Here is a 49,425-nt window from a genome sequence, read left to right as displayed (position 1 = left end):
ACGACCTTGTCGGCCCTCTGGTTGAAGGTCGCCGAATGCCAGAACGCGAAGTTCACGTTGTCCTGGACGCGGTCGATGACCTTCGGGCGTTCCGGGTCCTTGATGGAGAACAGGATGCCGTCACCCATGCAGGCGCCCGCCGCTAGGTCCTTGGAGGGCAACACGGTGATGTCGTGGCATCCAGTGGTCTTGGAGACGCCCGGGTTGGTCGGTCCGCCGGGGTTGCCACCACCGTCGGGTCCCTCGCCCGGGAAGAGCACCGGGAAGCCTACGACCGCCGCCTTCTCGGGCGCGTGGAGCGGCACCTTGATGACCGATATGCCGTCGTGCGGCGGCTGGCAGTCGGGGTAGGCGGCGTTCGGCGAGTACGAGGAGACGTAGACGTAGACGTTGCGGCCCTCGGGGAGCAGCGTGTGGGTGTGCGAGCCGCAGGCCGTTTCGACGGCGGCGACGTAACGGGGGTTGCGCTTGTCGCTGATGTCGAAGACCTTCATGCCCTCCCAGGAGGACTTCTCGGTCACCGGCTGGGAGGTGCTGTTGCAACTGCTGTCGCTGCGCGAGGAGTCGGTGGACAGGAACAGCAGGTCGCCGGAGACGGAGATGTCGTTCTGCGAGCCGGGGCACAGCACCTGGGCGACGGTCTTGGGCGCCCTGGGGTTGCTGATGTCGAAGATGCGGAATCCGTCGTAGTTGCCGGCGAAGGCGTATCGGCCCTGGAAGGCCAGGTCCGAGTTGGTGTTGGGCAGCACGTCCTTCGGGATGTTGGTGAGGTGCTCGATGTTGGCGGAGTGGACGATCTCGTCCACTCCGGGGATCTCCCCGGATTCCAGCGCCTCGCGCACCTCGGCCCGGGTGCTGCTGGAGACCTCCTTGCCGGCCGGCGGACCGTCCCCGGGGTCGGGGATCGCGCTCGCCGGCTGAGCCGTCAGCAATGCGGCCAGCAGTCCGGCCGCGGCGGTGGCTACACCGAGACGTCTGAGCCGCGTTCGGGGATCGTTCGACAGGATCACTGCGTCCTCCCTGGTTCCGTTCGCGAGGGAACGGGTTGTGGACCTCCGCAGTATCGTCGTCGCCATGCACAGATCAATAGAGGGAAACCGAGATGTGACACAGGTTTTCGCCCGGGCGGTCCGCCTCGCGGTGCCGCTGACCACCCTGGCCGTTCTCGCGCTGACGGCCTGCGACTCCGGTGCGGACGCCGAACCGGACGGGGCGGGCGGGCCGTCGGTGATCGTGCCCGGGATGCCCGGCGAGGCGAACCGGACCCTGTCGGCCGAGGAGGCGGCGGAGCAGCGCGCCGACGACGACTCCCCCAACTCAGCCGACGCCGACTACGCGCGGATGATGATCGAGCATCACTCACAGGCGCTGGAGATGACCGGACTCGTGCCGGACCGCGCCCAGTCCTCGCAGGTGAAGAAGGTGGCCGAGCGTATCGATGCCGCGCAGCGGCCGGAGATCGAGGTCATGCGCAGCTGGCTCGATGAGCACGGGAAGAGCGAGCACAACGGCGGTCACGACCATGCCGCGATGCCGGGCATGGCGACCGAGGCGCAGTTGGGCAAGCTGAGGGCGGCACGAGGCAAGGCGTTCGACCAGCTCTTCCTCACACTGATGATCGCTCATCACGAGGGGGCGGTCACGATGGCCGCGGAGGTGAAGGCGCAGGGCAACAACGTCCGGATCGAGGAACTGGCCGATGATGTGATCGCCCAGCAGACCAGCGAGATCACTCGGATGCGCACGATGTCGTGAGGGGCAGGCGGTCGGGTCGGCGGGCCGGGGCGGGCCGGTCACACTCCATTCGGACGGACACGCGGCCTGCCCCGCCCGGCACCCTGTCAGTGGGGCCGGGCCGGTGCGATGCTGGAGCCATCAGCGATCTCCTGTGCTGCACCGGACGATCCTCCGGTGACCCACCGGACGAAGGAGTTCCGCCGTGCTGCGTGTCGCCGTCGTCGGCTCGGGACCGAGCGGGGTCTACTGCGCCCAGACCCTGGTCCAGCAGGACTCCACCGTGCTCGTCGACGTGCTGGACCGGCTGCCGTGTCCGTACGGCCTGGTGCGGTACGGCGTGGCGCCCGACCACGAGAAGATCAAGTCGTTGCAGAACACCCTGCGGACGGTCCTGGAGCACGAGCGGGTGCGCTTCCTCGGCGGTGTGCAGATCGGCGCGGGCGGGGTGCCGGCCGCCCGGCTGCGGAAGATGTACCACGCGGTGGTGTACTGCGTGGGCGCCGCCACCGACCGCCACCTCGGCATCCCGGGCGAGGACCTGCCGGGCAGTTTCTCGGCGACCGAGTTCGTGTCCTGGTACAGCGCCCATCCGGACGCCCTGGCCGACGGCTTCGTGCTCGGCGCGCGGTCGGCCGTGGTCATCGGCGTGGGGAACGTCGCCGTGGACGTCACCCGGATCCTGGCGCGCGGGGCGGCCGAGCTGAGCCCCACCGACATGCCGCACGCGGCGCTGACCGCGCTGACGGCGAGCCGGGTGGGCGTCGTCCACATGGTGGGGCGCCGCGGCCCCTCGCAGGCCCGGTTCACGACCAAGGAGCTGCGCGAGCTGGGTTCCCTGCCGGATGCCGAAGTGTCCTTGGACTCAGACGAGTTGGCGCTGGATCCGGCGTACGCCGATCCGTCCGCGCTGCCTGCGGCGCAGCGCCGCAACGTGGAGGTGCTGCGCGGCTGGGCCGCCGAGCCGGCGAAGGGCCTGCCGCGCCGGATCCGGCTGCGGTTCTTCCTGCGCCCGGTGGAGGTGCTTGGCGACGGCGGGCGGGTCGACGCGGTGCGGTTCGAGCGGACGCTGCCGGACGGGCGGGGCGGGGTGCGGGGGACGGGCCGGTACGAGGATGTCGAGGCCCAGTTGGTGCTGCGGTCGGTGGGGTATCGCGGGGTGCCGCTGGAGGGGCTGCCGTTCGACCCCGCGACCGGCACCGTGCCGCATCTGGCCGGGCGGGTGGTGCGGGGCGGCGTCGTCGCGCCGGGTGAGTACGTGGCGGGCTGGATCAAGCGCGGTCCGACGGGTGTCATCGGCACCAACCGCCCGTGCGCCAAGGAGACGGTGCTGTCGCTGGTCGAGGACGCCGCCGTACTCGTACGCATGGACGTCCCGGACGACCCGCTCACGGCACTGCGGGACCTGGGGGTCGAGCCGGTCGAGTGGTCGGGGTGGCGGGCCATCGAGCGGGCCGAGGCGGAGCTCGGGGCCTCACTGGGGCGCCGTACGGTCAAACTGCCGGACTGGGAAGCCCTGCGGGCGGCGGCACGCGGCGCGTCGTGACAGGCCGCGCCCCGCCTGGCGGCGGAGCCTTGCCACCGCGGCCGGCCGTGACACATGGTGGCAACGCCTCGGACATCGACAAACCGTGCAAGGCGCATACGGACTCTGGCTGTTCGGATGTTCCCGCCTGCCCGCCGCTCTGGAGTTCCCATGGCATCGACCGCCCCCGTCCATCCCGTCGACGAGGTCCCGCCCGTGCGGCATCTGGCCGCCTTCGGGTTGCAGCATGTGCTCGCGATGTACGCGGGCGCGGTGGCCGTGCCGCTGATCGTGGGTGGCGCCCTGAAGCTGTCGCCCGCGGATCTGGCGTATCTGATCACCGCGGATCTGCTGGTGTGCGGGATCGCCACACTGATCCAGTGCGTCGGCTTGTGGCGGTTCGGCGTGCGGCTGCCGATCATGCAGGGCTGTACGTTCGCCGCGGTGTCGCCGATGGTGCTGATCGGGACGACGGGCGGCGGGCTGCCCGCGATCTACGGCTCGGTGATCGTCGCGGGGCTGGCGATCATGCTGCTGGCGCCCGTGTTCGGGAAGCTGCTGCGCTTCTTCCCGCCGCTGGTCACCGGCACGGTGATCCTGATCATCGGTGTCTCGCTGCTGCCGGTGGCGGGCAACTGGGCGGCCGGTGGGGCGGGTTCCGAGGACTTCGGGGCACCGAAGAACCTGGCGCTGGCCGCCTTCGTGCTGGCGACGGTGCTGGGCGTGCAGCGGTTCGCGCCGGTGTTCCTGAGCCGGATCGCGGTGCTGATCGGTATCGCGGTGGGGCTGGCGGTGGCGGTACCGCTCGGGTTCACGGACTTCGGTGGCGTCAAGGACGCCGACTGGCTGGGGGTCAGCACGCCGTTCCACTTCGGCGCGCCGGTGTTCGAGCTGTCGGCGATCGTGTCGATGCTGGTGGTCGCCCTGGTCACCATGACCGAGACGACCGGTGACTTCATCGCGGTCGGCGAGATGACCGGGCGGAGGATCGAGCCGCGCCCGCTGGCGGACGGGCTGCGCGCCGACGGGCTGTCGACCGTCCTCGGCGGTGTCTTCAACACCTTCCCGTACACGGCCTACGCGCAGAACGTGGGGCTGGTCGGCATGACGCGGGTGCGCAGCCGCTGGGTGGTCGCGGCAGCGGGCGGCATGCTGGTGCTGCTCGGACTGCTGCCCAAGCTGGGCGCGGTGGTGGCGGCGATTCCGGCGCCGGTGCTCGGTGGCGCGGGGCTGGTGATGTTCGGGACGGTCGCGGCGAGCGGTGTGCGGACGCTGGCCGCGGTCGACTTCGGGGGCAACCACAACCTCACCGTGGTGGCCGTGTCGGTCGCGGCGGGCGTGCTGCCGGTCGGGGTGCCGACCGTCTACGACCGGTTCCCGGACTGGTTCCAGACCATCATGCACAGCGGCATCAGCGCGGGCTGCCTCACCGCGGTCGCGCTCAACCTGCTCTTCAACCACCTCCCCGCCAAGGGCGGTTCAGCCGGCGTCGGCGAGCCGGGCGGCCTGCCGGTCGGCGGCGGCGAGCAGGCTGTCCAGAAGTCCCGGGAAGAGGGCGTCTAGGTCGTCCTCGCGCAGGCCGTTCATCTTGGCCGTGCCCCGGTAGACCTGCCGGATCACACCGCTCTCGCGCAGCACCCGGAAGTGGTGGGTGGTCGTGGACTTGGTGACCGGCAGGTCGAAGTGTGAACAGGAGAGCTCGTCACCGGCGCCCAGCTCTCGCACGATGCTCAGGCGCATCGGGTCGGAGAGCGCGTGCAGCACGCCTTCCAGCCGGATGTCCTCACGTGCCGGATGCGGCAGGACACGGCTGCTGGTGATGGGGGCGGCGGGCGTCACGACGGCTCCACTTCGTCCGGGAACCTCCATTGTACGAGAACCATCATAGTTTGACATCCGCCGTACTACGAAGGTTATCGTACGAGTCGACCACCGGTCCCGTGAAGAATGGAGTCCGCCGTGAGTGCGCTCTTCGAGCCCTACACCCTGCGCGATGTGACGATCCCCAACCGGGTGTGGATGCCACCCATGTGCCAGTACTCGGCGGTGCCGCAGGGGCCCGAGGCCGGTGTGCCCCACGACTGGCACTTCGCGCACTACGCCGGCCGCGCGGTCGGCGGTACGGGGCTGATCATCGTGGAGGCGACCGGGGTGAGTCCGGAGGGGCGGATCTCGCCGTGGGACCTCGGCCTCTGGAACGACACGCAGGTCGAGGCGTTCCGGCGGATCACGCGGTTCCTCGTCTCGCAGGGGACCGTACCGGCCGTCCAGCTCGGCCACGCCGGGCGCAAGGCCTCGACCGACCAGCCGTGGAAGGGCGGGGCGCCCGTCGGGCCAGGAACATACGGGTGGCAGCCGGTGGCGCCGAGCGCGGTGGCCTTCGACGAGCGGCATCCGGTGCCCACCGAGCTGACGGTCGCTCAGATCCGTGAGGTCGTGGGCCAGTTCGCGGACGCGGCGCGGCGGGCGCTGGCGGCCGGGTTCGAGATCGTGGAGATCCATGGCGCCCACGGCTACCTGATCAACGAGTTCCTCTCCCCGCACTCCAACCACCGCACCGACGCGTACGGCGGCTCGTTCGAGAACCGGACCCGGTTCGCCCTCGAAGTCGTCGACGCCGTGCGTGAGGTGTGGCCGGACGGCAAGCCGCTGTTCTTCCGTGTCTCGGCGACGGACTGGCTGGAGGAGGGCGGCTGGACCGGGGACGACACGGTCCGCCTCGCCCGCGATCTCCGGGCCCACGGCGTGGACCTCCTGGACGTCTCCACCGGCGGCAACGCCTCCGGCGTCCCCATCCCGACCGGCCCCGGCTACCAGGTCCCCTTCGCGGCCCGGGTCAGGGCCGAGGCCCGCCTCCCCGTCGCCGCGGTCGGGCTCATCACGGAGCCCGAACAGGCGGCGAAGATCATCGCCAATGGCGAGGCGGACGCCGTCCTGCTGGGCCGCGAGCTGCTCCGCAACCCGTCGTGGGCGAGGCACGCCGCGCGGGAACTGGGGGGCGAGGTGCGGGTGCCTGAGCAGTATCACCGGTCGGTGTGTGTGAGCGGGCGTCCGTAGGGGCGCGTCCGTAGCGGGCGACTGTGGAGAAGGTCCGTGGCGGGCGTCTGCAGAAAACGCCGTGGAACGGCGTGGCGGGCGTCTGCGGAGAACGGCGTGGCGGGCGTCTTTCACCGGCCGGGATCCCGTCCCGCGCCGGGCACCCTCACCCGCCGGGCGCCCTCACCCGCCGGACACCCTCACGCGCCGAGGCGGCCGGCTCACGTGCCGAGGCGGGCCAGCGCCTCCTTGACGCCTTCGGGGGCGCCCTCGCCCAGGCGTACGACCGCCCGCTCGATGTGCGGCAGTGCTCGCTGACCCGCGACCGCCAGGGCGATGGCCGCCAGGACGCCTGCCCAGGCGATCGGGCCCAGAGGGGTGCAGCCGAGGGCCTGGCTCACGCCGGGGGTCTGGACCACGGCGACCAGGGCCACGGCGGAGCCGATGACGGTCAGGCGGACCAGAGGGCTGTCGCGGCGGTCGGCGAGGGTCTGGGCCAGCTGCGTTCCGACGACGGCGCACAGGGCCATCGTCGTGGTGCGGCGGATCGAGCCGGGAGTGAAGCGGCCGATCAGCCAGGCCACCACCGCGCCGAGGCACGTGGTCAACGCCCGGTGCCGGATCTGCCGCATGAGCGGTGTACCGAGCAGCGACGTACCCATCGGGCCGCTGCCCGCGCTCGCCTCCTCGCGCACGTCCTTCTGCGGTGTGACCGCCACCGCCATCGCCGGGAACAGGTCGGTGAACAGGTTCACCAGCAGCATCTGACGGGTCGACAACGGCGCGGCCCCACCGAGCAGGCTGCCGACGATCCCGAAGCCGACCTCACCCGCGTTGCCGCCGATCAGGATGGCGACGGCGTCGGCGACGCTGTGCCACAGGGCGCGGCCCTCGGAGACCGCCTCGACGAGGACCGTCATGTCGCCGTTGGTGAGCACCAGGTCGGCGGCGTTGCGGGCGGCCGCCGAACCGCGGGCGCTGATGCCCACGCCGATGTCGGCGGCGCGGATCGCGGCGGCGTCGTTGGCGCCGTCACCGACCATGCCGACCACCCGGCCGGAGTCCATCAGCGCCTCGACGACCTGGAGCTTCTGCTCGGGCGCGACCCGGGCGACCACGCCCACGTCGTGCAGCATCCGGGCACGCTCGGAGCGGTCCGCGGCGGCCAGTTCGTCGCCGGTGACCACGTCGGTGTCCTCGGGCCAGCCCAGCTGGACGGCGATCGCACGGGCGGTCTGCGGGTGGTCGCCGGTCAGCATGACCGGTCGTACGCCCGCCTCGCGCAACCCGCGCACCAGCGCCGTGGACGACTCGCGCGGCACATCGGCCAGCGCGAGCAGCCCCGTGAACTCCAGGCCCTTCAGGGGCGCTTCGCCGATCTCCGAGTCCTTCTCGCCGTCGGCCAGGGGCCGTTGCGCCACCGCCAGCACGCGCAGTCCGTCCCGGGCCAGGTCGTGGGCCTGGTCGTACGCCTCGTCGGGAACGTCACGGCAGGCCGGCAGCACGACCTCGGGCGCGCCCTTGACCACGAACACCCGCCTGCCGTCACCCGCGTGACCCACGGCACCGGCGTACCCACGGCCCGCCTCGAACGGCCGGCCCTCCGTCTGCACCCACTCGGGGTCGGGCCCGGCCGCGTCCAGCACGGCCTCGTCTGTGGCGTGCACCGGCTTGTCGGGGCCCTCCTCCGGCTGCGGACAGGCACGTACCGCGACCCGCATGGTCTCGGTGTCCGCGGCCTCCTCGGGCGTACGGGCCTCGCTGTCGGCGTCGGTCACCCGCACCAGGCGCAGCTTGTTCTCGGTGAGCGTGCCGGTCTTGTCGAAGCAGACCGTGTCCATCCGGCCGAGGGCCTCCAGTGTGCGCGGCGCCCGCACGAGGACACCCCGGTGGCTGAGGCGGCGGGCGGCCGCCAACTGCGCCACCGTGGCCACCAGCGGCAGTCCCTCGGGAACGGCGGCCACCGCGACCGCCACTCCACCGCTGACGGCCTCCCGGATCGGGGCGCCGCGCAGCAGCGACAGGCCGGTCACCGCGGCGCCGCCCGCCATGGTCAACGGCAATGCCTTGCCGGTGAGTTCCTGCAGACGGGCCTGCACACCCGCGGCCGGGGGCTTACGGGCGGCGAGGTGGACCGCCCGCGCCGCCTCGGTGCGCTCGCCCGTCTCCACCACCACGGCCCGCGCCTGTCCCGCGACCACGGTCGTGCCCTCGAACACCATGCAGCGGCGGTCGGCGACGGCGGCGCTCGGCGTGGGCTCCGTCTGTTTGTCGACGGGCAGGGACTCGCCGGTCAGCGCCGACTCGTCGACCTCCAGACCGTCCTCCCACAGCAGGCGCGCGTCGGCCGGTACGACGTCGTCGGCCTTGAGCTCGATCACGTCGCCCGGGTGGAGCCGGGTGGCGTCCACGGTGTGCGAGCCACCCGCGTCGCCGTTGCTGACCCGGGCCTTCTGCTTCTGTTCGGCGACCAGCCCGGACAGCGCCCGTTCGGCGCGCAGCCGCTGGACACCGCCGACGAGCGCGTTCAGGTCGAGGGCGCCGACGACGAGCAGGGCGTCCACCATGGAGCCGAGGATCGCGGAGGCGGCCGAGCCGACGGCCAGCACGGGCGTCAGCGGATCGTCCAGTTCTCCGCGCACGGCCCGGCCCAGCTCGAGCGTCCAGCGGACCGGCGCCATACCGGGGGCGCGTACGGCGGTGCGCGCCACCTTGCGGGCCCCGCCGGTGGCCGAGGCGGTGACCATCCCCTCTTCTTCCTTCGCCCGGCGCTCCAGTCCTCCCAGGCGTTCGCGGACGTCGCTCACTTTCAGGGCGTGCCAGGGCACTCGCGGCCGGGGGTGCGGCGCGCGGGCCGACGCCACGCCGATCGCCGCCCGCGCGCCGCTCAGCAGGGCGAGCGCGGCGCCGATGTCGACGGGCGCGTGCCGCAGTCCGACCAGCGGGATGCCGGTGCCACTGCCCGACTCGCCGACGGCGACCAGCAGCCCGGACAGGGCGGCGCCGGACCGGGCCAGAACCTGTGCGCGGCGGCCGACCCCGCGGGCCGCGGGCACCGCGCTGAGCAGCCGCCACACGTCACCCAGGCCGCCCGGCGCGACCAGGTCCGCGCCCCAGGCGACGGCTGCGTCCGCGTCGGCGAGCGCGACGGCCACGTCCCCGGCGAGCAGCCCGGCGAGCGCGTCGGTGTCGTCGGCGGAGGACGGACGGGCCACGGTGATGACGCCCCCGCGCCCCCGTAGCCGGTCCACGACCTCGCCGGTCGCACGGTCGGCGGCGACGATGTGGTCCGCGAGCGCCGCGAACTCGCCGAGCGCGGGATCCGCGACCACCACGACGCGCAGGCCGGCGCGGCGCGCCGCGTCGAGGACGGCCTCGGCCATCGGGTCGGCGCTGCCGTCCGCGCTGTGCAGGGCGCTCGGATGCAGGAACACCGTGCCGGCCGTCTCCAGTTGCCGCAGCCGGTCCATGTTGCGCACCAGCACGCCGGTGCGGGCCAGGGCGCAGCCAAGGACCGCGTGGAAGGCGGCGGGCCCGTAGCGGGCGGCCTTCGGGGAGCCCGCGAGGATGGCCTCGGCCGCTTCCGTACCGCTGTGCTTGACGAGCAGCGTCACTGCGGCGCCCACCACGCTGCCGGTCTCGGCGTGGATGGCGTACTCCTGCGCGGGCGCGGGCCGCAGCGGTGGGCGCGGGAAGCGGTGCGCGGCCACGTCGTCGCGTCCGGGTCCGACCACCTGGTCGTGCACCGAGTCGAACGCGGCGCCGCGCGCCAGCGCCTCCGCGAGCTGGAGGCAGCGCAGGGCGCCGTCCAGGACCAGGGAGGCCGGGGTCTGCCCGGCGCCATGGGCGGCCGCGTTGGCGACCGCCAGGATCAGGTCGGTGTGGGAGGCGCCGAACCGGGACCGCATGAAGCCGCGGAAGCGGGGGTTCTCACGCAGCAGTGTGACGGCGGCGGTCACGAAGCGGGGGGAGGGCGGCAGCCGCAGCATGGATCCGGTGACCGCGACGACGATGCCCGCGGCGTCGGCCACGATCGCCGCCGACACGGTCCGCACCTCGCCCGGGTCGCCGGGGTGCGCGAACTCCTCGACCGGGACGTCCGCGGGCACCAGTCCGTACCGGTCGGCGAGTTCATTGGCGTGGTCCAGCACCCCGTCGGTCAGGGTGGCCTCGCACGCGACGACCACCAGCCGGGCCAGCCCGCCGTCCCAGTAGGCGTAGGCCACGTCCGGGTGCTCGGCGAGCTCCTCGGCCATCCGCCGGGCCGCACGCGCGGTGGCCACGGCCGGGCCCGCCCGGCCTGCCTTGCCTTCTCCGCCTCCGCCTGCCTGATCCGCCTGGTCCGACCGGTCCGGCTGATCCGCTCGGTCGGCGCTGTCCGCTCCGTCCGCGCGGTCGACTCGGTCCGCCCCGTCCACCCGGTCCGTCTGTTCGGCCCAGTCCGCCGGGGCCACGCCGTCCCTGCGCTCCGCCCGCTCGGACTCGGGGACAGCCCGCAGCGCCAGATGCACCCGGTCGCCGGCCCGCCAGTGGCGTCCCGCTCCGGGCAGCGCCGCGCGCGCCACCCGCGACACCCGCACCATGGCCTCCGCGCCGCGCACCCCGGCGCGCGCGGTCCCGGCCACGGCACCGGCGGCGGCACCGACTGCGGGCGCGGTGCCGCGCACCAGCAGGCGCGGCCCGGCCATGACGATGTCGGAGACGGCCGCCGATGAGTCCCTCAGCAACCAAAGCCCCATGTCACGCCCTCTGCTCGTGTGTGGGGCGGGCCGGGTGGCAGGGCTCCGGCCCGCCGTTCCCTACCCGCCGCTGGTGGTCGCCTTGCGCCGGCCGCCGGTGGACGAACTCCGCCCGCCGGACGCCCCCGCCTTGCCGCGGCTGGACGTCGTACCTTTGCTGGTCGACGTCGAGCGCCGGCCGGCGGTCGCCGTCTTCCCGCTCCCACGGCTGGACGTCGTCCGCTTGGCCGTGGACGACTTGGAGGCCGCCGTCTTGGCGGCGCCCGTAGTGGTGGCCGCCCCGTTGCCGTCGTGGCCGGGCTTCGGCTGGGTCAGCCACGCCACGCCGGCGACCGTGAGGGCGATGGGCCACTCCACCACGCCCGCCACGCCGAGCAGCCCTGCCCCGGTGTACACCGCGACACGACGACCACGCGGCGACACGGTGCCCACCGCGTCCAGCGCACCACCGGCCGCCTTGGTCACCACCCCTGCCCCGGGCACCTTGCGCAGCGCCGTCACAGGTGCGCGCAGCGGTGCCGGGAGCTCGGACGAAGTCTTTTGTGGTGCCATGACACTCACGCTCCCTGGCAGATCCATGTCTCACCCCGCCGGGTTCCCTTGATGCGAGGTGTCATCCGTACGAATGACGGAAAGTCGGACAAACGGGGGTATGGAGCCTGGGGGTCTTGCGCGAGGTGCCGTACGAGGTGCGGCGGCCGCCGGGTGAGGCGTTGCGGCGGGCGCATCGCGCGGCCGCCGCCTCACGCCCGCCGCAGGGCTTCCGTCAGCTCCCGCAGGTAGTCGGCATAGGCGGTGCGCAGCGCGGTTCCCGGCCAGTCGGTGGGCAGGAGCGCCGGCGGCAGCACGGGGTCGGCGAGCAGATGACGGACGACCGCAGCGAAGACCGTGAGGCCATCGGCGGGACGCTCCACGCGCGCGATGTGGTCGAGCAGCACGCGCGCCGTGTCGGCCCACGTGACGAGCGGCCACAGGGTCGCCGCCAGGTCGCGTGCGGGCGGCGCGGGCCGGGTCGTGAAGGACTGGATCACGGCTGCCAGGTCGTCCGGCAGGGGACGGCGCAGGTTGGCCGGGCGGAGCCAGACGCCCTCGCGGAGTTCGGCGAGCCGTAGGGCGCCGAGGCGGGTGCGCAGGTCGGCGCGTTCGGCGGGGCCGCGGCCGGTCGCGGTGATCACGACCATCTCCCAGTCGCCGTCCCACGCGCGCGTGTGGGGGTGCAGGGCGTCGTCCTGCCGGCGCTGACGGTCCAGCAGCCGCTCGCTCAACCGGTATCCGGTGTCCGTGCGCAGCAGGTCCCCGGCGGCCGTCATGCGGCTGAGCGCGGCCCGCAGGGTGGAGCCGCCGACACCGAAGGGCTCCACGGCACGGGCGAGGTCGCGCCCGGGAAGCTCCGGCGGATGGGCGCCGAGCAGCAGGCTCAATACGACGGACCGGGCCGACAGCGGGCGCAGGGCGGCCTCGCCGGGCAGGGCGGTCTCGTCGATGCGCATGGGCACGTACTGTACGGGGCGGATCTTCTTGTTGCAGTATTGCTGCGATCGCAGCAGAAATGCAACACTGCCCCATGGTCTCGACACATGACGGTCCTTCCGGCGGCGCCACGCACGTCGTCTCCAACCAGCCCCCTGCCCTGACCCCGTACGACGCGTCCGACGACCGGGCCCTGCTGGAGGGGCTGCGGCGGGAGGGTGCCGGGTGGGCCGAGGAGGGCATCCGGCGTCTCGGCCTGCAGGCCGGCAGCGAGGAGGCCCAGGAGTGGGGTGAGCTGGCCAACCGGTACGAACCGGTGCTGCGCACCCACGACCGGTACGGCAACCGGGTCGACGAGGTCGACTTCCACCCGAGCTGGCACCACCTGATGCGCGTCGCGGTCACCGAGGGCCTGGCGGGCGCTCCCTGGGCGGACGACCGGACCGGGGCCCATGTGGCCCGTACGGCGGGCGGGTTGGTGTGGGGACAAGCCGAGGCCGGACACGGCTGCCCGACGTCGATGACGTACGCCGCCGTCCCGGCGCTGCGCCGGCAGCCGGACCTGGCGAAGGTCTACGAGCCGCTGCTGACGAGCCGTGAGTACGATCCGGAGCTCGGCGTGCCCACGCGGAAGAGCGGTCTGCTGGCCGGCATGGGGATGACCGAGAAGCAGGGCGGCTCGGACGTCCGCACGAACACGACCGTCGCCACGCCGACCGCCGAGCCCGGCGTGTACACCCTGCGGGGGCACAAGTGGTTCACGTCGGCGCCCATGTGTGACGTGTTCCTGGTGCTGGCGCAGGCTCCCGACGGACTGTCCTGCTTCCTGGTGCCGCGCGTGCTGCCCGACGGGAGCCGCAACACCTTCCGCATCCAGCGCCTGAAGGACAAGCTCGGCAACCGCTCGAACGCCTCGTCCGAGCCGGAGTTCGACGGGACCGTCGCCTGGCTGGTCGGCCCCGAGGGGCAGGGCGTCAAGACGATCATCGAGATGGTCAACTGCACCCGGCTGGACTGCGTGATGGGCTCGGCGACGCTGATGCGCAGGACGCTGGTCGAGGCGGGGCATCACGCGCGGTACCGCAGTGCGTTCGGGGCGCGCCTGGTGGACCAGCCGCTGATGCGCAACGTGCTGGCCGACCTGGCGCTGGAGTCCGAGGCGGCCACGACGCTCACCCTACGGCTGGCGGGGGCGGCCGACCGGGCGGTGCGCGGGGACCGCGGCGAGGCCGCGTTCCGCCGGATCGCGACCGCCGTGGGCAAGTACTGGGTCACCAAGCGGGGCCCGGCGTTCACCGCGGAGGCGCTGGAGTGCCTGGGCGGCAACGGCTACGTGGAGGACTCGGGCATGCCCCGCCACTACCGCGAGGCGCCCCTGCTGTCCATCTGGGAGGGGTCCGGGAACGTCAACGCGCTCGACGTGCTGCGCGCGTTGAGCCGCGAGCCGGGCACGGCGGAGGCGCTGTTCGCCGAACTGGCCCTGGCGCGGGGGGCGGACGCCCGGCTGGACGCCGCGGTGAACCGGCTCAAGGACACGCTGGCGGAGGGCTCCCCGTCAGGTGCGCGGCGGCTGGTGGAGCTGATGGCGCTCACCCTCCAGGCATCGCTGCTGGTCCGGCACGCGCCGCCCGCGGTCGCCGACGCGTTCTGCGCGACCCGGCTCGGTGGCGACTGGGGGCACGCCTTCGGCACCCTGCCCGACGGGGCGGACCTCGGCGCGATCCTGGACAGGGCGCTGCCGCTGCCGGACCCGGCGCTCGCGCGCGCCGCCCAGCCGGTCTGACGGCGCCACAGCTGAGCCGACCTACGGCACCACACCTCAGCCGGTCCGACCGGAGCCGCAGCTCGGCCGGTCCGACCGGAGCCGCACTCGGCTCGTCCGGCTTCACCACGCTCAGTCCGCCTGGCGGCGCCACGTTCGATCCGACGCACCTTGTGGTGCCGCCACGCTCAGCCCGCCTGACGGCGCCACAGCTCAGCCGGTCTCACGGCACCACGCGCAGCGCGCCTTGCGTCGGTGCGGTTGAGTCTGGCCGGTGGCGAGGTGCTCAGCTCGCTCCGCGGTGGCGCAGTGCGTCGAATCGGGCCCAGTCGGCCTCCCACTGGTCCAGGCGTTCGCGTTCCGGCCGGTCGCGCAGGAGGCGGGCGCCCGCCAGTGGGAGGGCGGCCACGCCGATGCCCACGAGGGCGCCGGTCAGGTGGGCGCGGACGTGGGCCTCGGAGGGGGTGGTCGGTTCGGTGACCAGGCGGCCCTGCCGGTCGGTCCAGACGGTGACCGGGGTGCCGGCCGGGCTGCCGGGCCGGACCCGGGCTTGGCCGGTGCGGTCGGAACCGTCCGGCGCGGACCAGCGGACCTCGGCCCACACCCGCTCGATGCCCGGCGCGCCGGACGGTGCGGGGGGCGATCCGGGCACCTGCTCGGTCAGCCGTGCCTCGGCCGGGCGCCACTCGACGCGCTCCCGGGCCAGTTCCCCCTCGACGGTCCGGCTCACCGTCAGACCGGCGAACACCCCGACAAGCGCGGTGAGCGCCCAGGCGCCGAGCAGAATCCACGCCTCCACCCTGTCGGCGCGGCGCCGCAGCGGATTGCGCCGCCAGCGCCACAGCCACACCCGCGGATCACCGAACCCCATCGAAGGCTTCCTCCTCGTGAGCACACGAACATCCCCCGACCGCCCTCCCATACGGCGCACGGGTCGTCGAATGCTCACGGTCCGGGACGCGACGCGCCGGTCCCGAGGGCCGACGGGCCGCGCGCACGGTCCGCTTCCGTCCGGCGACACCGTGCTGACCTGGGACGCAGCCGCTTTCGGGGGTCACTGTCAGTGGTGGGGTGCAGACTGGCCGGTGTCTGGGATAAAGACGTCGCGGAGGTGATCGGCATGACCGAAGTACTGCTCGCCGTGGGCACACGCAAAGGCTTGTTCATCGGGCGCCGGCGCGGTAGCGCCTGGGAGTTCGACGAAAGCCCCTACTTCAACGCACAGGCCGTGTACTCGGTCGCCATCGACACTCGTGGTACGACTCCGCGGCTGCTGGCGGGGGGCGACAGCGCCCACTGGGGACCGTCGGTGTTCCACTCCGACGACCTGGGCCGCTCCTGGGCCGAACCGGCACAGCCCGCAGTGAAGTTCCCCAAGGACACCGGCGCCTCCCTGGAGCGCGTGTGGCAGCTGCACCCGGCGGCCGCGGAGCCGGACGTGGTCTACGCGGGGACGGAGCCGGCCGCGTTGTACCGCTCGGAGGACAGGGGGGAGACGTTCGAGCTGGTCCGTCCCCTCTGGGAGCACCCGACGCGCGCGCGGTGGGAGCCGGGCGGCGGCGGCGAGGGCCTGCACACCGTGGTCACCGACCGGCGCGATCCGAGGGCGGTGACGGTCGCGGTCTCGGCGGCCGGGGTGTTCCGCACGACCGACGGCGGCGCGAGCTGGACCCCGTCCAACTCCGGTGTCTCGGCGGTGTTCCTGCCGAATCCGAACCCCGAGTTCGGCCAGTGCGTGCACAAGATCACCCAGGACGCGGGGACGCCGGACCGCCTGTATCTGCAGAACCACTGGGGCGTGTACCGCAGCGACGACGCGGGCGCGCACTGGTCCGACATCGGTGAGGGCCTGCCGTCGACGTTCGGTTTCGCCGCCGCGGCCCATCCCCACCGCGCGGAGGCGGCGTACGTCTTCCCGATCAACGCCGACACCGACCGGGTGCCCGCGGACCGGCGCTGCCGGGTCTTCCGCACGGCGGACGCGGGCAAGTCCTGGGACCCGCTGACGGCGGGCCTGCCCCAGGAGGACCACTACGGCACGGTGCTGCGCGACGCGCTGTGCACCGACGACGCGGACCCGGCGGGCGTGTACTTCGGCAACCGTAACGGCGAGGTGTTCGCGTCGGCCGACGAGGGCGACAGCTGGCGGCAGTTGGCGTCGCATCTGCCGGACGTGCTCTGTGTGCGGGCCGCGGTGATCTGATGCGGCGTCCGGGGGGATCGCGGTCGTGCCGCGTTGGCCACTGGTTGATCGCCGCTGCCTGTACGGCAGTAGGGTGACGCCGTGGCACCACGACCCTTGCATGAAATCGTCGAAGCGGGCTGGGCGCAGGCCTTGGAACCCGTGGCCGGGCGGATCGCGGAGATGGGTGACTTCCTGCGCGCGGAGATCGCCGCGGGACGCACCTATCTCCCGGCCGGGCCGAACGTCCTGCGGGCCTTCCAGCAGCCCTTCGACGAGGTACGCGTCCTGATCGTCGGGCAGGACCCGTACCCGACCCCGGGGCACGCGGTGGGCTTGTCGTTCTCGGTCGCGCCCGAGGTGAGTCCGCTGCCCGGCAGCCTGATCAACATCTACCGGGAGCTGAACACCGACCTGGGGCTGCCCCAGCCGTCGAACGGCGACCTGACCCCGTGGAGCCGGCAGGGCGTGCTGCTGCTCAACAGGGCGCTCACCACGGCCCCGAGGCGTCCGGCCGCGCACCGGGGCAAGGGCTGGGAGGAGGTCACCGAGCAGGCCATCCGCGCGCTGGCCGCGCGCGGCAAGCCGCTGGTGTCCATCCTCTGGGGTCGCGACGCCCGCAACCTCCGCCCGCTGCTCGGCGACCTGCCCTCGGTGGAGTCCGCCCACCCCTCCCCCATGTCGGCCGACCGTGGCTTCTTCGGCTCGCGCCCGTTCAGCCGCGCCAACGACCTGCTCATGCGCCAAGGGGGTCAGCCGGTGGACTGGCGACTGCCGTGACGGCGGAGCGGAGCGGGCCCGCATCGGTGAGCACCGATGGTTTCCTCGCCGTCGACTCCGGAGGATCCGGACTCCGGGTCGTCGTCGGGGACGTCACACGGGGGCCGCTGGCCGCGCGGGAGTCCCGGGTGCCGGTGCGGACGGGGGACCGGGGGATCGACGCCGGGCACCTGATGGATCAACTGGTGCCCCTGGTACGGGCTGCGACCGCCGAGGCCGGGCTCCCGGCGCTCGGCACGGCCGCTGTCGGCGCCGCCGGTTTCAGCACGCTCGGTGACGCCCTGCGTGCCGATCTGCCCGGTGCCCTGCGCCGCGAGTGCGGGATCCGGGCGGTGGCCCTCGCCGCCGACGCGGTCACCGCGTATGCGGGCGCCCTCGGATCGCTGCCCGGTGCCGTCGTCGCCGCCGGTACGGGGATGATCGCCATCGGCACCGATCTCACACGCTGGCGGCGGGCGGACGGCTGGGGGCACCTGCTGGGCGACTGCGGCGGTGGCGCCTGGATCGGACGGGCCGGGCTGGAGGCCGCGTTGCGCGCGCACGACGGGCGGGAGGGCGGCTCGGTCCGACTGCTGGAGTGCGCGACGGAGTTGTTCGGCCCGATGCCGGACCTTCCCGGCAAGCTGTACCCACGCCCGGACCGCCCGGCCGTCCTGGCCTCCTTCGCGCCCCGGGTGGCGGACTGCGCCCGCGAGGGCGACCCGGTCGCCTTGGCCGTGCTGCGGGCGGCGGCCCGGCACATGGCCGACTCCGCGCGCGCCGTCTGCCCGGCGGAGGGCGAGCCCCACGTGGCGACCACCGGTGGCCTGTTCAAGATGGGCGCCGCACTCCTCGTACCCCTGGACGAGGAGCTGTCCGCACGACTGCCGCGGGCCCGGCGAGTTGTGGCCGAGGGCGATCCGCTGCACGGCTCGGTGCGGATCGCGACCGAGTTGGCGACCGGGGCACTCAGTCTGCCGCCTGACGAGAAGATGCTGTACGTGGTGACCACACTGGACGACTGACTCTCCGAGTTGTGCCCGTTCGTCCCGCACCCGCCGTCGCCCTCCGCACCGAAACCCGGTGATCACTTCCAATTCGTACGTAACTCATCAGACAAAACAGGACGGATACCGCTCACCTGCACCCTCCCCGAACAGGGGAGCCCAGTGAGCCAGTAACATGCGGCGCCATGAGCTCCCCCACTGGGCCCGCGTCCGGCCTGCCAGTACGAATGCCGCGACCCCGCCAGCCCGGGCGGCACCGCCGACCCGAGCCACTGGCGGCTCCCGAGGGCGCGCCCGCGCTCGTCCTCGCGGTTCCCGGCACGCCCAGCGCCGCCACGCGCGCCCTCGCCGAGGAGGTCGTGAGCATCGCCCGATCCGAGCTCCCCGGCCTGGACGCCCGGATCGGCTATGTCGACGGGGACGCCTCGGAGTTCCCCACGCTGCAGGCCGTGCTCGCGCAGGCCGCCGAAGAGCGCACCGCCCGCTACGAGCAGGCACGGGCTGCGGGAATGGACGTCACGCAGCCCGACGGCCCCGTCGCCGTCGTGGTGCCGCTGCTGGCCGGCCCGGACAGCGCGCTGCTGCGCCACATCCGCCAGGCCGTGATGGACAGCCGGGTCGCCGCCGAGCTGACCGACGTCCTCGGCCCGCACCCGCTACTCGCCGAGGCCCTGCACGTGCGCCTGTCGGAGGCCGGCCTGGCCCGCGCCGACCGCGCGCGGCTGTTCACCGTGGCGACGGCCGCGGACGGCATCATCCTGGCCTCCGTGGGCGGCGAGGAGGCAGTGCAGGCGGCCGGGATCACCGGCATGCTGCTCGCCGCGCGACTCGCCGTGCCGGTGATGGCGGCGGCCCTCGACCAGGAGGGCTCGATCTTGTCCGTCGCGGAGCAGCTGCGCTCCTCGGGCTCGCAGCAGCTGGCGCTCGCCCCGTATCTGATCGGCCCCGAGATCGACCCGGGCCTGGTCGAGGCGGCCGCGACCGAGCTGGGCTGCGCCGCCGCCGAGGGGCTCGGCCCCTACCCGGCCATCGGCAAGCTCGCCCTGGCCAAGTACACGACGGCGCTGGGCATCTCCCCGCAGCAGCCGCAGGGTGCGCCGGTGCGCTGAACCGGCGCACTTCAGCCGTACCGATGGAGGGCCCGCTCCGATGCCGGAGCGGGCCCTCGGCTTCGGCGGCGAGGGTCAGCCGAAGACCACGCAGGACGCCGCGGGCACGGCGATCGAGCCGGCCCGGCGGGGCAGCCCCGTCCCGGCGTCGACGGCGAACCACGTCACGTCGCCGGACCGCTCGTTGGCCACGTACAGGAAACCGCCCGACGTGGCGATCGCCCGCGGCCAGTGACCTCCGCACGCAACCGTCCCGGTCAGCCGCAGCTCCTCGCCCTGAACCGCGAAGACCGAGAGCACGTCCTGCCCGCGCGTCGCGGTCCACACGAAACGGCCGTCAGATGAGGCCACGATGCCCGAGGGGTAGGCGTCCCCCGCCGGGCCGCCGGGCAGTACCGGCGTCTCCGTCAGCGGCTTCAGGGAGCCGTCCGAGGCGTCCCAGCGGCAGACGGTGACGGTCGGGGTGAGCTCGTTCAGCACGTAGACATGGCTGCCGTCGGGATGGAATGCCAGATGACGGGGGCCGGAGCCGGGGCGCAGGGCGGCCTCCCGGTGCAGTGCGAGGCCGCCCTCCTTCAGCGTGCACACGCGTACGGAGTCCGTGCCCAGGTCGACGCTGACGACCCAGCGCCCGCTCGGGTCGCCCTGCACCTGGTGGGCGTGCGGGCCCTGCTGGCGGAGGGTGTGCGGGCCGGAGCCGGAGTGCCGCAGCACGCCGGACGGGGCGGCGCCGAGGGTGCCGTCGGCGCGCAGCGGCACGGCGGTGACACTGCCGGAGCCGTAGTTCGCCGTCAGGACGTGACCGGCCACGACGCTGAGGTGGGTCGGCCCGTCGCCGACGGGGACGGAGCGGCCGACCGGTTCGGGCAGGGCGCCCGTGACGCGGTACGCCGCGACCGCGCCGTCGGTCGTCTCACTGACCGCGTAGAGGGTGTCTCCGCCGGCCGAGAGGGCCAGGTAGGAGGGGTCGGGCACGCCGTTCAGGCTGCCCAGCACCGTCAGGGCACCGCTTGCCGCGTCCACGGCCGCCGTCACCACTCCGGGGCCGCCGGCCGCCGTGAACGACCCGATGAACGCCCGCCCGCCGTCTGCCACCGCTGTCCCCTCTCGGTTGTCGGGTGTCGCGGGCGACGCTAGCAGTTGAGCCGCTGCGGTCTAGACCAAGGGGCCATGCCTGGCGCAGACGAGGGGCCGGGCCAGCGGGAGAGGCCGACTCTCCAGTCGATCGTGCGGCGGACTGCCGGCCGGTCCTCAGGCCCCGACCAGCGGCGACCCGGACGGTGTGCGCAGGGGCGTGGCCAGTTCCGTCAGGGCGCGCTCGAGGCCGTGCAGATGGGCGAGGGCCCCTTCATGCGCGGGGGGCTCGGGCGCGAGGGCGGCGGCCTGTTCCGTCGTACCGTCCGTGAGGGCTTCCACCGCGGCCTCCACACGCCAGCAGGCGGCGGTCAGGCGGACGTCGTGGGAGGCTTCCGCGTCGGCGGCGACGCCCACGAGGCCGCGGATCTCGCGGACGCAGTCGTCGAGCAGGGCGATGACCTGCCGCGCGCGCCGCTTGCGGCCCAGCATGGGGTTCAGCGGGTGGACGAGCGGGGCGAGGGCGAGCCGGACCCGGCCGAGGAGCTGTTCCAGTTCGGCCACGCGTGGGGACGGGTCGGCGGCGTTGTCGCCGGCGAGGCGGGCGGCGGCCTCGGCGGTGCAGGCGTAAACACAGCGCAGGGCGCGTTGGATCCAGGCGTTGTTGACGGTGTGGGTGGTGACCGGCAGCACGAACAGCACGGCCAGCACGGCGCCCAGCGCCCCGATACCGGTCTCGGCCAGGCGCAGTGCGAGCAGGGCGGGGTGAAGCAGGTCCAGCAGGCCGTAGAGCAGTTCGGCGAGCACGGTGACGCAGAGCATCATCCAGGTGTAGGACACGGCGGCCGTGTAGAAGATGCCGAACACGCAGGCGGCCACGAGCACGGCCGACGGCACCAGGGCGCCGTCCAGCGGGACGGCGATGAGCAGGCCGAGGCCGACGCCGAGCACGGTGCCGAGGACGCGGCGGAAGCCACGGACCAGGGTCTCGCCGCGTGAGGTGGTGTTGACGAAGATCCACCAGGTGGCGCCGACGGCCCAGTACCAGCGCTCCGCGGACACCATCTGGCCCACGACGAGCGCGAAGCCCGCGCCGGCGGTCGCCTGGACCGCCTGCCGGTTGGTGATCCGGGCGAGACCGGAGCCGTCCGCCGGGGCGACCGCCGGAGCCGGGGGCGTCCGGCGCTCGTAGCACCACAGCCCGAAGCGCACCACGGACGCGCTGAGCACGGACAGCAGGACGGCGGCCGCCAGCTCGGGCAGTTGTCCGGGCGTGGCCCGCAGGAACTGCGCGATGAAGAAGGTCATGAACGCGAACACACCGAGGCTGTGTCCGCGCGGCCCCCAGCGGCGGGCATGGACGCCCAGGCCGACGACGGCGAGGAAGGTGAGGTCACGGGCGACGGGCTGGTCGTGCAGTACGGCCGCGGTGGCCAGGACCGGCAGCCCGACGGCCGGGAGCAGCGCGGTGGTGACGACCTGCCCGCGCACGGTGGCGTCCGTGACGGTGAACAGGGCGAGCAGCGCGGCCAGTCCCCCGCTGACGGCGCCGACGAGGGAGTGACCGGCGAGCCCGCAGACGACGACCGCGAGGCCGATGCCGAGCACGGCCCGCGCGGCGAAGCGCAGCCTCGCCCGCCCCGGGTCCGGCGCCACGAACACCCTCTTCAGCACTGCTTTCCGCCCCCTGCCACGCATCGGCATGAAAAAGGCGCCGCGGGGATCCGCAGCGCCATCGACCCCCACATGACAGCATCACTACCGCCACTGGCTCAAGTCGCCCATGATTCACTGGACCAATGGACCAGCCGTGGGGACCGCAGCCCAGCCGCCGTCGGACCAACGGCCCACGTCGGACGGTTCGCGCCGGTCATCCCTCATTGGGCCATTGGTACAGTCGGCGAGGACCGACAGGAGGAGGCCGGGCGCGATGGCCGTGGACGAGCTGGACACCCGCATCCTGCGCCTGCTGCTGGAGCAGCCGCGCACCAGCGTGCGCGAGTACGCCCGCGTCCTCGGCATCGCCCGCGGCACCCTCCAGGCGCGCCTGGACCGGCTGGAACGGGACGGCGTGATCACCGGTACCGGCCCGGCGCTCTCCGCCGCCGCCCTCGGCCACCCGGTGCTGGCCTTCGTCCACATCGAGGTCACGCAGGGCCACCTCGACGAGGTGGGCGACGCGCTGGCCGCCGTACCGGAGATCGTCGAGGCCTTCTCCATCACGGGCGGCGGCGATCTGCTCACCCGGGTCGTGGCGCGCGACAACGGGCACCTCGAAGACGTCATCCAGAAGCTGATCAGCATGCCCGGCGTGGTCCGCACCCGCACCGAGGTGGCGCTGCGCGAACGCGTCCCGCACCGGCTGCTGCCGCTGGTGGAGTCGATCGGGCGGACGGCGCGCAGACAGCCCTTGACATCATGACCCCATGAGCAATCTCGCCGGCCTCTCGGTCATCTTCGATCTCGACGGAACGCTCGTGGACAGCGAGCCGAACTACTACGAGGCCGGCCGGCTCACCCTTGCCGAGCACGGCGTGCCGGAGTACACCTGGGCCGACCACGAGCGGTACATCGGCATCAGCACGCTGGACACGATCGTCGACTGGCGCGGGCGCTACGGTCTGCGCGCCCCGGTCGCCGAGCTGCTCGCCGCCAAGAACCGGCGTTACCTCGAACTCGCCCGCGCCTCCACCCGCGCCTATCCGGAGATGCGGAAGTTCGTGGAGCTGCTGGCCGGCGGGGGCGTCCCGATGGCCGTGGCGTCGGGCTCCTCACCCGAGGCCATCGCGGCGGTCCTGGCCGGTACGGGCCTGGACTCCCAGCTGCGCACCGTCGTCTCGGCCGACGAGGTCGCCCACGGCAAGCCCGCTCCCGACGTCTTCCTGGAGGCCGCCCGCCGCCTGGGCGCCGACCCCTCCGGCTGCGTGGTCGTCGAGGACGCCGCCCCGGGCGCGGCCGCCGCCCACGCGGCCGGCATGCGCTGCATCGCCCTCCCCTATGTCGCCGACCAGGCGGACGGCCCGGACTTCGCGACCGCCGGCCTGCTGGTGCGGGGCGGCCAGGCGGCGTTCACGGCACACGCGGCGTACGACTGGCTCACGCGCGCGGCCCGTAGCCTCTGACCAACCTCTAGGAACGGCGGCGGGGCTTGCCGCGGCGGGCGCCCTTGGCAGTGCCTCTGGCACTGCCCTTGGCGCCGCCTCGGGGAGCGCCCTTGGCGGTGCCGGACCGTGAGGCCTGCTTCGCAGCCGGCTTGCGGCGGGCGGCGGACTCGGTGCCCCGCTTGTCCTTGGGCGGCGTCTCCGGCTGGGTGCGGCCACGGGTGCTGTTCACCGTCCGGCCGCGCACGATGCCGATGAAGTCCTCGACCAGGTCGGTGTGCGCGTCCTCGGGCCACGCCAGGGCCACGCCCGACTGGGGCGCGTCCACCAGCGGCCGGTAGGTGAGGTCCTTGCGGTGGTGCAGGCGGGCCAGGGACTGAGGGACGGCGAGGACGCCGATGCCCGCGGCGACGAGTTCGACGGCGTCGGCGGTGGTGGCGGGGCGCTCGAAGGCGGGCTCCCCCGGCGGTCGCTCCCAGCCGAGTACGTCGTCGAGGGGGTGGAGGACGACCTCGTCGGCGAGGTCCTCGACCGTCACCTCGTCCGCCGCCGTGATCAGGTGGTCCTTGGGGACCACGACGACCGTCGTCTCGGTGTAGAGGGGGATCGCGCTGAAGACCGTACGGTCCACGGGCAGCCGTACGATTCCCGCGTCGGCGCCACCGTCGCGCAACACATCGGATGCCTCGGCGGCCGTCACGGGGAGGAGGGAGAGGGAGACGTCGGGCAGGCGCTCGTTCCAGATCCGCACCCACTTGCCGGGTGTCGCCCCAGGGACGTACGCGAGCCGGAACGTAGAGGGTGCTTCCGAGCCTGTCACGCCGCCAGGTTACCGGCTGTGGTCGGATGTCTCGTATCCGGCGGATAGTCTGGAGTGCATGAAGTCCCACCAGACCACTCAGACGATGAAGCCCGCGACCGCGGCGAAGAAGCTGGGTGTGTACCTCCCCGCCACCCCCGCCGAGTTCCAGGAGGGCGTGGTCTCGCGCGCCGAGCTGAACGAGCTCCAGGCCGACCCGCCCGAGTGGCTGCGGGAACTGCGGCGCAACGGCCCGCACCCGCGGCCGGTGGTCGCGGCCAAGCTGGGCGTCTCCATCGCGGGTCTGGCGCGTGGCGGGATGACCGAGCCGCTCACCACCGAGCAGATCGAGACGCTGAAGCAGGAACGTCCCGAGTGGCTGGAGAAGGAACAGGCCACGCAGGCCGACGTGCGGAAGGAAGCGGCCCGGCTGAAGGAGAAGAAGGCCGAGGCCGAGGGCTCCTGAGGGCGGGCGCCCGAGGCCAAGGGCTCCTGAAGCCAGGCGTGGGGGCCGCAGTCCCTACCGGCCGGCGCGCTCGCTGCAGGCAGTCGGCCTCCCGGCCCGACCCACTCCAGAAAGGCCGGCTGCCCCGCTACGCCGCCACGGCGGCCTCCTTCCGGTGGATCGGCGTGCCCGAGCCGGTCAGCGGCAGGCCCGTGCCGCCCTGGCGGGCCGCGATGATCTCGGCGGCGATCGACACGGCGGTCTCCTCCGGCGTACGGGCGCCGAGGTCCAGGCCGATCGGTGAGCGCAGCCTGGCCAACTCCCGCTCCCCCAACCCGGCTTCCCGCAGCCGCCGCTCGCGGTCCTCGTGGGTACGGCGGGACCCCATGGCGCCGACGTACGCGACCGGCAGGCGGAGGGCTTCGGTGAGCAGGGGTACGTCGAACTTGGCGTCGTGCGTGAGAACGCAGAGGACCGTGCGCGCGTCGGTCCGGGTGTGCCGGAGGTAGCGGTGCGGCCAGTCCACGACGATCTCGTCCGCCTCCGGGAAGCGGGCACGGGTGGCGAACACGGGGCGGGCGTCGCAGACGGTGACGTGGTAACCGAGAAGTTTGCCGGTGCGGACGAGGGCCGCGGCGAAGTCGATCGCACCGAAGACGATCATGCGGGGTGCGGGGACTTCGGACTCCACGAAGAGGGTGAGCCCGGGGAGTTCGAGCGGGCCCGTGCGGCCCTCGGCCAGCATGGCGTGGGCCTCGGTCGCGACGCGGGCGCGGGTTCGCTCGGACGACTCCGGTGACCCGTCATCCTCCGCGGCCCTTGGGGGCGCTTCCGCTTCGTACGATCCGTCCTCGTGGACCAGCAACGGTCTGCCGAGCAGTTCCTCCGGGCCCCTGATCACCCGTGCCAGAGCCACCGTCTCTCCCCGGGACGCGGCCCTCAGCGCGCTCCGTACGAGCCGGGTCTCCTGGGTGACCGGCGTGATCAGGACCTCGATCGCGCCGCCGCATGTCAGGCCCACGGCGAAGGCGTCCTCGTCGCTGTAACCGAAGCGTTCGACGACTGTGTCGCCGTCCTGGAGGGACTGGACGCACAGGTCGTACACCGCTCCCTCGACGCAGCCGCCGGAGACCGAGCCGATGACCGTGCCCTCCGTGTCGACGGCGAGAGCGGCGCCGGGGGCGCGGGGGGCACTGCCGCTGACGGAGATGACCGTGGCCACGGCGAAGTCACGGCCCTCCGCCGCCCAGCGGTCGAGTTCCTCGGCGATGTCAAGCATCGGTGGCCACCGGCAGGACGCGGTCGGGCCGGATGGGCAGGTTGCGGTGGCGTACGCCGGTCGCGTGCCAGACGGCGTTGGCGACCGCGGCCGCGGCGCCCACGATGCCGATCTCGCCGATGCCCTTGATGCCGACGGGGTCGTCGGGGTCGGGGTCGTCCACCCAGTCCGCCTCGACGGACGGTACGTCGGCGTGTGTGGCGACGTGGTAGCCGGCGAGGTCGGCACCGACGTTGGCGCCGGAGGCCTGGTCGCGGACGGCCTCCTCGTGCAGGGCCATGGAGATGCCCCAGATCATGCCGCCGACGAGCTGGCTGCGCGCGGTCAGCGGGTTGACGATCCGGCCCGCGGCGAAGATGCCGAGCATGCGCCGCACCCGGACCTCGCCGGTGGCGACGTCCACGGCCACCTCGGCGAACTGCGCCCCGAAGGAGTGCCGCTCCTTCGCGGACAGGGCGCCCAGGGCCGCGGTCGTGTCGGACCGGACGGTGATGCCCTCCGGCGGGATGTCCGCGCCCAGGGCGAGCCGTTCGCGCAGCTCACCGGCGGCCACCGTGATCGACCAGGCCCAGGAGCGGGTGCCCATCGAACCGCCGGCGATCATCGCCGGTCCGAAGTCGCTGTCCCCGATCCGCACCCGGACCCGCTCCGGCGGCACGTCCAGCGCGTCGGCGGCGACCAGGGTGAGTGCCGTACGGGCTCCGGTGCCGATGTCCGAGGCGGCGGTGCGCACCGTGAAGGTGCCGTCCGCCTCCGCCGTGATCGCCGCCGTCGAGGGCGCGGCTCCGGCGAAGAACGAGGACGCCGCCGTGCCGGTGCCGATCAGCCAGCGTCCGTCCCTGCGCACGCCGGGGCGCGGGTCCCGGTCCGCCCAGCCGAAGCGGCGGGCGCCCTCCTCGAAGCAGGCGAGGAGGTTACGGCTGCTGAAGGGCAGTCCGGAGACGGGGCCGGCCGTGGGCTCGTTACGGGCGCGCAGGGCGATGGGGTCGATACCGCACTTCTCGGCGAGCTCGTCCAGCGCCGACTCCAGCGCGAACGCACCTGGTGCCTCGCCTGGCGCGCGCATCCAGGTCGGGGTCGGCACATCGAGGCGTACGACCTCGTTGGCCGTGTGATGGGCGTCGGCGTCGTACATCACCCGGGCCACTCCGGCGCTGGGCTCGACGTAGTCGAAGACCGTCGACGTGTGGTTGAGGGAGCGGTGCTGCAGGGCCCGCAGCCGTCCGTCGGCGTCCGCGCCGAGCCGCACACGCTGGGTGGTGGGGCTGCGGTGGCCGGCCAGCGTGAACATCTGGCGGCGGGTCAGGACGACCCGGACCGGGCGCTGGAGGGCCGTGGCGGCCATCACGGCGGCCACCTGATGGGCTCGCACGCCCTTGCTGCCGAATCCGCCGCCGACGTGCTCGGAGCGGACCCGTACCGAGCCCGGGTCGAGGGAGAAGGTCTTCGCGATGCTGTCCTGGACCCAGGTGGCGCCCTGGTTGGAGTCGAGGACGTCGAGCCGTCCGCCGTCCCAGCGGGCGGTCGCCGCGTGCGGCTCCATCGGGCTGTGGTGCTCCTCCGGCGTCGTGTACTCGGCGTCCACGACGACCGCGGACCTGGCGAGTTCGGCCTCCAGCTCGCCCTTCGCGGTCACCGCGGGCATGTGGCCGTCCAGCGGCTGGACGCCGGGGTGGTCGGTGGAGAAGGCGACGTCGTGCGGCTCCTGGTCGTAGTGCACGACCAGCGCCTCGGCGGCCTCCCGGGCCTGCTCCGAGGTCTCGGCGACGACCAGCGCCACCGGCCAGCCGAAGTGCGGCACCCGGTCGTTCTGGAAGAGCGCGGCCGACGGGTCGGGCGGGACGCCCAGCAGGCCGATGTGGTCGGTGTCGAGGCGAGGCGCGTTGCCGTGGTGCAGGACGGTGATGACGCCGGGCATGGCGAGGACGCGGTCGGTCTCCAGGGCACGGATGCTGCCACGGGCGACCGTGGACAACGCCAGCCAGCCGTGGGCGAGTTCGGCGAAGGGGATCTCTCCCGCGTAGCGGGCGGCGCCGGTGACCTTGTCCCGGCCCTCGACGCGGGTGTGGGCGGTTCCGACGGAGGACGTCGGGCGGGTGACGGTGGTCATCGGGCGTCGGCCTCCTCGGCGAGTTCGGTCAGCACGGCGACCACGAGGTTGCGCATGAGGGTCACCTTGTAGCGGTTGTGCGGCAGCGGCTGGGCCGCCGCCAGTTCGGCGTCCGCCGCGGCGGCGAAGGTCTCGGCGTCGGCACGGGCTCCGGTCAGCAGCTCTTCGGCCTTCCGGGCCCGCCACGGCCGGGACGCGACCGCGCCGAACGCCAGCCGCACCTCTCGTACGGTCCCCTCCTCGACGTCGAGCGCGGCGGCGACGGAGCCGATCGCGAAGGCGTACGAGGCGCGCTCGCGCACCTTGCGGTAGCGGGAGCGGGCGGCGACCGGGGCGGGCGGCAGGGTGACGGCGGTGATCAGCGCGCCCGGCGGCAGAGCGGTCTCCAGGTGCGGGGTGTCACCCACGGGCCGGTAGAACCCGGCGAGTGGCAACTCCCCCGGCCCGTCCGCCGTTTCGTACGAGACGACGGCGTCCAGGGCGGCGAGCGCGACCGCCATGTCGGAGGGGTGGGTGGCCACGCACGCCTCGGAGGCGCCCAGGATGGCGTGGTTGTGGTGCTCGCCCTCGATCGCCGGGCAGCCGGTGCCGGGGACGCGCTTGTTGCAGGGCTGGGTCACGTCGGCGAAGTAGCCGCAGCGGGTGCGCTGGAGCAGATTGCCGCCGACGGTGGCCATGTTGCGCAGTTGCCCGGAGGCGCCGGCCAGCACCGCCTGGGTCAGCATGGGGTAGCGGCCGCGGACCTCGGGGTGGGCGGCGAGGTCGCTGTTGGTGACCGTGGCGCCGATGCGCAGTCCGCCGTCCTCGGTCGGCTCGACGCGGTCGAGGGGCAGCTCACGCACGTCGACGAGCCGGGCCGGCCGCTCGACGCCGGTCTTCATCAGGTCGACGAGGTTGGTGCCGCCGCCGAGGAAGCGGGCGTCCGGGTCGTCGCCGAGCAGCGCGACGGCACCGGAGACGTCGAAGGCTCGCTCATAGCCGAACTCCCTCATGCCGCCGCCTCCTTGCTCTGGTGGGTCTCGCGGGACCCGCGGGTCTCGTCGGCGGCGCGGCCGACGGCCTGGACGATCGACACGTAGGCGGCGCAGCGGCAGAGGTTGCCGCTCATCCGCTCCCGGATCTCCTCCGGCGTCAGGGGTGGTGGTCCCGCTTCGGGCCGTACGTCGTCGGTGACGGCGCTCGGCCAGCCGGCCGCGTGCTCCTCGATGACGGCGATCGCCGAGCAGATCTGTCCCGGCGTGCAGTAGCCGCACTGGAAACCGTCGAGGTCGAGGAACGCCTGCTGCACCGGGTGCAGCCGATCACCGTCGGCCACGCCCTCGATGGTGGTGATCTCCCGCCCGTCGGCCGCGACCGCGAGCTGCAGACAGGACACCGTCCGGCGGCCGTCGACCAGGACGGTGCAGGCACCGCATTGCCCCTGGTCACAGCCTTTCTTCGTGCCGGTCAGATCGAGGCGCTCGCGCAGGGCGTCGAGCAGGGTGGTGCGGTGGTCGACGGACAGCGGATATTTCTCGCCGTTGATGTTCAAGGTGATGGCACTGGACGTCGAGGCGGCCATGATCAGCCTTCTTTCACGTATCCGAGGCACACGGACGAGGAAGAACGAGGGAGACGAGGGCGAAGAAAGGGTCGAGAGACGGAGCAGGAGAGTGGGGAAAGGCGCCGACATGGCGCTGTACATGGCGAAAACCGCTCGCTCGCCGCTATGGTGGTGTTAACCGGACAGCTGTCCACTATCACCAAAAGTACCGGACAGTTGTCCGCTTAGCAAGGCCGGGTTCGGGACACGACCCGCGGGGAGGACGAGTGCAGGAGAAGAAGGCGGGGCCCCAGCGCTCGGACGCCCAGCGGAACCGGGAGCGCATCCTGGAGGTCGCGGTGGCCGAGCTGACCCGGTGCGCGGACGCTCCGCTGAGCGCGATAGCCAAGAAGGCGGGCGTGGGTCAGGGCACCTTCTACCGGAACTTCCCCAATCGCGAGGCACTGGTCCTGGAGATCTACCGGCACGAGATGCAGCACGTCGCCGACAGCGCGACCGAGCTGCTGGAGAGCCGGGAACCGGACGAGGCACTGCGGGCGTGGATGGACCACCTCGCCCGGTTCGCCATGACCAAGGCCGGCCTGGCGGAGGCGATCCGGCAGGCCACCGGCACGCCGGGAGCGCAGAAGCCCGGCCCCACCCCGGTGATCGCCGCCGCCGAGCTCCTGCTGCGCGCCAGCGAGAAGGCCGGCACCATCCGCCCCGGCGTGACCGCGGACGACTTCACCCTCGCCATCTCCGGCCTCTGGCAGCTCGACCCCCACACCGACTGGCAACCGCGCGCCACCCGGCTGCTGGACCTCGTGATGGACGGACTGCGGGCGGGGGCTCCGGGGCACTGAGGCTCCCCGGCGTGCGTACACCGCATTCCGCAGAAGTCAATAGTCGTTTCGTACAGTCGTTTCGTATAGCGATATCCACTGCCGTTCACCGGCGCTTCTTTGTGCTCCCGTGCGCCCCCGCCGAAGAGTATTCGAGGGGCCGATCCCGGGTTGCACTGGGCAGAACAAAGATTCAGGAGCGGGGCCCGGTGGGCAGTCACCGGCTTTCCGCGTGTCCGCTGAGGCAGGGGGTATTCGATGAGCGGTGCCGTGACCGATCCGCAGCGAGTATCGAGGGTGGGTACTGCACCAGGCATATTCCCATCCGTCAGTCATGCTATTGCCTTGTTCCGCCGCCCGCTCGACTTTCTCAATTCCCTTCCCGCACAAGGGGATCTGGTCGAGTTACGCCTCGGCCCGCAGCGCGCCTGGATGCTCTGCGATCCGCAGCTGGTCCACCGGATGCTCATGGATCCCCACACCTTCGACAAGGGCGGCACGCAGTACGACAGGCTCGGCGCGCTGATGGGCAACGGCATCGTCACCTGCCCCCAGTCCGAGCACCGCCGCCAGCGCACGCTCCTGCAGCCCGGCTTCCATCCGGCACGCATCGCCGCGTACACCGCGCTGATGGCCGAGGAGGCCGGGGCCCTGTGCCGTGAGTGGCGGGCGGGCGAACAGGTCGACGTGACCGGGGCGATGATGACCCTGACGACGCGTGTCACCAGCCGGGTGCTCTTCTCCGGCTCGCTGGACGCCGAGCGGGCGGCCGTGGTGCGGGAGTGCCTCGCCGCCGTGGTGCGGGGCCTGTTCGTGCGCACGGTCGTGCCGGTCGACGCCGTCTTCCGGATACCCACGCCGGCGAACCGGCGCTACCGGGGAGCGCTGCGCCGGCTGCACGAACTGATCGACGCGATCATCGCGGAGCGACGGGCGGCTCCGCCGCGCGAGGATCTCCTGGGCACCCTGCTCGCGGCGCGGGACGGGAACGGCGACGGGGCCCGGGACGGGGACGGCGAAGGACCTTCGGGGATCACCGACCCGGAGATCCACGACCAGATCCTCACCCTCCTGCTCACCGGGGTGGAGACCACGGCGATGTGTCTGGCCTCGGCGTTCGGCCTGCTGGCGGATAACCCGGAGGCTGAGCGCGCACTGCACCGCGAGGTCGACGCGGTGCTCCCCGACGGACGCGCGCCGGGTCACGAGGAGCTGACGCGCCTGGAGTACACCCGGTGCGTGGTCACCGAGACACTGCGGGCGCGGCCGCCCGGCTGGCTGTTCACCCGGATCACCACGCGCGACACGGAGCTCGGCGGGCGGCGGTTGCCGCGGGGGGCGATGGTTCTGTACAGCCCCTATCTCCTGCACCACGATCAGGCCTCCTTTCCCGAGCCCGAACGGTTTCTTCCCGAACGCTGGCTGCCGGAGCGGCTGTCGGCCGTACCGAAGGGCGCGATGCTGCCTTTCGCCGCGGGGAACCGCAAATGCATCGGCGACCGCTTCGCCGTCGCCGAGGCGATGGTGGGGGTCGCGACGGTCGCCGCTCACTGGCGTTTGCGTCCGGTGTCGGGACAGGAAAGCCGGCCGCGTCCAGCAGTGACATTGGGTCCGAGGTCCCTGATGATGCTCTGCGAGCCGCGTCATCACAGCCACCACAACCGAATGGCAGGTGACAACGGTGTCGACAACGTATGAGGGAATTCCCGTCGCATGCGGCAGCGGAATTCCGGCGGGCACTCTCAAGGAACTGATCGAGACCACCCTCTACATGCCCTTCCCCTTTTCGATCAATCCCCATGAACGCGAGGCCGCGGCAGGCGTCGACTCCTGGCTGCACACCTGGGGGCTGAACGACGATCCCGCCACGGCGGAGATGATCGTCCGCACCCGGCCCGCCGAACTCGCGGCCTGCAACAGCCCGACGATGGCCGCCGACGTGCTCCAGCTCGTGGCCGACCAGATCGCCTACCAGTTCATCTTCGACGACCGGGCGGAGGAGGTCGGCCGCCGACGGCCCGGCCGGCTGCTGCCCATGCTGAGCGAGAGCATCGCCATCCTCCGCGACGACCAGCCTCCCAGCACCGCGCTCGGGGCGGCCCTGGCCGACCTCTACCGGCGGGTCCAGGAGCGGTGCACACCGGCCCAGGCCGCACGATGGGCGTGGAACTCCCGTGAGTACGTGCACGGTCTGCTGTACGAATCGGTGGCCCAGACGCAGACGTCTCCCGTACGCATCGGGCTGTGCAGCTCGATACGCGCACTGATCGCGGGTGTCGAGCCCTTCTATCCGCTGTGCGAAGCCGACGCGCCCCATGAACTCGACCCCGGAGAGCTCCACCACCCCGTCATGCGGCGGCTGGGGCGGCTGTCGGCCGACGCGGCGGTGTGGATACCCGACCTGTATTCCGCCGTGAAGGAGCAGCGCGAGGGGGGAGTCATCAATCTGGCTCTGGCCCACCGACGCGCGTACGGCTGCTCACTGCCTGAGGCCGTCATGCTGGCGATCCGCCAGATCAACGGCACCATCAGGGAATTCGAGCGGCTACGCGCGGAGGTCGAGCCGGACCTCAGCGCGGCCGGGGCCGCCTATGTGGAAGGCATGGCGGGCTGGATCCGCGGTTGCTACTACTGGTCCCGCACCGTCCCGCGCTACGCGGACACCGCCACCACGGCCGCCGTCCTCTGACGGTCCGGCGACGGCCCCCTGACGCCATTCGCAGAGAGCCGATCCGATCCAAGCTACCCCGAAAAGGCCCGTCGAACCCGACAGGGCGGAGGATTCACCCATCCCTGTCGTCATCGGGCTGAGGTTTGGCCATGGCGCATCGTTGTGCGCGTACGCTCGGCGCTGTCCTCCGAGGGCCGACGACAGGAATTCGGGTACAGCACATGGCCAATGGGCTGCGACAACCGAACAGCGAGCACCAGCCGTTGCTGGAGCGCCACCGTGAACTCCTGGCTCTGGACTTGTCGTTGGCCAACCTGCGCGACACGGTCGACGGTGTGGCTCGGACGCCGCAGGGCGGGCTGCTGGCCTTCACCGGTTCCGGCGGGCTCGGCAAGACGACGCTCGTGGCCCAGGCCCGCGCCCGGGCCGGCGCTCTGGGGTTCACGGTGCTGTCCGGCATGGGCGGTGAGACGGAGCATGAACTGGCGTTCCGCGTGGTGCGCCAGCTCATGCAGCCCACCCTCGCGGCGATGGACGAGACCACCCGGCGTGAGCTGCTGGGGAGTTGGTACGACATCGTCGCGACCGCGCTCGGGCTGGAGGCGGCGGGCACCGCGCCGGTTCCGGACCCGACCGGCGTGCGCGACGGCCTCGACTGGGTCATGACGCGTCTGACGATGAAGAAGGGGCCCGTCGTCCTGCTGCTGGACGACCTGCAGTGGGCCGACGCCGAGTCCCTGAGCTGGCTCGCCTCCTTCGCGCCGCGCACCGCCGACCTTCCGCTGCTGATCATCGCCGCCTACCGCCCCGATGAACTGCCGCCGGAGGCGGCGTCGTTCCGCTCACTCTTCGAGGGACACGGCAACCGCCCCTACGCCCTGGCTCCGCTGACCGCGGTCGCCGTGGCACGGATCATCCGGCATGAGCTGGGGGACGGAGCCGAGGACGCCTTCTGCGAGGAATGCTGGACGGTCACCGGAGGGAGCCCCTTCGAAACCGTCGAGCTCGCCATCCGGCTCGGTGAGAACGGGCTGAAGGGCACTCAGGAGGAGTTGCCCGCGATGCGCGGTCTCGCCTCCGCGGTGAAGGGACCCGGTCTGCTCGACCAGCTGACGCGGCTCGGGACGACCACCGTCCGCTTCGCGTGGGCCGCCGCCGTGCTCGGCACGTCCATCTCGCCGGAACTCGCGGCCTCCATCGCGGTGATCGGCAGCGAGCAGGCCGCCGTGGCGACGGAGCAGCTGCGCGGGCGCCGGATCCTGGCGAAGGCCGCGGGGCCGGACGGCGGCCTGGAGTTCGTCCACCCGCTGATCGCCACGACGATCTACCGGGACATCCCCCCTCACCTGCGTGTCGGCCTGCACAACGCCGCCGCGGTAGCCGTCCGTGCCGCGGGGCTCGGGCCCACCGCTGCCGCGCGGCATCTGCTGGAGGTTCCCGCCGAAGGCAACGCGGAAGCCGTCGCGTGCCTGCGCGAGGCCGCCCGCGAGTACCTGCGCGCCGGTGCTCCGGAAGCCGCCCGGCGGGTCCTGAGCCGAGCACTCCAGGAACCGCCCCTCCCGGACGAGCGTGCCGAACTCCTCAACGAGCTGGCGTCCTCGACCTTCCTGATCGACCCCGCGTCGACCGTCAACCATCTCCGTGACGCGCTGGCGCAGCCCGAGGTCGCCCCCGAGCTGCACGCCTCCATCGTCTACCGGCTGACCCAGGCGCTGGCCCACACGGACCAGATGGCGGAGGCGGCGGCCGTCGCCGAGCAGGAAGCGCGGCAGACCCCCAACGCTCGCGTCAGGCTGCGCATGCAGGCGGATCACTTCGTCTGGAGCATGTTCCGCGCCGACGAGCCCGACTCGCCCGCCCGTTCCCGCAGGCTGACCAAGCTTGCCCGGCAGCTTCCGGGCCGTGGCCTGGAGGAGCGCTACATCCTGGGCCTGCGCGCCTGGGACGCGCTGGTGCGCGGCGAGTCCCGCCGGACCGTCCTCGGAACGGCCGAGGAGGCGCTGCGTGACGGGATGAGCTGGACCGACGAGAACCGGGGCTTCGAGGTGCCCGTCTCGGTCGCCCTGGTGTTCATGTACTGCGACCAGCCGCACCGGGCCGAGGAGCTGTTCTCCAGTGGCATCGCCGAGTGCGTCGCCAAAGGCTGGCGCGGGTCCCACCTGGCCCTCGGCAACACCCTGTCCGGTTACATCCGCTACCGGCGCGGCAGCCTCGCCGAAGCGGAGGTCCTGGTCCGCGACGGACTGCGCATCGCCGAGAAGGTAGAGGGTGCCGTACCGGCCCTGTGGTTCGCCGTCGGCATCCTCATCCAGACCCTGCTGGCCCGCGGCCGCACCACCGACGCGCGTGCGCTCGCCGACGCGTACCACTACGGCGACGTCGCACCGAACGCCGTCATCTACCCGGACCCGTGCGTGGTCTACTCCGAGCTGCTCCTCGCGGAGGGCCGGCACGCCGATGCGGAGCAGGTGCTGACCACCCTCGGGGACCGGCTGGAGGCCCGGGCCTGGCGCAATCCCGCCTGGTGCCCGTGGCAGTCGAACCTCGCGTACGCCGTCGCGCCGACGGCGCCCGACCGGGCGGTCCAGCTCGCCCGGGACGCCGTCAAGCGGGCCCGCGACTTCGGCGCGGCCTCCGCGATCGGCCAGGCGTTGCACACCGAGGCCGAGGTGACCGGCGGGACGGCCGCGCTGGACGTCTACGCCGAGGCGGTGGACCAGCTCCAGCGGTCGCCGGCCGCGTACGAACTGGCTCGTGCGCTGGTCGGGCACGGCGCTGCGCTGTCCCGCGGCGACCGCGTGCAGGAGGCCGCCGACCGGCTCTACCAGGGGCTGGAATGCGCGGTGCACTGCGGTGCGGAGGCCTTGGCGACGCGAGCCCGGGACGAGCTCTCGGCGGCGGGGCTACGGCCGTTGCCCCTCCGCTACGCCCAGACGGACACCCTCTCGGCCCAGGAACGCCGGGCCGCCGAGATGACCGCGCTGGGCAAGCCGGTGGCGGTGGTTGCCAAGGAGCTGCGGCTCACCGAGCAGGGGGTTCGGCAGGTGCTGTCCCTGGTGTACCGCAAGGTCGGTACGGATGCGGCGGGGCTGGCGCGGGCGTTGGAGACGTTTCCCCGGCAACGGTCGTGACCTCGGCACCTGCGCGGGCACGGTCGTAGCGGGCCGCGACAGCGCGGCGTCGTGTGCCGTGACCCGCGCATCCCCGCACTCCGGACCCCGCACCTCTACGTCTCGCGCGTACAGCGCCCCGTCGGGCTCGTGGCCGGGGGCCGGCACTGAAGGGCGTAGTCGGCCGGGCTGGTGCTCAGGTATCGGCCCATGCAGTCGTTCGCCGTGGTACGCCCGCGCTCGGCACAGAAGGTGAGCGCCGCGCGGCCGTCCGCGAACGGACCCGGGGCGTAGATCACCCAGTAGCCCGGTCGCAGTGAGGCGTAGTCGTCGCTGCGGACGAAGACGGCCTCGGGCACGGACTCGCGTACCCGGGCGAGGCGCTGGTCGCGGACCGCGGTGCCCGTGGACGTCGGCTCGGAGTGCAGCTGGGCGATCCAGCGGCCGTCTCCGGCCGGGGCGGAGGGCGAGGGTGCCGGTGGCTCGGGCGCGGCCGGCGTCGGGGTCGGAGTGGGTGTCGGTGTCGGTGTCGCGCTGGGGGTCGGGGTCGGGGTGGGATCGGCCGGCGCCGAGGAGGCGGTGGTCCTGGAGCCTCCCTGCGCTCCGACGGTCTGCTTGTCGTCCCCCTTGCCGTCGTCCGGCGTGAACACGGTGAGGGCGAGCGCGGTGACCACGCCCACCGCCAGCACGGCCGAGACGGCGGCGAGCAGGATCGGCCTACGGCCACGGGACGGGCTGCTGGGACGCGGAGTGTCCAGCCGCGTCGGAGTCGGCGTCGGGAACGGTCCAGGCGGCGGAGCCGGTGTCACCGTCTGCGTCGGCCGGGCCCAGTGCGGTGTGGCGCCGGACTCGACCTGGGCGAGCATCGCGTCCAGTTGCCCGGCGCCGGGCCGTGCCGCCGGGTCGCGTACGAGGAGGGACTGCAGGACGGGAGCGAGGGGGCCGGAGCGTACGGGAGGGGGCACCGGGTCGTCGAGGACCGCGGCGAGGGTGGCTAGGGTCGTCTCGCGGCGCAGCGGGCTGACGCCCTCCACACAGACGTACAGGACGAGCCCCAGGGACCACAGGTCGGCCGCCGGGTCGTCGCCGTGGCCACGGACACGCTCGGGCGCCATGTACTCGGGGGAGCCGACGAGTTCACCGGTGACCGTCAGCGCGCTCGCGCCCTGGAGGGCGGCGATGCCGAAGTCGGTGAGGACGGCGGTGCCGTCGGGGCGGAGCAGCACGTTGGCGGGCTTCACGTCCCGGTGCTGGATGCCGGCGGCGTGCGCGGCACGCAGCCCGGAGAGCAGCTGACGGCCCACGCGTGCCGCCTCCGCCGGTCCCAACGGGCCCTCGCCGAGTCGCTGTTGGAGCGAGACGCCCGGCACCAGCTCCATCACGATCCACGGATGGGGGTCCACCTCGACGATCTGGTGGACCGTCACCACATAGGGGTTGTTGAGCCGGGCCAGCGCCCTCGCCTCGCGCATCACCCGTTCCCGTACGGCCTCGGACGCCTCGGCGTCCGGGCGTACGGCCTTCAGGGCGACGTCGCGGTGGAGCACGGTGTCCCGCGCCCGCCAGACCGTGCCCATCCCCCCGCTGCCGAGCCGCTCGATCAGCTCGAAGCGTCCGTCGACCATGTCCCCCGGTGCGTTCACCCGCCATAGGTTAGGGCAGGAAGCAGCACGGTCGCGGGGTGAGGTCGCTGATCCACCTCGCGGTACACCACCCACCACATCGGGAGCTTCCTTGGACGTCGAGAGCACCCACGGAAGCGTCGGCGGACGCTGTCACCGGCACCGTCGAAGGCGCCTCGGGCGAGGGCTGACGGAGGACTGACAAAACGGGGCGCGCCGGGCGCCGTCGGCTCGTACGGCGTTCAGTGGCGCGGAGGGTTCCGGCGCGGCGTGATGACGGCGTTGGGCAGGCTCGGTGCGGGCAGACGGTCGCCCGGGTAGCCCTCGACGGCGCCGAAGCGGTCGGAGGACGCCTCCCAGTCCTCGCGGGCGCGCACGATGTCCTCGTGGCTGCGGCCGACGAAGTTCCACCACATGACGATCTCCTCGTCGAACGGCGTACCGCCGAGCAGTACCGTCCGCGCCGGTCCGTCCGACTCGTTCACCAGCGTCAGGGAGTCGGCGCCGGGGTGCACGTAGCCCAGCTCCGCCGGGGCGAGCGCGGTGCCGGCCAGGCGGACGTCCCCGCTGTCGACGAGGAGGCCGTGCTCGAAGGCGGTGTCCACGGGGAGAGTGATCTCCGACTGCGGCGCGAGGCCGATCTCGGCACCGAGCAGGGGCGAGAAGGTCCGCACCGGGGAGGTGTCGCCGGCGAGTGAACCCAGGAAGACCCTGATCTCGGCGCCGTCGAGCCGCACGGTTCCGGGCACGTAGTGCTGGAAGTCGCGTGCGGTGTTCCGGTGCTCCTCGGGCAGCGCCACCCACAGCTGGACGCCGTGCAGGACGGTGGTACCGGGGGTCGAGACCTCCGTATGGGCGATGCCGTACCCGCCGGTCATGAGGTTCATCTCGCCGGGCCGGACGAAGGCGTGGCTGCCGAGGGTGTCGCGGTGCTCGATCTCCCCGCTGAAGAGCCAGCTCACCGTCTGGAGGCCGGTGTGGGGGTGGGGGGCGACGTCCATGCCGCCCGTCAGGGAGACGTCGTCCGGGCCGTAGTGGTCCGCGAAACACCAGGCGCCGATCAGCGACCGGGCCCGCTGCGGCAGCGTACGCCGTACGGGCATCGCACGCGGGCCTCCCAGGGGGACCTCCCGCGCGGAGAGCACGTCGACACGCGGCTCCGCCGTGCGCTGCCTGTCGTCGACCCGCACCCCGCACCGCACCGCCGAGGGCTCCGCTTCCACGTTGCTCATCAGGACCACCTTCCGCCCATTCCACGCGGTCAGCGACCACGCCTCGTCCACCATGTACAAAGTGTAATAGGTTGATAGTTCAAGCACTCGGATGGGTGGCCACGACGTCCGGGAATGCGCTTGTACGCCCGCGCGGCACCGCACTACCGTCCCGATGTGGATCTCTTCTCACCGTCGTGGTCGGCGTTGCGCGCGGCGGTGGCCGAGCTCGCGGACGAGGACTTCGCGCGGCCGTCGGGCTGTGCCGGCTGGCTCGTACGGGACCTGGTGTGCCATCTGGTCATCGACGCCCAGGACGTCCTGATCACCCTGGCGACGCCCACCGAGGCGCCACCGACCCGCGACGCGGTGACCTACTGGGAGGTCGCCGGCACGCCTCCGACCGGCGACGACCCGCTCGACGCGCTGATCGTCCGGCTGGCGGCGGCGTACCAGGAGCCGTGGCTGCTCAAGTTCCACCTCGACGACGTCGGCTCCGCCGCCGGGCGCGCCGCCGGGCTCGCCGACCCCGGTCTCCGGGTCAGCACGCGCGACCAGGTCCTCACCGCGGGCGACTACCTCTCGGCGTACGTCCTGGAGTGGACGCTGCACCACCTCGACCTGATCGCGCACCTCCCGCATCTGGCGGAGCCGCCCGCGGAGGGGCTCGCCCGGAGCCGCGCGATGCTCGAGGAGATCGCCGGGGGCGCGTTCCCCGCGTCGTTCTCCGACAAGGACGCGCTGCTGGTGGGGACCGGGCGGCGGGGGCCGACCGGTCCGGAGGCGGCCCAGCTGGGTGCGGCGGGGGCGGGAGGGCCGGGTGCAGCGGGAGGGCTGGCGGCGAGACTTCCGTTGGCCCTCGGGTGATCGGCCGCTCGTAGGGTTCGGTCAGCCCAGGAAACTCAACCGCACCTGCCGGTTCGGGTTGTCCCGGTTGGTGTCCACCAGGCACACCGACTGCCACGTCCCCAACTCCAGCCGCCCGCCGACGACCGGCAGGGTCGCGTGGGGCGGGACGATCGCCGGGAGGACGTGGTCGCGGCCGTGGCCGGGGCTGCCGTGGCGGTGCTGCCAGCGGTCGTCGGCGGGGAGCAGGGTGTGCAGGGCGGTGAGGAGGTCGTCGTCACTGCCGGCACCTGTCTCGATGACGGCGATCCCGGCGGTGGCGTGGGGGACGAAGACGTTGAGCAGGCCGTCGCGGCCCGCGGCCACCTCCCCCAGGAAGGACTCGCAGTCACGGGTCAGGTCGACGACCGTCTCCTCGGTGCCGGAGGAGACCTGAAGGACTCGGGTGGTGAACGCGTCTGACATGTGTCCCATCCTGACCCATGCCTGAATCGAACCTCGACCTCCGTGCCCGGGCGGTCGCCCGGACGCCGATACGAAGGGTCCACTTCGCGAGACGGCCATTGACCGCGAACATGCCATCTGGCTACGTTCGGCGACATGTTGCGTTCAGCTCTGCTCACCACGCGCGGTCACATCGACCTGCTGCGGGTGGCCTCCGCCGCGTGTCGCCGCGGCTGCTGACGCCCTTCCTCCTTCTCGTTGCCTCTGTGTCCGCCCCTGCCCGGGGTGGGTGAACTGATCCTGCCGTGAGCCGGAGCGCAGAGGGCTCCCTCCTTGCTTCCCGCCGTGTCGCCACATCGCTGTGTCGCCGGCTCACTCCGTCGCCGGCCCGCTGCGTCGCCGTATCGCCGTATCGCCGTATCGCCGTTCCGCCCTGGAGCAGACATGAGCATCAGCCATGCCCCACCCAACTCTCCTGAACCCGATATTTCCCCTACATCACCTGAACGAACAACTTCCGCCCTCAAGGCCGCGGACTCCGGGCCCCGCCCCGACCTCCGCCTCGAACCCCTGCTCCCCGCCTCCTCCCGCCGCACCCGCATCCCCCGCTGGATCCGCCGCACCATTGGCCCGCTCATCCTCCTGGCGGTGTGGCAACTGCTCAGCTCGACCGGCGTGCTGACCGCCGACGTGCTGGCCTCACCGGGCCGTATCGCCCAGGTCGGCGGCGATCTGATCGCCGACGGTTCGCTGCCCTCCGCCATGGCGACCTCGCTCCAGCGCGTGGCGGGCGGACTGCTGCTGGGCACCCTGATCGGCACCGGACTCGCCCTGGTCTCCGGGTTGTTCAGAATCGGCGAGGACCTGGTGGACGCCTCGGTGCAGATGCTGCGGACGGTGCCCTTCGTCGGGCTCATCCCGCTGTTCATCATCTGGTTCGGCATCGGCGAGGCCCCCAAGGTCGCCGTCATCACGCTCGGCGTGACCTTCCCGCTGTACCTCAACGTCTACGCCGGTATCCGCGGAGTCGACTCCCAGCTCATCGAGGCGGGTGAGTCGCTCGGGCTGTCCCGGTGGGGGCTGGTGCGGCATGTCGTCCTGCCGGGCGCGCTGCCCGGCGCGCTGACAGGCCTGCGCTACTCGCTGGGCATCGCCTGGCTCGCGCTGGTCTTCGCCGAGCAGATCAACGCGGACGCCGGGATCGGCTTCCTCATGGTGCAGGCACGGGACTTCCTGCGCACCGACGTGATCGTGGTCTGCCTGATCGTCTACGCCTTCCTCGGCCTGCTGGCCGACTTCGTCGTCCGCTCTCTCGAAAGGCTGCTGCTGCAATGGCGACCGACGTTCACCGGCCGGTGAGCACCCGCACGGCGGTGCACGTCCAGGGGCTCACCCGGTCCTTCGACGGCCGCGCCGTCATCGGCGACCTCGGACTGGAGGTGGAGCGGGGCGAGTTCGTGGCCCTGCTCGGCCGCAGCGGCTGCGGCAAGTCCACCCTGCTGCGCATCCTCGCCGGACTCGACCGTGACATCGAGGGCACCGTACTGGTGCCGCGCCGCAAGGCCGTCGCCTTCCAGGCGCCGCGGCTGATGCCCTGGAAGAAGGTGTGGCGCAACGTCCTGCTCGGACTGCCCGGCGGACCCGAACGCGCCGTCGCCGAGCGCGCCCTCGAAGAGGTCGGCCTGAGTCACCGTACGAACGCCTGGCCCAAGACGCTGTCCGGCGGTGAGGCCCAGCGCGCCTCGCTGGCCCGTGCCCTGGTGCGCGAGCCCGATCTGCTGCTGCTCGACGAGCCCTTCGGCGCCCTCGACGCGCTCACCCGCGTCAACGCCCAGCGTCTGGTGGGCGAGTTGTGGCAGCGGCGCGGCTGCGCGGTGCTGCTCGTCACGCACGACGTCGAGGAGGCCGTACTGCTCGCCGACCGCGTTCTGGTGATGGACGGGGGCGTGATCGCCCACGAGCAGCGGATCGAGCTGGACCGTCCGCGCGACATCGCCGACCCCCCGTTCGCCGAGCTGCGTGCGGGACTGCTTCAGCGCCTCGGTGTCGAAACCGCCTGACGTCCTCGGGCCGACACCGGCGTGCCCCGCCTGGCCACGCCCTCAACAGGCACTTCCCCGACAGCCACTTCCGCAACTGACCATGAACGGATCCAGCATGCGACCACGCCGACCACGCCTCGCCCCGGCCGCCCTGCTCCTCCCCCTGGCCCTCCTGCTGACCGCCTGCGCAGGCAGCTCCGCGGCCGACTCCGGCTCGGACACCGACGGCAAGGACTCCTTGACCCTCGCCGTGGGTGACCAGAAAGGTGGATCCGAGGCGCTGCTGCGGGCCGCCGGTGAACTCGACGACCTCGACTACAAGATCAAGTGGTCCACCTTCACTTCCGGCCCGCCACTGCTGGAGGCGGTGAACGCGAAGGCCGTCGACATCGGCGGAGTCGGCAACACCCCGCCGGTGTTCGCGGCCGGTGCCGGCTCGAAGATCACGGTCGTGGCCGCCTGGCACGGCGCGTCCGACGGCGACGCACTCCTCGTACCGAACGGCTCGAAGCTCACCGGCACCGAGCAGCTCAAGGGCAGGTCCGTTGCCGTCGCCCAGGGGTCGTCCGCGCACTACCAGTTGGTCGCCTCGCTACGGAAGGCCGGACTCGCGCTGAGCGACGTACACGTGAAGTACCTCCAGCCGGCAGACGCGCTGGCGGCGTTCACCAGCGGCAAGGTCGACGCGTGGGCCGTCTGGGATCCGTACACCTCGCAGGTGCTCCAGGCCAAGCGGGGCCGCGTCCTGACCACGGGCCAGGGCGTGACCAACGGCCTGACCTTCCAGGTGGCCGCCCCCGGCGCTCTGCGGGACAAGCCCAAGGCGGCGGCGATCGACGACTACCTGGACCGCCTTCGGCGCGCCCAGGACTGGGTCCACGAGCACCCGGAGGAATGGGCGAAGGTGTGGGCGAAGGACACCGGGCTGCCCTACGAGGTGGCGCTGGCCTCGGTCAAGCGCTCCAACGGCACGCGGGTACCGGTAGCCGTCGACGCACCGCTGATCAAGTCCGAGCAGGAGATCGTGGACGCCTTCGCCGACCTGAAGCTGATCCCGGGCAAGGTCGACTTCGGCGCGTTCGTGGACACCCGCTACAACGGCGACCTGCCGCCATCGAGCACCGCTCCCCGCGTCTACAAGGAGAAGTGACATGACCGTTCGTCTCCACTGGTTCCTGCCGACGGGCGGCGACGGCCGCACGCTCGTGGACCGGCACGCGTACGCCGCGAACGACTCCGGCCCAGCCAGGAAGGTCGGCGGGGTCCGCGCCCCCGACGCGGACTATCTCGTCCAGATCGCCAAGGCGGCCGAGCGGTTGGGCTTCGAGGCGGTACTGACGCCGACCGGCACCTGGTGCGAGGACGCCTGGCTGACCACGGTGGCCCTCGCCCAGCACACCGAGCGGCTGAAGTTCCTGGTCGCCTTCCGGCCCGGGGTGATCTCGCCGACCCTCGCCGCGCAGATGGCGTCGACCTACCAGCGCCTCACCCGCGGGCGGCTGCTGCTCAACGTCGTCACCGGCGGCGACGCCGCCGAGCAGCGCCGCTTCGGCGACCACCTCGACCATGACGAGCGGTACTCCCGCACCGACGAGTTCCTGTCGGTCGTACGCGGGGTGTGGCAGGGCCGGCCGTACGACTTCCACGGCAGGCACTACGACGTCGAGGGCGGACTGACCGCGCTGCCGCCCGACCCACTGCCGGAACTGTTCTTCGGCGGGTCGTCGGCCGCGGCCGGGCCGGTCGCGGCACGGCATGCCGATGTCTATCTGACCTGGGGGGAGCCGCCGGCTCAGGTCGCGGAGAAGATCGGCTGGATCCGCACGCTGGCCCGCCGGGAGGGCCGCACGGTCCGCTTCGGCATCCGGCTCCACACCGTCTCACGCGACACCTCCGCCGAGGCCTGGGCGGTGGCACACCGGTTGCTGGACGACCTCGACGCCGACACGATCGCCGCGGCGCAGGCGACGCTCGGGCGCAGCGAGTCGGTGGGGCAGCGACGGATGCTGGCGCTGCACGGGGGCTCGCGGGAGCAGTTGGAGATCTACCCGAACCTCTGGGCGGGCGTCGGCCTCGTCCGTGGCGGGGCCGGGACCGCGCTGGTCGGCAGTCATGCCGAGGTCGCCGAACGGATCGCGGAGTACCACGCGCTGGGCGTCGAGCACTTCGTGCTCTCCGGCTATCCGCATCTGGAGGAGGCGTACTGGTTCGGGGAGGGCGTGATCCCGGAGCTGGCGGCGCGGGGGCTGCTGGGCGGCACGCCGGAGGCGGCGGGTGCGCCGCTGCTCGTGTCGAGCGGACGGTGATCCGATGTCCCCGGTCGCCTTGACTTCCCGGGTCGCCTTGCTTCCATCGGTCGCGCGCTGATTCCCCTGGTCGCCCGGATCGCCCTGGTTGCCCCGCGGGAAGATCCACGGCCGTGGCGCTGTTCGTAGAAATGTGAACAACACGCGCGAGGTCGAGGTTGTCGTCATAGGCGCTGGTCAGGCAGGTCTGGCCGGCGCCTATCACCTGCGGCGGACCGGGTTCGAGCCGGACCGTGACTTCGTGGTGCTGGACCACTCGCCCGGACCTGGCGGGGCCTGGCAGTTCCGCTGGCCCTCGCTGACGTACGGCAGGGTGCACGGGATGCACGCGCTGCCGGGGAGGGAGCTGACGGGCGCCGATCCGGCGCGGCCGTCTTCCGAGGTGATCCGGGAGTACTTCGCCGCGTACGAGCGGGAGTTCGACCTGCGGGTGCGGCGGCCGGTCGACGTACGGGCGGTCCGGGAGGGCGCCGACGGGCGGCTCCTTGTCGAGACCTCCGCCGGGGACTGGGCCGCACGGGCGCTGATCAACGCGACCGGGACCTGGGACCGGCCCTTCTGGCCGCGCTATCCGGGCCAGGAGACCTTCCGCGGACGGCAGTTGCACACCGCGCAGTATCCCGGGCCCGAGGAGTTCGCCGGTCAGCGGGTGGCCGTGGTGGGCGGTGGGGCCTCCGGCACGCAGCATCTGCTGGAGATCGCCCCGTACGCGGCCGCCACCACCTGGGTGACCCGCAGGCCGCCGGTCTTCCGTGAGGGACCGTTCGACGAGAACGCCGGACGCGCGGCGGTGGCACTCGTCGAGGAGCGCGTACGGCAAGGGCTGCCGCCGCGGAGTGTGGTCTCCGTGACCGGGCTGCCGCTGAACGACGCCGTTCGGCAGGGTCTGGCCGACGGGGTGCTGGACCGGCAGCCGATGTTCGACCGGATCACTCCGGAGGGCGTGGAGTGGAAGGACGGACGGCACGTCGACGCCGACGTCATCCTCTGGGCAACCGGCTTCCGGCCCGCCATCGAACACCTCACGCCCCTACGGCTGCGCGAGCCGGGCGGCGGCATCCGGGTGGACGGGACCCGTGCGGTCTCCGACCCCCGGGTCCATCTCGTGGGCTACGGCCCGTCGGCCAGCACCATCGGCGCCAACCGGGCGGGCCGGGCGGCGGTGCGGGAGATCGGCCGCTTGCTGGCGAAGACGGAGGAGAGGGAGGACAGGGGGGACACGGAAGACAGGGACGAAAGCGCCGGAAGAGCCGGAAGGGCGCGGGGAGGGCGCGGAGAGCTGGGCGAGCAGGGGGAGTCGGTCGCCGCGTGACCCCTCCGCTGCTACGGGACAAGGGGCCGCTCACGCCGCGGCAGGCCCGGTCGTGATGTCCCGTCGGCTCAGCGTGCCGGGCTCTGGCTCCTCTGGTGGGCGTTGAACTCGGTGACGTTGCGCTGGTGCTGCGCGTAGTCGGCCGTGAAGCGGGTGTCGCCCGGCTTGACCGTGACGAAGTACAGCCAGTCCCCCTGGGTCGGGTTGAGCGCGGCGCGCACCGCCTGCTCGCCGGGGTTGTCGATGGGCGTGGGCGGCAGACCCATGCGCTGGTACGAGTTGTAGGGGCTGTCGATACGCGTGTCGCCGAGCGTCGTCTTGAGCGTGTGGCGGTTCAGCGCGTAGTTGATGGTGGAGTCCATCTGGAGCGGCATGCCGCGCTCCAGCCGGTTGAAGACGACTCGGGCGACCTTCCCCATGTCGGCCTTGGTGGCGGCCTCGGCCTGAACGATGCTGGCGATGGTGACCGCCTGATAGACGTTCATGGCGTTGCGCTGCGCACCGGCGGCGACCGGCGCCCCGTTGAACTTCTTGTTGGCGGTGTCGACCATCGTGGCCAGCACCTTCTCCGGCGTCGTCCCCTCCGGCAGCGGATAGGTGGCCGGGAAGAGATAGCCCTCGGGGTTGCCCTCGGCCTCGTTCGGCAGTGGGAGGTGGGCTCGGGGTACGGCCTTCCTCGTGGTGCCGGCGGGCAGGGCGAGGGCTTTGTCGATGGCGGCGTAGACCTGGCCGGCGCGCCAACCCTCCGGGATCACCAGCGTGGCCGGCTTGGCCGGCCTCTCCTCGCCTCCGAGGGTCAGCAGCGGCACCGCCACGGCGGTGCCTGCCACGACGGCTCCGGTCGCGACGAGGGCGGCACGGCCCCGGCGCGTCAGTCGAATCGTGCGAGTCGTGCTCCGTGGCGGAGTGTTCATCTGCATGCGGGCACGGTAACCCGCATATCGCCACAAACCCGGCATATCTTCATCTTGTCGGCTCCAGTTGGGCGTCCCGCCGGACCAGCGCCGCATACCTCCCGTCCACTTCCAGCAGTTCCTCGTGCGTCCCCCGCTCGACCGCGCTGCCGGAGTCCAGGACGAGGATCTGGTCGGCCCCCCGGACAGTGGACAGCCGGTGCGCGATCGTGAGCGTCGTCCGATTGGCCGACAGGGCGTCGATCGCCTGCTGGACGGCGTGCTCGGTGCGGGTGTCCAGCGCGCTCGTCGCCTCGTCGAGGATCAGAACGGGCGGATCGCGCAGGATGGTGCGCGCGATGGCCAGGCGCTGCTTCTCGCCGCCGGAGAAGCGGTGGCCTCGCTCTCCGACGATCGTGTCGTAGCCGTCGGGCAGGGCCGCGATGTGGTCGTGGATCTGGGCCGCTCCGGCCGCCGCGTGCAGTTCCTCGTCCGTGGCGTCGGGCTTGGCGAAACGGAGGTTGTCGGCGACCGAGGCATGGAAGAGGTACGTCTCCTGGGAGACGACGCCGACCGCTCGCGCGAGGGTGTCGAAGTCGAGGTCACGGACGTCGACCCCGTCAAGGGTGACACGGCCGCCCGTGACGTCGTACAGCCGCGGCACGAGGTAGCCCAGCGTGGACTTTCCGGCGCCGGTCGGGCCGACGATCGCGAGGCTGCCGCCGGCCGGGACGGTGAGGTCGATGCCGTCGAGGATCGGGCTGCCCTTGCCGTCGTAGCGGAACTCGACGCCCTCGAAGCGGACCTCGCCCCTGACCTTGTCGAGGCGGGTCGGCCGCTCGCGTTCGGTGATGTCGACGGGCAGGTCCAGGTACTCGAAGATGCGCTGGAACAGGGCCAGCGACGTCTGGATCTGCACACCAGTGCTCAACAGGCTGACCGTTGGGCGGAACAGGCCCTGCTGAAGGGAGACGAAGGCGACGATCGTGCCGATGGAGACACCGGGGCCGCCGACGTGGAGGACGAGGCCCGCGGTCCAGTAGATGACTGCCGGCATGGCGGCCATGACGATCGTGATGACCGCCATCCGCCAGCGGCCGGCCATGTTCGACCGCACTTCGAGGTTCACCAGGCGGTCCGACTCGTCCGCGAAGGACTGCGTCAGCGACTCGGCACGGCCCATGGTCCGGCCGAGCAGGATGCCGCTGACCGAGAGCGACTCGGTGACCGTCGCCGCCATCGTGGCCATCTGCTTCTGGCGCTGGGTGGTGATCTTTCTGCGCTCGTCGCCGACCCTGCGGCTGATCCACACGAACACCGGCAGCAGGAGCAGCGAGACGACGGTCAGCCGCCACTCCAGGGCGAGCATCGCGACAACCGTGGCGACGACGCTGGTGAAGTTGGAGACCAGGGAGGTGGCGGTGGAGGTGACGGTCGCCTGCATGCCGCCGATGTCGTTGGCGATGCGGGACTGGACCTCGCCGGTCCGGGTGCGGGTGAAGAAGGCGAGGGACATGCGCTGCAGGCGGCCGTAGACCGCGGTGCGCAGGTCGTGCATGACGCGCTGGCCGACGGTAGTGGAGATGAGGGTCTGCAGGACACCGAAAACGCTGGTCAGGACGGCACTGAGGATCATGCCGAGGGCCAGCAGGGTGAGCAGCCCGGTGCGGCCCTGGGGAATGGCCGTGTCCAGGATCGCCTTCAGCAGGAAGGGCGTGGCGACCGATACGACCGACGCGGCGGCCACGAGCAGGCCCACGACGGCGAGCCGGCCTCGGTAGGGGCGGAAGAGCTTGAGGATGCGGCGCACCTGCCGGGGCTGCTCCTGACTGTCGGCAGGCGGCGTCCAGGCGGGTTCATGGTCGGGCTTCATGGGCTCCTACGTAGATGAGTCGATGCTGACTGATGGAGCGTAGCTCATTGTTACCTATACTCACAATGAATGGCGTCCTGATATTGTTCCCCGCATGACCACGCCCGATCCCGACGGACTGCTCGCCGAGCAGTTGCTGCGGCTCACCCGCCGGGTGCACCGGATCCAGAAGCGCCATCTCCAGCAGCGCATCCTTGGCATCACTCCAGCCCAGTCCCGCCTCCTGCGCACCCTCGGGGAGTACGACGCACCACCTCGCATGGCCGACCTGGCCGGACGGCTGGAGGTCGTCCCGAGGGCCGTGACCACGCTGGTCGACGGGCTGGAGGCGAACGGCCAGGTGCGCCGGGCACCCGATCCGACCAACCGCAGGGTGATCCGGATCGAACTGACGGACCAGGGACGCGAGACGCTGCGCGAGCTGCACGGGGCACGGAGGTCGGCGGCGGAGGAGATCCTGGCGCCGCTGACGGACGTGGAACGGCGGGTGCTGGGGACGCTCCTGGACACGTTGGTGGACGGCGGGAGCGGCGGCGAGGGGCAGTGCTGAATCCTTTTGCCCACGCATGGGACCGCGCGCTGCCCTCGGGTGAGAAGGGC

42 protein-coding genes are annotated in these 49,425 nt (G+C 72.5%); 24 read left to right on the top strand and 18 right to left on the bottom strand.

The features are described from left to right. Window positions 1-1,010, bottom strand: a 1,010-nt coding sequence (locus AB0O67_RS15825; RefSeq protein ID WP_365450255.1) for a hypothetical protein, incomplete at its 3' end; no start/stop codon positions are given. A 64-nt stretch (window positions 1,011-1,074) separates the two neighbouring features. Here AB0O67_RS15825 and AB0O67_RS15820 point away from each other — a divergent pair. The 3 genes from AB0O67_RS15820 (at window position 1,075) to AB0O67_RS15810 (ending at window position 4,822) form a co-directional block, all read left to right on the top strand. Beyond that, complete coding sequence (locus AB0O67_RS15820; RefSeq protein ID WP_365450259.1) at window positions 1,075-1,755, top strand: DUF305 domain-containing protein; 681 nt, start codon at window positions 1,075-1,077, stop codon at window positions 1,753-1,755. A gap of 184 nt (window positions 1,756-1,939) precedes the next feature. Continuing rightward, the gene (locus AB0O67_RS15815) at window positions 1,940-3,280 is read left to right on the top strand and encodes an FAD-dependent oxidoreductase (RefSeq protein WP_365450252.1); all 1,341 of its coding nucleotides are present in this window, start codon (window positions 1,940-1,942) and stop codon (window positions 3,278-3,280) included. 150 nt (window positions 3,281-3,430) lie between these two features. Further along, window positions 3,431-4,822 (top strand): nucleobase:cation symporter-2 family protein, encoded by a 1,392-nt coding sequence (locus AB0O67_RS15810; protein ID WP_365450250.1) that lies wholly within the window; start codon window positions 3,431-3,433, stop codon window positions 4,820-4,822. On the opposite strand, the gene AB0O67_RS15805 is transcribed toward AB0O67_RS15810, so the two are convergent. Further along, window positions 4,739-5,098, bottom strand: coding sequence for a helix-turn-helix transcriptional regulator (locus AB0O67_RS15805; protein WP_365450248.1), 360 nt, complete (start codon window positions 5,096-5,098; stop codon window positions 4,739-4,741). The genes AB0O67_RS15810 and AB0O67_RS15805 overlap by 84 nt on opposite strands. Before the next feature lie 120 nt (window positions 5,099-5,218). On the opposite strand from AB0O67_RS15805, the gene AB0O67_RS15800 reads away from it, so the two are divergent. Beyond that, window positions 5,219-6,316 (top strand): NADH:flavin oxidoreductase/NADH oxidase, encoded by a 1,098-nt coding sequence (locus AB0O67_RS15800; protein WP_365450246.1) that lies wholly within the window; start codon window positions 5,219-5,221, stop codon window positions 6,314-6,316. 200 nt (window positions 6,317-6,516) lie between these two features. Here the strand turns inward: AB0O67_RS15800 and AB0O67_RS15795 are convergent, their stop codons facing one another. From AB0O67_RS15795 to AB0O67_RS15785, 3 genes are all read right to left on the bottom strand, one after another. Next, entirely contained in the window at window positions 6,517-11,034 is a 4,518-nt protein-coding gene (locus AB0O67_RS15795; RefSeq protein ID WP_365450244.1) for a cation-translocating P-type ATPase, read from the bottom strand. Between the two features lie 60 nt (window positions 11,035-11,094). Beyond that, entirely contained in the window at window positions 11,095-11,586 is a 492-nt protein-coding gene (locus AB0O67_RS15790) for a hypothetical protein (protein WP_365450242.1), read from the bottom strand. A 191-nt stretch (window positions 11,587-11,777) separates the two neighbouring features. Next, complete coding sequence (locus tag AB0O67_RS15785) at window positions 11,778-12,524, bottom strand: PaaX family transcriptional regulator C-terminal domain-containing protein (protein WP_365450240.1); 747 nt, start codon at window positions 12,522-12,524, stop codon at window positions 11,778-11,780. 74 nt (window positions 12,525-12,598) lie between these two features. Here AB0O67_RS15785 and AB0O67_RS15780 point away from each other — a divergent pair, with 74 nt between their 5' ends. Further along, window positions 12,599-14,287: a DNA alkylation response protein gene (locus AB0O67_RS15780; RefSeq protein WP_365450237.1), complete on the top strand. Its 1,689-nt coding sequence runs from the start codon at window positions 12,599-12,601 to the stop codon at window positions 14,285-14,287. 265 nt (window positions 14,288-14,552) lie between these two features. Here the strand turns inward: AB0O67_RS15780 and AB0O67_RS15775 are convergent, their stop codons facing one another. After that, complete coding sequence (locus AB0O67_RS15775; protein ID WP_365450235.1) at window positions 14,553-15,137, bottom strand: hypothetical protein; 585 nt, start codon at window positions 15,135-15,137, stop codon at window positions 14,553-14,555. Window positions 15,138-15,329: 192 nt separating this feature from the next. Here AB0O67_RS15775 and AB0O67_RS15770 point away from each other — a divergent pair, with 192 nt between their 5' ends. From AB0O67_RS15770 to AB0O67_RS15755, 4 genes are all read left to right on the top strand, one after another. Further along, window positions 15,330-16,469 carry an exo-alpha-sialidase gene (locus AB0O67_RS15770; RefSeq protein ID WP_365450233.1) on the top strand — a complete coding sequence of 380 codons (1,140 nt, stop codon included), beginning with the start codon at window positions 15,330-15,332 and terminating at the stop codon, window positions 16,467-16,469. 81 nt (window positions 16,470-16,550) lie between these two features. Beyond that, window positions 16,551-17,228: a uracil-DNA glycosylase gene (locus tag AB0O67_RS15765; RefSeq protein ID WP_365450231.1), complete on the top strand. Its 678-nt coding sequence runs from the start codon at window positions 16,551-16,553 to the stop codon at window positions 17,226-17,228. A gap of 26 nt (window positions 17,229-17,254) precedes the next feature. Continuing rightward, a complete protein-coding gene (locus tag AB0O67_RS15760; protein WP_365450229.1) occupies window positions 17,255-18,232 on the top strand; it encodes a BadF/BadG/BcrA/BcrD ATPase family protein in 978 nt (325 codons plus the stop codon). A 167-nt stretch (window positions 18,233-18,399) separates the two neighbouring features. Next, window positions 18,400-19,323 (top strand): hypothetical protein, encoded by a 924-nt coding sequence (locus AB0O67_RS15755; RefSeq protein ID WP_365450227.1) that lies wholly within the window; start codon window positions 18,400-18,402, stop codon window positions 19,321-19,323. A 75-nt stretch (window positions 19,324-19,398) separates the two neighbouring features. Here the strand turns inward: AB0O67_RS15755 and AB0O67_RS15750 are convergent, their stop codons facing one another. Continuing rightward, window positions 19,399-20,418, bottom strand: coding sequence for a lactonase family protein (locus tag AB0O67_RS15750; RefSeq protein WP_365450225.1), 1,020 nt, complete (start codon window positions 20,416-20,418; stop codon window positions 19,399-19,401). Between the two features lie 156 nt (window positions 20,419-20,574). Then, on the bottom strand, window positions 20,575-22,071 hold the full coding sequence (locus AB0O67_RS15745; RefSeq protein ID WP_365450223.1) for an FUSC family protein: 1,497 nt from the start codon (window positions 22,069-22,071) through the stop codon (window positions 20,575-20,577). Window positions 22,072-22,327: 256 nt separating this feature from the next. Here AB0O67_RS15745 and AB0O67_RS15740 point away from each other — a divergent pair, with 256 nt between their 5' ends. Further along, entirely contained in the window at window positions 22,328-22,819 is a 492-nt protein-coding gene (locus AB0O67_RS15740) for an Lrp/AsnC family transcriptional regulator (protein WP_365450221.1), read from the top strand. A 4-nt stretch (window positions 22,820-22,823) separates the two neighbouring features. Further along, window positions 22,824-23,519 carry an HAD family phosphatase gene (locus AB0O67_RS15735; RefSeq protein ID WP_365450219.1) on the top strand — a complete coding sequence of 232 codons (696 nt, stop codon included), beginning with the start codon at window positions 22,824-22,826 and terminating at the stop codon, window positions 23,517-23,519. A gap of 7 nt (window positions 23,520-23,526) precedes the next feature. Here the strand turns inward: AB0O67_RS15735 and AB0O67_RS15730 are convergent, their stop codons facing one another. Continuing rightward, complete coding sequence (locus AB0O67_RS15730; RefSeq protein ID WP_365450216.1) at window positions 23,527-24,318, bottom strand: LysR family substrate-binding domain-containing protein; 792 nt, start codon at window positions 24,316-24,318, stop codon at window positions 23,527-23,529. A gap of 58 nt (window positions 24,319-24,376) precedes the next feature. On the opposite strand from AB0O67_RS15730, the gene AB0O67_RS15725 reads away from it, so the two are divergent. After that, a complete protein-coding gene (locus AB0O67_RS15725; protein ID WP_365450213.1) occupies window positions 24,377-24,763 on the top strand; it encodes a DUF5997 family protein in 387 nt (128 codons plus the stop codon). A gap of 127 nt (window positions 24,764-24,890) precedes the next feature. Here AB0O67_RS15725 and AB0O67_RS15720 read toward each other — a convergent pair whose 3' ends face one another. From AB0O67_RS15720 to AB0O67_RS15705, 4 genes are read right to left on the bottom strand one after another with little or no spacing between them, the layout of a single operon-like run. Next, the gene (locus AB0O67_RS15720; RefSeq protein ID WP_365450211.1) at window positions 24,891-26,021 is read right to left on the bottom strand and encodes an XdhC/CoxI family protein; all 1,131 of its coding nucleotides are present in this window, start codon (window positions 26,019-26,021) and stop codon (window positions 24,891-24,893) included. Continuing rightward, window positions 26,014-28,131, bottom strand: coding sequence for a xanthine dehydrogenase family protein molybdopterin-binding subunit (locus tag AB0O67_RS15715; RefSeq protein WP_365450208.1), 2,118 nt, complete (start codon window positions 28,129-28,131; stop codon window positions 26,014-26,016). The genes AB0O67_RS15720 and AB0O67_RS15715 overlap by 8 nt, the downstream gene beginning before the upstream one ends. Next, a complete protein-coding gene (locus AB0O67_RS15710; RefSeq protein WP_365450205.1) occupies window positions 28,128-29,123 on the bottom strand; it encodes a xanthine dehydrogenase family protein subunit M in 996 nt (331 codons plus the stop codon). The genes AB0O67_RS15715 and AB0O67_RS15710 overlap by 4 nt, the downstream gene beginning before the upstream one ends. Next, the gene (locus tag AB0O67_RS15705) at window positions 29,120-29,692 is read right to left on the bottom strand and encodes a 2Fe-2S iron-sulfur cluster-binding protein (RefSeq protein ID WP_365450202.1); all 573 of its coding nucleotides are present in this window, start codon (window positions 29,690-29,692) and stop codon (window positions 29,120-29,122) included. The genes AB0O67_RS15710 and AB0O67_RS15705 overlap by 4 nt, the downstream gene beginning before the upstream one ends. A 248-nt stretch (window positions 29,693-29,940) precedes the next feature. Here AB0O67_RS15705 and AB0O67_RS15700 point away from each other — a divergent pair, with 248 nt between their 5' ends. The 4 genes from AB0O67_RS15700 to AB0O67_RS15685 all read left to right on the top strand — a co-directional run bounded on the left by AB0O67_RS15700 (window position 29,941) and on the right by AB0O67_RS15685 (window position 36,297). Beyond that, window positions 29,941-30,516, top strand: coding sequence for a TetR/AcrR family transcriptional regulator (locus AB0O67_RS15700; RefSeq protein WP_365450200.1), 576 nt, complete (start codon window positions 29,941-29,943; stop codon window positions 30,514-30,516). Between the two features lie 324 nt (window positions 30,517-30,840). Beyond that, the gene (locus AB0O67_RS15695) at window positions 30,841-32,193 is read left to right on the top strand and encodes a cytochrome P450 (RefSeq protein ID WP_365450198.1); all 1,353 of its coding nucleotides are present in this window, start codon (window positions 30,841-30,843) and stop codon (window positions 32,191-32,193) included. Beyond that, entirely contained in the window at window positions 32,177-33,184 is a 1,008-nt protein-coding gene (locus tag AB0O67_RS15690) for a (-)-alpha-amorphene synthase (protein ID WP_365450196.1), read from the top strand. The genes AB0O67_RS15695 and AB0O67_RS15690 overlap by 17 nt, the downstream gene beginning before the upstream one ends. A 203-nt stretch (window positions 33,185-33,387) precedes the next feature. Continuing rightward, a complete protein-coding gene (locus tag AB0O67_RS15685; protein WP_365450193.1) occupies window positions 33,388-36,297 on the top strand; it encodes an AAA family ATPase in 2,910 nt (969 codons plus the stop codon). A 95-nt stretch (window positions 36,298-36,392) separates the two neighbouring features. Here AB0O67_RS15685 and AB0O67_RS15680 read toward each other — a convergent pair whose 3' ends face one another. Both AB0O67_RS15680 and AB0O67_RS15675 read right to left on the bottom strand, forming a co-directional pair. After that, window positions 36,393-37,919: a serine/threonine-protein kinase gene (locus tag AB0O67_RS15680; RefSeq protein ID WP_365450190.1), complete on the bottom strand. Its 1,527-nt coding sequence runs from the start codon at window positions 37,917-37,919 to the stop codon at window positions 36,393-36,395. A gap of 221 nt (window positions 37,920-38,140) precedes the next feature. After that, window positions 38,141-39,130 carry a pirin family protein gene (locus AB0O67_RS15675; RefSeq protein WP_365450257.1) on the bottom strand — a complete coding sequence of 330 codons (990 nt, stop codon included), beginning with the start codon at window positions 39,128-39,130 and terminating at the stop codon, window positions 38,141-38,143. Between the two features lie 156 nt (window positions 39,131-39,286). Here AB0O67_RS15675 and AB0O67_RS15670 point away from each other — a divergent pair, with 156 nt between their 5' ends. After that, window positions 39,287-39,976, top strand: coding sequence for a maleylpyruvate isomerase N-terminal domain-containing protein (locus tag AB0O67_RS15670; RefSeq protein WP_365450188.1), 690 nt, complete (start codon window positions 39,287-39,289; stop codon window positions 39,974-39,976). A gap of 21 nt (window positions 39,977-39,997) precedes the next feature. Here the strand turns inward: AB0O67_RS15670 and AB0O67_RS15665 are convergent, their stop codons facing one another. After that, a complete protein-coding gene (locus AB0O67_RS15665) occupies window positions 39,998-40,420 on the bottom strand; it encodes a YjbQ family protein (RefSeq protein WP_365450186.1) in 423 nt (140 codons plus the stop codon). A gap of 135 nt (window positions 40,421-40,555) precedes the next feature. On the opposite strand from AB0O67_RS15665, the gene AB0O67_RS15660 reads away from it, so the two are divergent. The 6 genes from AB0O67_RS15660 (at window position 40,556) to AB0O67_RS15635 (ending at window position 46,059) form a co-directional block, all read left to right on the top strand. Beyond that, window positions 40,556-40,639: a putative leader peptide gene (locus tag AB0O67_RS15660; RefSeq protein WP_349817350.1), complete on the top strand. Its 84-nt coding sequence runs from the start codon at window positions 40,556-40,558 to the stop codon at window positions 40,637-40,639. Between the two features lie 204 nt (window positions 40,640-40,843). Beyond that, complete coding sequence (locus AB0O67_RS15655) at window positions 40,844-41,758, top strand: ABC transporter permease (RefSeq protein WP_365450183.1); 915 nt, start codon at window positions 40,844-40,846, stop codon at window positions 41,756-41,758. Next, entirely contained in the window at window positions 41,731-42,459 is a 729-nt protein-coding gene (locus AB0O67_RS15650) for an ABC transporter ATP-binding protein (RefSeq protein WP_365450181.1), read from the top strand. Before AB0O67_RS15655 ends, AB0O67_RS15650 begins: the two co-directional genes overlap by 28 nt. 97 nt (window positions 42,460-42,556) lie before the next feature. Further along, on the top strand, window positions 42,557-43,591 hold the full coding sequence (locus AB0O67_RS15645) for an ABC transporter substrate-binding protein (protein WP_365450179.1): 1,035 nt from the start codon (window positions 42,557-42,559) through the stop codon (window positions 43,589-43,591). 1 nt (window position 43,592) lies between these two features. Then, window positions 43,593-44,747 (top strand): LLM class flavin-dependent oxidoreductase, encoded by a 1,155-nt coding sequence (locus AB0O67_RS15640; RefSeq protein ID WP_365450177.1) that lies wholly within the window; start codon window positions 43,593-43,595, stop codon window positions 44,745-44,747. A gap of 133 nt (window positions 44,748-44,880) precedes the next feature. Next, complete coding sequence (locus tag AB0O67_RS15635; protein ID WP_365450175.1) at window positions 44,881-46,059, top strand: NAD(P)-binding domain-containing protein; 1,179 nt, start codon at window positions 44,881-44,883, stop codon at window positions 46,057-46,059. 68 nt (window positions 46,060-46,127) lie between these two features. Here AB0O67_RS15635 and mltG read toward each other — a convergent pair whose 3' ends face one another. Both mltG and AB0O67_RS15625 read right to left on the bottom strand, forming a co-directional pair. Beyond that, on the bottom strand, window positions 46,128-46,979 hold the full coding sequence (gene mltG / locus AB0O67_RS15630; RefSeq protein ID WP_365450173.1) for an endolytic transglycosylase MltG: 852 nt from the start codon (window positions 46,977-46,979) through the stop codon (window positions 46,128-46,130). A gap of 43 nt (window positions 46,980-47,022) precedes the next feature. Then, window positions 47,023-48,825: an ABC transporter ATP-binding protein gene (locus AB0O67_RS15625; RefSeq protein ID WP_365450170.1), complete on the bottom strand. Its 1,803-nt coding sequence runs from the start codon at window positions 48,823-48,825 to the stop codon at window positions 47,023-47,025. 94 nt (window positions 48,826-48,919) lie between these two features. Here AB0O67_RS15625 and AB0O67_RS15620 point away from each other — a divergent pair, with 94 nt between their 5' ends. Beyond that, window positions 48,920-49,375 (top strand): MarR family transcriptional regulator, encoded by a 456-nt coding sequence (locus AB0O67_RS15620; RefSeq protein ID WP_365450168.1) that lies wholly within the window; start codon window positions 48,920-48,922, stop codon window positions 49,373-49,375. Window positions 49,376-49,425 lie beyond the last annotated feature (50 nt).

It is taken from the genome of Streptomyces sp. NPDC086077 (assembly GCF_040686175.1).
Classification (GTDB): Bacteria; Actinomycetota; Actinomycetes; order Streptomycetales; family Streptomycetaceae; genus Streptomyces.
The sequence above is the reverse complement of the archived record's forward strand: the minus strand, read 5'-3'. Positions and strand labels throughout refer to the sequence as shown.

Excerpts from the sequence above, each read along its gene's own strand:
- AB0O67_RS15820 (WP_365450259.1), top strand. The coding sequence starts at position 1,075 with ATGCACAGATCAATAGAGGGAAACCGAGATGTGACACAGGTTTTCGCC.
- AB0O67_RS15810 (WP_365450250.1), top strand. The coding sequence starts at position 3,431 with ATGGCATCGACCGCCCCCGTCCATCCCGTCGACGAGGTCCCGCCCGTG.
- AB0O67_RS15795 (WP_365450244.1), bottom strand. The coding sequence starts at position 11,034 with ATGGGGCTTTGGTTGCTGAGGGACTCATCGGCGGCCGTCTCCGACATC.
- AB0O67_RS15790 (WP_365450242.1), bottom strand. The coding sequence starts at position 11,586 with ATGGCACCACAAAAGACTTCGTCCGAGCTCCCGGCACCGCTGCGCGCA.
- AB0O67_RS15785 (WP_365450240.1), bottom strand. The coding sequence starts at position 12,524 with ATGCGCATCGACGAGACCGCCCTGCCCGGCGAGGCCGCCCTGCGCCCG.
- AB0O67_RS15780 (WP_365450237.1), top strand. The coding sequence starts at position 12,599 with ATGGTCTCGACACATGACGGTCCTTCCGGCGGCGCCACGCACGTCGTC.
- AB0O67_RS15775 (WP_365450235.1), bottom strand. The coding sequence starts at position 15,137 with ATGGGGTTCGGTGATCCGCGGGTGTGGCTGTGGCGCTGGCGGCGCAAT.
- AB0O67_RS15755 (WP_365450227.1), top strand. The coding sequence starts at position 18,400 with ATGAGCTCCCCCACTGGGCCCGCGTCCGGCCTGCCAGTACGAATGCCG.
- AB0O67_RS15740 (WP_365450221.1), top strand. The coding sequence starts at position 22,328 with ATGGCCGTGGACGAGCTGGACACCCGCATCCTGCGCCTGCTGCTGGAG.
- AB0O67_RS15735 (WP_365450219.1), top strand. The coding sequence starts at position 22,824 with ATGAGCAATCTCGCCGGCCTCTCGGTCATCTTCGATCTCGACGGAACG.
- AB0O67_RS15725 (WP_365450213.1), top strand. The coding sequence starts at position 24,377 with ATGAAGTCCCACCAGACCACTCAGACGATGAAGCCCGCGACCGCGGCG.
- AB0O67_RS15720 (WP_365450211.1), bottom strand. The coding sequence starts at position 26,021 with ATGCTTGACATCGCCGAGGAACTCGACCGCTGGGCGGCGGAGGGCCGT.
- AB0O67_RS15715 (WP_365450208.1), bottom strand. The coding sequence starts at position 28,131 with ATGACCACCGTCACCCGCCCGACGTCCTCCGTCGGAACCGCCCACACC.
- AB0O67_RS15710 (WP_365450205.1), bottom strand. The coding sequence starts at position 29,123 with ATGAGGGAGTTCGGCTATGAGCGAGCCTTCGACGTCTCCGGTGCCGTC.
- AB0O67_RS15705 (WP_365450202.1), bottom strand. The coding sequence starts at position 29,692 with ATGGCCGCCTCGACGTCCAGTGCCATCACCTTGAACATCAACGGCGAG.
- AB0O67_RS15685 (WP_365450193.1), top strand. The coding sequence starts at position 33,388 with ATGGCCAATGGGCTGCGACAACCGAACAGCGAGCACCAGCCGTTGCTG.
- AB0O67_RS15675 (WP_365450257.1), bottom strand. The coding sequence starts at position 39,130 with ATGAGCAACGTGGAAGCGGAGCCCTCGGCGGTGCGGTGCGGGGTGCGG.
- AB0O67_RS15665 (WP_365450186.1), bottom strand. The coding sequence starts at position 40,420 with ATGTCAGACGCGTTCACCACCCGAGTCCTTCAGGTCTCCTCCGGCACC.
- AB0O67_RS15660 (WP_349817350.1), top strand. The coding sequence starts at position 40,556 with ATGTTGCGTTCAGCTCTGCTCACCACGCGCGGTCACATCGACCTGCTG.
- AB0O67_RS15655 (WP_365450183.1), top strand. The coding sequence starts at position 40,844 with ATGAGCATCAGCCATGCCCCACCCAACTCTCCTGAACCCGATATTTCC.
- AB0O67_RS15650 (WP_365450181.1), top strand. The coding sequence starts at position 41,731 with ATGGCGACCGACGTTCACCGGCCGGTGAGCACCCGCACGGCGGTGCAC.
- AB0O67_RS15645 (WP_365450179.1), top strand. The coding sequence starts at position 42,557 with ATGCGACCACGCCGACCACGCCTCGCCCCGGCCGCCCTGCTCCTCCCC.
- AB0O67_RS15640 (WP_365450177.1), top strand. The coding sequence starts at position 43,593 with ATGACCGTTCGTCTCCACTGGTTCCTGCCGACGGGCGGCGACGGCCGC.
- mltG (WP_365450173.1), bottom strand. The coding sequence starts at position 46,979 with ATGCAGATGAACACTCCGCCACGGAGCACGACTCGCACGATTCGACTG.
- AB0O67_RS15625 (WP_365450170.1), bottom strand. The coding sequence starts at position 48,825 with ATGAAGCCCGACCATGAACCCGCCTGGACGCCGCCTGCCGACAGTCAG.
- AB0O67_RS15620 (WP_365450168.1), top strand. The coding sequence starts at position 48,920 with ATGACCACGCCCGATCCCGACGGACTGCTCGCCGAGCAGTTGCTGCGG.